Here is a 55,861-nt window from a genome sequence, read left to right as displayed (position 1 = left end):
GGCGCGCGCCACGGCAGCGGCCACCGTCATCTGCACACCCAGGCGGTCCTGGTCGAACAGGCGTTCGCTTTCGCGCTGGATCAGCGCCGTATCCAGCTTGGCCTGGCTGAACGACGGCGTGGCCAGCACGTGGCGCAAAAACTGCACGTTGGTCTGCAGGCCCGCAATATGGGTGGCGGCCAGCGCCTCGTCCAGCTTGGCCAGCGCTTGATCGCGCGTTTCGCCCCACACGATCAGCTTGGCGATCATGCTGTCGTAGAACGGGCTGATGGCGTCGCCCTCGCGCACGCCATCGTCCACGCGCACGGTGTCGATCTCAAACGCGCTGTGCGGCGGCTTACGGTACACGTGCAGCGTGCCGGTGGCGGGCAGGAAGTTGTTGTCGGGGTTTTCGGCACAGATGCGCGCCTCGATGGCGTGGCCTTCCAGCAGCAGGTCGTCCTGCTCCAGCGGCAGTGGCTCGCCACTGGCCACGCGCAGCTGCCACTCCACCAGATCCTGGCCGGTGATGGCCTCGGTCACCGGGTGTTCCACCTGCAGGCGCGTGTTCATCTCCATGAAGTAGAACTTCATCTGGTCGGGCCGGTCGTAGCCGCCCGGCTGCTCGACGATGAATTCCACCGTGCCGGCGCCCACGTAGTTCACGGCGCGCGCGGCGTTCACGGCCGCCTCGCCCATGGCGGCGCGAATGCTTTCGGGCATGCCGGGCGCGGGCGCCTCTTCCAGCACCTTCTGGTGGCGGCGCTGCACCGAGCAATCGCGCTCAAACAGGTACACGTAGTTGCCGTGCGTGTCGCCAAACACCTGGATCTCGATGTGGCGCGGGCGCTGCACGTACTTTTCGATCAGCACCGCGTCGTCGCCAAAGCTGTTGATCGCCTCGCGCTTGCACGATTCCAGCGCGGCCATGAAGTCTGCGCTTTTTTCCACCGCGCGCATGCCCTTGCCGCCACCGCCCGCGCTGGCCTTGATCAGCACCGGGTAGCCGATGCGGTCGGCCTCTTTGTGCAGCAACTCGGGTGTCTGGTCAGCGCCGTGGTAGCCGGGCACCAGCGGCACCTTGGCCGATTCCATCAGCCGCTTGGATTCGGCCTTCAGCCCCATATCCTTGATGGCGCTGGCGGGTGGGCCGATGAAGACCAGGCCGTTGTCGGCGCAGGCTTTGGCGAAGTCTTCGTTCTCGCTCAAAAAACCGTAGCCAGGGTGGATGGCCTGCGCGCCGGTGGCCTTGGCCGCGTCGATGATGCGCTGCCACTGCAGGTAGCTGTCCTTGGGCGCGCTGCCGCCGACGTGCACCGCTTCGTCGCAGGCCATCACGTGCTTGGCGTGCGCGTCAGCATCGGAATACACGGCCACGGTGCGCACACCCAGGCGGCGTGCGGTGGCCGCCACGCGGCAGGCGATTTCGCCGCGGTTGGCGATGAGGATTTTTTGGAACATGGGTTGTCTCCTGAAAACGGGCTATTTCTGAGGTTCTGAACGCCTTAGAACAAGGTGTCTGGCTGAAGAAAGGGGCTTTCCGGCGCGCGAATGTCCACGGCGAAAGGCAGCTGCCCGCGGTGCGCGGCCAGGTAGCGTTCGGCCAGGCCGCGCGGCCCTTCGGTCCAGCCGTTCAGCAAGACCATCGGCATGCCGACCGCCGGGTACACCGTGACCTCACGGCGGGCCAAGGGGCCATGCACCTCTAACCGTTCAATGGTCGCCAAGGGAATGCGCTGCCGCCCGGCGACGAGCGCATCTGCGCCATCGGCCCCGCGCTGACAGATGCCGAACACGAGCCGGTCTTTCAGCCCCCAGCGGAAAAAGCCAGCGGCCCACAACCCCAAAGCCAGAAAGGCCGAGGCAGCGCCAAGCATCCAGCCGTCGCCGGGGTACTTGAAGACAAGCGACGCGCCCATGACCAGCGCCGGCAACAAGCCCGCAAGCCGCGGCGCCACTGGCTCCCACACGCCATCGGCGCGCAGCTCGGTGCGCCAACGCAGGGGCGATCTCATCGACAAGCAGCCTCCGACTGCGCAGGCGCCACCGCACCGCTCGCAAAAAACGCCCGCATCTTGCGAACCACTGCTCTCAAAAACTTGTAGAGCACCACCAGCAACAGCACCGACACCAGCAACATCACCGCCAGCACCACGCCAAACGTCACCGGGTACTGCGTGGCCAGCCAGACCACGGCGACGGCCAGCCCGTCTTCAAAGAACGAGGCCAGCCAGTTGGAAAACGGCTCGGGCGATGTATTGATGGCCGCGCGCGTGGTGGCCTTGGTGGCAAACGAGGTGGCCGCCAGCGAGCCGCCCAGCAGGCCTGCCACCAGGCCCATGGTGCCGCTGTCGGCGCCAAACACACCGGCGGCCAGCAGGGCGCCGCCCAGGATGCGGATGACGCTGTTGACGGTGTCCCACACGCTGTCCACCCACGGGATCTTGTCGGCAAAAAACTCCACCAGCAGCATGAAGCCGCTGGCCGCCAGCACGGCCGGGTGCGTCAGCAGCTTGAGGCCCTCGGGCAGCGGAATCCAGCCCACGTAGCCCATGGCGCCCACCAGAAAAACCACGGCGTAGAGGCGAAAGCCGCTGGCCCAGCCCAGCGCGGCGGCCAGCGCCAGCAGGCTGGGCATGTCCATCTTGGCAACGACCGGCGCCACCGCGCCGCCCACGGCCGCGCCCGCCTGGCCCACGGCGCTGCCTACCGCAACAGCCGCATCGGTCGTGGGGTGAATGCCGATGCCGTGCAGCCACTGCACCACGCTTTGCAACCAGTCGCTCATCGTGTGACCCCTTCCACAGCGCCAAGGACGACAGCGGCGCCCGCACCCACGCAGGCGTGCCCACCGGCGCGCACGGCCCTAACGCCGCAGCGGGCCGCCACGCCGACGGGGGCGGTTCGGGGGGATCTGTTCAAGGACATGATTACTACGTCATTGATAGCTGCCAGCGCACGCTGCGCCTGCGCCAGCAGCCTGTTCAACCCTTAATCCGCCAGCCACGCCGGGCCGCGCTTTTGCAGGAAGCTTTGCACGCCTTCCTTGCCCTCGTCGCTGGCGCGGATGTCGGCAATGCTTTCCACCGTGCGCTCGATCAGCAGGCGCGAGATGTCGCGCTCGGCCACGTCCTGCACCAAGCGCTTGCACTCGCGCACGGCGTTGGGGCTAGCGCTGACGAGCGCGCCCACCAGCGCGCTGACCCGCGCGTCCAGCTGGTCGGCGGGCACCACTTCGTGCACGAAGCCGATGCGCAGCGCCTCGGCGGCGGTGAAGCGCTCGGCTGTCAGGAAGTACCGGTGCGCCGCGCGCGGGCCCATGGCGCGAATCACGTAGGGGCTGATGGTGGCGGGTATCAGGCCGATCTTGACCTCGCTCAGGCAGTAGTGCGCGGTGTCGACGCTGACGGCCATGTCGCACGCCGCCACCAGGCCCATGCCACCGGCGTACACGTCGCCCTGCACGCGGGCGATGGTCGGCTTGGGGCATTCGTACAGGGTGCGCAGCATGAAGGCCAGCTTGCCCGCGTCTTCGACGTTTTCGTCGCGCGAATAGTCGGCCATGCGGCGCATCCAGTTCAGGTCGGCCCCGGCGCAGAAAGCCGGGCCTTCGGCCATCAGCACGATGGCGCGCACGGCCGGGTCTTCGCCCAGCTGCGTGAAAGCGTGCGACAGCTCGGCAATCACCTCGTCGTTGAAGGCGTTGCGAACTTCGGGGCGGCTGAGCACCACCGTGGCCACACGGTTCTGGGTGCTGATGCGAAGGGCTTGGCTCATGGTTGTTTCTGTTCCTCTACCAGCATGTAAACAAGATCGATGACCGGCGCGGGCTGGCCCAGCGCGGTCAGCGCCGCCGTGACCTGCCCGCGGTGGTGCGTGCCATGGTTGAACACATGGCCCAGCGTGGGCATGAAGGGCAGTGACGTGGGTACGCCCTGCGTGGTGACGTAGTTCAGCATGCCCTGCCACTGCGGCGCAGCAAACGTGCCGATCAGCGGCGCCCAGCGCGTGGCATCGGCCCGCAGCCGCGCGGCCAACTGGGCGCGATCGGGCTCCAGCTCGGCATTCAGCGCCATGCGGGGCGAGCGGCCCTCGGCGAAGCGCGGAAACCAGATGTTGTCGGCCACCAGCAGATGGTTCAGCGTGCCGTGGATGCTCTTGAAGAACAGGCCCACGTCGCGCCGGTAATCGTCCTCCGGCAGCGCCGCCACGGCATCCAGCAGGCGGCCGGTAGCCCACACGTTGTAGCGCGCCAGGGTGGTGAAATATTCAGTGAGATCCATATCAGCCCTTCATCTCCACGCAATCCCGTCGCCAGCTCGGGTGGCGCAAGGCCAATCAGCGAACGCCATGCCCGGGCCAGTGCCGGGCATAGGCGTTGTCCCCCCTCCCGCAGGAGAGGGCAGATGGCGCGTCAGCGACTCAGGGGTGTGTTCCATCACATCCTGAACACGCCGAACTTCACATCTTCAATCGGTGCGTTCTGCACAGCCGACAGTCCCAGCGCCAGCACGCGGCGCGTGTCGGCGGGGTCGATCACGCCGTCGTCCCACAGGCGGGCGGTGGCGTAGTAGGGGTGGCCCTGCTCTTCGTACTGCTGGCGGATGGGCGCCTTGAAGGCTTCTTCTTCCTCGGCAGACCACTGGCCGCCCTTGGCTTCGATGCCATCGCGCTTGACGGTGGCCAACACGCTGGCGGCCTGCTCGCCGCCCATCACGCTGATGCGCGCGTTGGGCCACATCCACAGGAAACGCGGGCTGTAGGCGCGGCCGCACATGCCGTAGTTGCCGGCGCCAAAGCTGCCGCCGATGATGATGGTGAACTTGGGCACGTTGGCCGTGGCCACGGCGGTGACCAGCTTGGCGCCGTGGCGCGCAATGCCTTCGTTCTCGTACTTGCGGCCGACCATGAAGCCGGTGATGTTCTGCAAAAACACCAGCGGAATCTTGCGCTGGCAGCACAGCTCGATGAAGTGCGCGCCCTTTTGCGCGCTTTCGCTGAACAGGATGCCGTTGTTGGCGATGATGCCCACCGGCATGCCTTCGATGTGCGCAAAGCCGCACACCAGCGTGGCGCCAAAGCGCGCCTTGAACTCGTGGAACTCGCTGCCATCAACGATGCGGGCGATGATCTCGCGCACGTCAAACGGCTTGCGCGTGTCGGTCGGGATCACGCCGTACAGCTCTTGCGCTGCAAATTTAGGAGCTACCGGCGCTTTAAGCGCGCCGGCTGGCGTCTTTTTATGGTTCAAGTCCGAGACGATCTGCCGCGCCAGCGCCAGCGCGTGCATGTCGTTTTGCGCCAGGTGGTCGGCCACGCCCGACAGGCGCGTGTGCACGTCGCCACCGCCCAGGTCTTCGGCCGTCACCACCTCGCCCGTGGCGGCCTTCACCAGCGGTGGGCCACCCAGGAAGATGGTGCCCTGGTTCTTGACGATGATGGATTCGTCGCTCATGGCCGGCACGTAGGCGCCGCCGGCCGTGCAGCTGCCCATGACGACGGCGATCTGCGCGATGCCCTGCGCGCTCATGTTGGCCTGGTTGAAGAAGATGCGGCCGAAATGCTCGCGGTCGGGAAACACGTCGTCCTGGTTGGGCAGGTTGGCGCCGCCGCTGTCCACCAGGTAGATGCAGGGCAGGCGGTTCTGCGCGGCGATCTCTTGCGCACGCAGGTGCTTCTTCACCGTCATCGGGTAGTAGGTGCCGCCCTTCACCGTGGCGTCGTTGCAGACGATCATGCATTCGACGCCCGACACGCGGCCGATGCCCGCCACCATGCCTGCGGCGGGCGCGGCGTCCTTGCCGTCTTTCTCGGGGTACATGCCCAGGGCCGCCAGCGGGGCGATTTCAAGAAAAGGCGTGCCAGGGTCCAGCAGCATCTGCACGCGAACGCGCGGCAGCAGCTTGCCGCGGTTGGTATGCTTTTGGCGCGCGGCCTCGCCGCCGCCCTGCTCCACCTCCGACAGGCGCTGCTGCAGGTCGGCGACCAGGGCGCGCATGGCGTCGGCGTTGGCCTGAAAGTCGGCCGATCGGGGGTTGAGCTTGCTTTCCAGTGCGGACATGAAGTCTCCGTATTCTTGCTATGGTTTGGCTAGCTGCTGGCGCTTATGCAGCCTGCGCTTAGGCCGTTTTTTGTTCAGAAACACCCAGCTCTTCGATCATCGCTTCGCGAATCTTGAACTTCTGGATCTTGCCGGTCACCGTCATCGGAAACTCGGCCACGAAGCGGATGTAGCGCGGCACCTTGTAGTGCGCGATCTTGCCTTTGCAAAAGGCGCGGATGTCGTCCTCACTCAGGCTCTGGCCCGGCTTGGCGACCACCCAGGCGCACAGCTCTTCGCCAAACCTGGCGTCGGGCACGCCCACCACCTGCACGTCTTGCACCTGCGGGTGGCTGTACAAGAATTCCTCGATCTCGCGCGGGTACACGTTTTCGCCACCGCGGATCACCATGTCCTTGATGCGCCCGACGATGTTGACGTAGCCCTCGGCGTCCATGGTGGCCAGGTCGCCCGTGTGCATCCAGCCCTCGGCGTCGATGGCCTCGCGCGTGCGCGCCTCGTCGCCCCAATAGCCGTGCATGACCGAATAGCCGCGCGTGCAGAACTCGCCGCGCTCGCCGCGCGGCACCGTCTGGCCGCTGTCGGGGTCGACGATCTTGATTTCAAGGTGCGGCTGCACCGTGCCCACGGTGGTGACACGCTTTTCCAGCGGCGTTTCGGTGCTGCTCTGGCAGCTGACGGGGCTGGTTTCGGTCATGCCGTAGGCGATGGTGATCTGCGACAGGAACATGCGGTCGACCACGCGGCGCATCACCTCGATGGGGCAGGCGGTGCCGGCCATGATGCCGGTGCGCAGGCTGCTGAGGTCGAACTCGGCAAAGCGGGGGTGATCCAGCTCGGCGATGAACATGGTGGGCACGCCGTGCAGCGCGGTGCAGCGCTCGGCCTGCACCGCCTGCAGCGTGAGCAGCGGATCGAACCCGTCGTTCGGGAAGACGATGGTGCTGCCGTGCGTCAGGCAGGCCAGCGTGCCCAGCACCATGCCGAAGCAGTGGTACATCGGCACGGGGATGCACAGGCGGTCTTCCGGAGTCAGCTTCATGCATTCGCCGATGAAGAAGCCGTTGTTCAGGATGTTGCGGTGCGTGAGCGTGGCGCCCTTGGGAAAGCCGGTGGTGCCGCTGGTGAACTGGATGTTGATCGGGTCGGTGTTGTGCAGCAGCTTGGCCACATGGGGCACGCGCGGGTCTTGCGCGTCACCCGCGGCCAGCAGCGCGGAAAAGCGCTGAAAGCCCGGCTGGTCGGCGCCTTCGCCTGGCACGTCGATCCAGATCGCGTGCTTCAAGCCGGGCAGCTTCTCGGCGCTCAGCTGGCCGGGCGGCTGGCTGGCCCATTCGGGCGCCAGTTCGCGCAGCATGCCGATGTAGTCGCTGGTCTTGAAGCTGGGCATGGTGACCAACGCCACGCAGCCCACCTTGTTCAGCGCGTATTCCACTTCGGACGTGCGGTACGCGGGGTTGATGTTGACCAGCACCAGGCCCACCTTGGCCGTGGCCAGCTGCATCAGCACCCATTCGGCGTTGTTGTGCGACCAGATGCCGACGCGGTCACCCGGCTTCAGGCCGAGCCCCAGCAGCGCGCTGGCCAGGCGGTTGGCCTCGGCCTGCAGCTGGCCATAGGTGTAGCGGCGCTGTTGGTGCACCGAAACCAGCGCCTCGCGCTCAGGCACGCGGGCAGCCATGTCGTCAAAAAAAGCGCCCAGGGTCTGCTCGATCAGCGGGGGCTGGGTTGCGCCGCGGGCGTAGCTGGGCTCAGCTTGGGGGGCCATGGGGATTTGTCTCCTAGTTCGTGCGTCGGCGTTGCGCCCAATGTAGCCAATTGAGCGCGCCGCAGGCGCAGCTTATCGCCATCAGCGGCCAAATTGGCGCCACGCAGGTTGCAAAATGCGCCAATCCGACATCACAATGCCGCACCATGCCAGCACCGCCAGACCCTGCCCACCAAGGCACGCCATTTGCCTTTGTGCAGGCGGTATTGAGGGCCTACGCCGCCCGCAGCTGCGCGCCCGACAAGGCCCTGGCCGCGGCGCAGATTGCGCCAGACCGCCGCGGCCACTGGCCCAGCCAGGTCAGCCCCCTGCAGTTTGAGCGCCTCTGCGCCGCCGCCATGCGCGAGCTGGACGACGAGGCACCCGGCTGGTTCAGCCGGCCGCTGCCCTGGGGCAGCTACGGCATGCTGGCGCGTGCCAGCATGGGCGCGCCCACGCTGGCGGTGGCGCTCAAGCGCTGGTGCCGCCACCACGGCCTGCTGACGCAGGATGTCGGCCTGGCGTTGCACAGCGATGAAAGCGGCGCGCGGGTGGAAATCACCGAGCACACCGATCTGGGCCAACAGCGCGAATTCGCCCTGCTGTCGCTGCTGCGCAACCTGCACGGGCTGAGCTGCTGGTGGGTGGATTCGCAAATCGCGCTGTTGGGCGCGCACTTCCCCGGCGAAGCGCCACCGCACGCGGCGGTGTATGGCCGCCTCTTCCCCGGCACGGTGCACTTTCAGGCGCCGCGCGCCACGCTGGTGTTTGACGCGCACTACCTCAACCTGCCGCTGCGCAAGGACGCCGCCGCCATCGACCAGATGCTGCGCCGCGCGCTGCCGATCCTGGTGTGGCCCTACCGCCGTGACCGCCTGCTGTCGCGCCAAGTGTCGCGCCTGCTGCAGGCCCCCAGCCACGCCCACGGAGCCAGCAGCGCCCACACTGCCGAAACCTTGGCAGCGGAGCTGGGCCTGTCGGCCCGCAGCCTGCACCGCCAGCTGCGGGCCGAAGGCGCCAGCGTGCAGCAATTGAAAGACGAAGCCCGGCGGGCCCGCGCCAGCGACCTGCTGCTGCGCACGGCGCTGCCGGTGGCACGCATCGCCGGTCTGTGCGGCTTTGCCAGCGACAAGAGCTTTGCGCGCGCTTTTCGGCAATGGACCGGGCACAGCCCGCAAGAGCACCGGCGCGGCGCTTGAGCACCTTACGGCGTGCCTGCTGGTTCTGCCAGCTCTTCCGCCGGGCGGAGAATCATCAAGAATAATAGCTGCCAGCGCCCTACGCACGTGCGCTGGCGGCCGATTTCTTTGGCAATCCCTGCAAGTGACCGCAGCCCAGGCACGCCGCCAGATCGGCTTCGGCCAGAGGTGCCCAGGACGATGCCGCCCAGGCCACGCGAAGCAGCGCCTCGTGCGGCGGCGCGATGCAACGCGGGACGGAGCGCGAACATCGCCAACGAGGCCCGACAGACGCGGCTGACGCACATCGCACACGCCATGCCCCTCAGCACTGCAGTGCCGAGGGCGCACCGAATGGGCGCGGGCCAGCGCACCAGGCGGGTGCTGCGCCCTGCACCAACCGGTCGCACCGTCAGCGCATCGCCAGCGGGCCTGAAACTTGCGTAACCAACGGCTTGGCTTGGCTACCATCGAAGTGTTTTTGTTCGCCCCAGAAAAAGGATCTCCGCTTTGAACCCGATTGCTATCAAACACCTAGCTCCCATCGCCCTGGCCGCCTTGCTGGCCAGCTGCGGCGGCTCTGGCAACGACGACAACGCCAGCGACCTGATCGTTGACACCAACCCGAACAGTTGCCAGGTGTTGGCCAGCAATGGCAGCAGCGTGACCGTGGGTTCGGGGCTGGCGGGCGACCCGGCTGCGCCCGAGGCCGCGTCCGGCTACCGGCTGGGCTACAAAGCCAAATATTCGAACAGCTACATGGTGGTGGCGAATACGCCGCTGGCTTCGAAGGCCGGTTGCGAAGTGCTGAAGGCCGGTGGCACCGCTGCCGACGCGGCCGTGGCCGTCCAGGCCGTTCTGGGCTTGGTGGAGCCGCAGTCCAGCACCATCGCGGGCAGCGCGTTCATGATGTATTACGACGCCAAAACGCAGAAGATCACCGCGTACGACGGGCGCGAAACGGCGCCTGCCGCCGCCACGGGCTACTACCTCGTGCGCCAAGATCAGCAGACGCAAGGCTCTGCCACTCCGGTGCCTTCAGCGCGCCGCAGCGGCCGGTCGATTGGCGTGCCCGGCGTGATGCGGATGCTGGATCTGGCCCACAACGAACACGGCAAACTGGCCTGGAACAAGCTGTTCGACGAAGGCATCAACCTGGCGGACAAGGGCTTTCTGATTCCCGCGCGGCTTGGTGGCGCCATCAGCAGCAACGCCAGCAGCCTGGCGCTGGACGCCAATGCCATGGCCACCTATTTCCACAGCGACGGCACGCCGCGCGCCGCTGGCGAAACCATGACCAACGCGCCCTATGCGCGCACGCTGCGCATCCTCGCCGACCAGGGCGCCGACGCGCTCTACACGGGCGAGCTGGCCAAGAACATCGTCGCCAAGGCGGCGCAGTCGGTGGGTGACGATCCCGCCAAAACGCCGATCACGCCCAGCCTGATGACGCTGCAAGACCTGGCCGCCTACCAGGCCAAGAAGCGCGAGCCCGTTTGCAGCACCTACCGCGGCAGCTACCACGTGTGCACGATGGCGCCACCCTCTTCCGGCGGCATTGCCATCGCCCAGGCGCTGGGCATTCTGGGCAACTTCAACCTGGGCGCCTACGGCCCCACCAACCCCAGCAACGAGGGCGGCATTCCTTCCGTGATGGGCGTGCACCTGGTGTCGGAGGCCGAACGCCTGGCCTACGCCGACCGCGACCTGTACGTGGCCGACACCGACTTCGTGGCCTTGCCTGGCAAGGGCGTGGCGTCGATGCTGAGCCCCGACTACCTCAAGCTGCGCGCTTCGCTGATCTCGCCCGACAAATCCATGGGCACGGCCAGCGCGGGCGACTTCGGCACGCCCGCCGCTGGCGTGGGCAAGTCGGAAGAGCACGGCACCACGCACCTCTCGATCGTGGATGCCTATGGCAACGTGGTGTCGATGACCTCGACGGTGGAATCCAGCATGGGCTCGTTCCACATGGTGGATGGCTTCCTGCTGACCAACCAGCTGACGGACTTTTCGTCGCAGCCGGTCGACGGCGCCGGCAACGCCGTGGCCAACGCCGTGGCGGGCGGCAAGCGCCCACGCAGCACGATGGCGCCCACGCTGGTGTTTCGCGGCACCCAGCCGGGCGACTTCCTGATGGCCACCGGCTCGCCCGGCGGCGGCACCATCATTCAGTACGTGCTCAAAACCGTGGTGGGCGCTCTGGACTGGGGCCTGGACGCGCAACAAGCCACCTCGCTGGTGGACTTTGGCGCCAGCAACAGCGTGACCACCAACGTGGACGGCGCCAACACGACACTCGACCTGACGGCCCTGGTCGCGGGGCTCAAGGCCAAAGGGCACACGGTGTCCACCTCGGCGCAGTCCAGTGGTATCTCCACGATCATGCGCGTGAAGAAAAACGGCGCCATGATGCTGGAAGGCGGTGTTGATCCACGGCGCGAAGGCATCATCCTCGGCGACGGGGCTATGTAAGGCGCCTGCCGGCGCACCGGGCGAAAGCGCGCGCACCGATTGCGGTGCGTGCGCTTTTTTTTGGGCTCGCCGCGCTGCGGGCCTTCCGTGTCAACGCCTCATGCACGCACGAAGTTACTCGCGCGGCGATCGCCTGCCGAATGGTCTACTGGCTACGGCTCGGCGTGAATGAATTCAATTCAAATCGGCCTCTGGCGCTTATACCGTGCGCGCCACCAGCTACGCAATCGATAGCAAACAGCTTTCATGCAAGCTTGGCGTGCCAACTCGAATTGGCCGTAGCGCACAGGCCGGGCGCGCCCCTGCTCACAGCGCGTGCGTCACCAACCTGAAATCCGGGTCTTCTGGGTACGCCTTGGTCTCAAAGCCCAGGCTGCGCATCAGTTTGAGCATGCCGTTGTTGTGCGTCAGCACCAGGCCGATGATTTCCTGCAGGCCTTTTTCGCGGGCGACGTCCATGATGCTCAGCATCAGGCGCGTGCCCAGGCCCTGGCCCGCGTAGGCGTCGGCCACCACCAGAGAAAACTCGCAGCTGGTCTGGTCGGGGTTGGTGATGTAGCGCGACACGCCCACGATGCGGTGCTTCTTGTGCTTGTGCCCGTCGTCTCCCACCACCTCCGACTCGGCCACGGCGCACAGCGCCATTTCGCGGTCGTAGTCGATCAGCGTGAAGCGCGACAGCATCGACGCGGGCAGCTCGGCCATGTTCGACACAAAGCGGAAATAGCGGCTTTCGGGCGACAGGCTCTTGGTGAACTCCTGCAGCATCTGCGCGTCGTCGGGGTGGATGGGGCGCACCACGTATTCGCCGCCGCCGCGCAGCGGCCATTCCTGCTCGAAGCGCGCCGGGTACGGCAGGATGGCCAGGTGCCCGTAGCGGCCAGAGCGGCCCGGCGCCGTCTGCGCCGCCGCGCCGATGACGATGCGCGCATCCACCGCCACGGCGCCCTGCTCGTCCACGATGATGGGGTTGATGTCCATCTCGCGCAGCTGCGGCAGCTCGCACACCATTTCGGACACGCGCAGCAGCACGCGCTCCAGCGCGGCCATGTCCACCTCGGGCGCGCCGCGCCAGGCCTTGAGGGTTTCCACCACGCGCGACCGCTCGATCAGGCGACGCGCCAAAAACTGGTTCAGCGGGGGCAGCTCCATCGCGTGGTCGTTCAGCAGCTCGATCATGGTGCCGCCCCCGCCAAAGGTGATCACGGGGCCGAACGGGTCGTCGGTGACCACGCCGATGTACAGCTCGCGCCCGCGCTTCTTGCGCGCCATGGCCTGTACCGTCAGCCCATTGATGCGCGCGTCGGGTTGCTTGGCGCGCACGGCTTCCATCATGTCCTGGTAGATGTCGCGCACGGCGGTGGCGTTCATCACGTTCAGGGCCACGCCGCCCACGTCGCTCTTGTGCGGGATGTCGGGCGAATCGATCTTCAGCGCCACCGGAAAGCCGATTTGCGAGGCGATCATCATCGCCTCGGTGGGGCTGCGCGCCAGCAGCGTCTGCGTGACGGGCACGTGAAACGCTGCCAGCAGCGCCTTGGATTCCATCTCGGTCAGCACGGTGCGGCGGTCGGCCAGCGCGCTTTCGATCAGCAGGCGCGCGCCTTCCACGTCGGGCGCCGCCAAGTCGGACAGCGGCGGCGGCGTCTGGTGCAGCATCTGCTGGTTTTGGTAGAAGCTGGCGATGTTGCCGAAGGCGCCCACCGCCGCCTCGGGCGTGCGAAAACTGGGGATTTGCGCATCGCTGAGCGCATGGCGCGCGGCGGCCACGCTGGCATCGCCCAGCCAGCAGGCCACCAGCGGCTTGCTCATGCGGGGCTTCAGCTCGATCAGCTGCTGCGCAACGGCGTTGGCGTCGCCGCCGAACTTGGGCGAATACAGCACCAGCACGCCGTCGATGGCGCGGTCTTTCGACGCCGCCTCCAGCGCGGCGCGAAACTGCTCGGGCGTGGCGTCTTCGCTCAGATCCACCAGGTCGTTCAGCGACGCGCTGTGCGGCAGCAGGGGCACCAGGGTGCGGCGCGTGTCCTCGGACAGCACGCCCAGCTTCAGCCCCAGCTCGCTGATCCAGTCGGCGGCCAGCACGCCCGGGCCGCCGCCGTTGGTGATGACGGCCAGGCGCGGCCCCACCGGGCGGTAGCGCGAAGCCAGGCACTTGGCGGCCGAGAACAGCTCGACAAACGAGCGCACCCGCACAGCCCCCGCGCGGCGCAGCACGGCGTCGAACACCTCCGCACTGCCGACGATGGCGCCCGAGTGCGTCTGCGCCGCGACGTTGCCCGCCTGCTGCCGCCCGGCCTTCAGCACCACCACCGGCTTGGCATTGGCGGCCGCGCGCAGCGCGCTGGTAAAGCGCCGCGCGTTGGAAATGCCTTCCATGTAGACCACGATGCCCTGCGTGTGCCGGTCAGAGGCGAGGAAGTCCAGCGTGGCGGCCAGCGTGACCTGGCTGTGCGCGCCCAGGGTGATCACCGTGGAAAAGCCCACGCGCGTTTGCCGCGCCCAGTCCAGGATCGACGCCGTCAGCGCGCCCGATTGCGACACCAGCGCCAGCTGCCCCTGCGCGGCCAGCGGCCCGATGGTGCTGGCGTTGAGCTGCTGGCGCGGCCGCTGAAAGCCCGAGCTGTTGGGCCCCAGCAGCCAGAAGCCGTGGCGCTTGGCCACGCGGTGCATCTCATTGGCCTTGGCCTGCGACACCCCGGCAGACAGCACCAGCGCCGCCCCCACCTTGATGCGCCCAGCCAGCTCGAGCGCGGGCACGATTTCGTCGTCTGGCAGGGCGATGATGGCCAGATCGGCCCGCGCCTGCGCCAGGTCGGCCAGGGTGCCGGTGGTGTGCACGTCCAGCGGGGTCACGCGGCCCTTGAAGGGCTGTTCGGCCAGGTAGGTCAGCAGCGCGCGCGCCTGCGGCGTCTGCTCGTCCGGCGCGTCCTGCGGGCCGGTGAACAGGGCGATCGACTGGGGTTCGAAAAGCGGGGTCAGGAAGTGCTGGTCCATGGTGCTGATGAGCGAGTTGAAGGCGCCGCAGGTAACGACCGGTTGTAGCATGAGCGCGCCCCGGCATGTTGACTTGCCTCAGCCTGACCCCTGCGGCGTGGCTGGTGGCTTACACGGCCTGGGGCGGACGATGTCGCGCGGGCGCCCCCTCTTTGCGCGCCTTGCACGCGGCTGGGGCAGGCAGCCCGACGCCGGGTGCCAATCCGCCGAAAATCCCAAGCAGGCGCGCCGCCCTCCGGTGGCGCTGCCGCTCACCTTCTTGCCAAACCACACTGAGGAGCACCATGGGCTTGATCCAGCCGCTGTTTGAAGGGCCTATCGATATCGTGGGCGACGTCCACGGTGAAGCGCAGGCCCTGCGCGCGCTGCTGAACCACCTGGGCTACGACGCCGATGGGCGCCACGCGCAGGGCCGGCGCCTGGTCTTCGTGGGCGACCTGTGCGACCGCGGCCCCGACAGCCCCGCCGTGCTGCGGCAGGTTCAGGCCCTGGTGCAGGCGGGCCACGCGCAGGCGATGGTCGGCAACCATGAGATCAACCTGATGCGGGGCGACCCGAAGGACGGCGCAGGCTGGTTTTTTGACGAACGCGCCGAGCGCGACCAGGCCAAGTACGCGCCCTTTGCCCGCGCCGCGGCGGCCGAGCGCGGTGCGCTGCAAGCCGTGGCCGCGCACTGGCCGGTGGCGCTGGAGCGAGCCGACCTGCGCGTGGTGCACGCCGCGTGGCAGGCGCCCGCAATCGACGCCGTGCGCCCGTTGCAGTCCGGCCAGCTCATCAGCGCCTACGACGCTTGGGAAGAAGCGGCGCGCGAAAAAGGCCGCCAGACCCACATCGCCCAGCGCATGCACGATGAGCTGGCGCGCTGGGGCGGCGATCTGGAATCGCCCGCCGAGCAGCCGCCCTTCATGCCCGCGCACGCCGAAAACGAGGTCAACAAGCAGATGCTGAACCCGCTGAAGGTGCTGACTTCTGGCGTAGAGCAGCGCGGCACCACGCCGTTCTTTGCGGGCGGCAAGTGGCGCTTTGTCGAGCGCGTGACCTGGTGGAACGACTACACCGACGCCTTGCCCGTGGTCGTCGGCCACTACTGGCGCCGCCGCTACCCGGACGAGCGCACCGCCGAAAGCGCGCGCGCCGCCCTGCCCGACGAAGACGTGTTCGCCCACGTGCCGCCGCTGGCCTGGCACGGCCAGCGCGCCAACGTGTTCTGCGTGGACTATTCCGTGGGCGGGCGCTGGCAGGCGCGCCAGCGGCACGCGCCGCTCACGCGCGAATTCAAGCTGGCCGCGCTGCAATGGCCTGAACGCACGCTGGTGTTTGACGACGGCAGCCGCGAAGCGACCGAAGGCTTCTGCCAGCCAGCGGCCTGAGCCGCGCCCGGCCTCACCCCCCCCACCGACAATCCGCCCATGCCCCAAACCCCCGACACCATCAGCACGCTGCGCGACGTACTGACCCGCTGCCGCACCCTGGCCGTGGTGGGCCTGTCGCCGCAATGGCACCGGCCCAGCTACTTTGCCGCCAAGTACATGCAGGCGCACGGCTACCGCATCGTGCCCGTCAACCCGCTGGTGGCGCGCGAAGGCGGCAGCATCCTGGGCGAACGCGCGTACGCCACGCTGCATGAGGCCGATGCCGCCGTGCGCGCCGAGGGCGGGCGCATCGACATGGTGGACTGCTTTCGCAAGAGCGAAGACATCCCGCCGCTGGCCGACGAGGCCGTGGCCATCGCCGCGCGCTGCCTGTGGCTGCAGCTGGGCGTGTTCAACGACGCCGCGGCAGAGCGCGCCGAAGCCGACGGGCTGCAGGTCATCCAGAACCGCTGCGTGAAGATCGAGCACGCGCGCCTCTTCGGCGGCCTGGGCTGGGCGGGCGTGAACACGCGGGTGATCTCGGCCAAACGCCCCACCGTGCTGCCTTACTGATGCGGCCAGCCTGCGTTTAACTATATTTTTGATAGCTGCCCGCGCTGTTCACACCTGCTCTGGCAGCCCAAAACACCATGAACCACAGCCCCCCACCCCCGCCCGGCAGCGACCGCGCCTATGGCTTTGCCACGCGCGCCGTGCACGCCGCTGCCGTGCCCGACCCGGTGACCGGCGCGCGCGCCACGCCCATCCACCAAAGCACCAGCTTCGTCTTTGACAACGCCGAACACGCCGCCAGCCTGTTCAACCTGCAGACCTTCGGCAACGTGTACAGCCGCATCTCCAACCCCACGGTGGCGGTGCTGGAAGAGCGCATCGCCGCGCTGGAAAACGGCCGCGCCGCCCTGGCGTGCGCCAGCGGCATGGCCGCGCAAATGACCGCGCTGCTGGCCATCTTGAAAAACGGCGACCACATCGTGGCGGCCAGCACGCTGTACGGCGGCACCGTGGGGCAGCTGGGCGTGGGCTTTGGGCGCCTGGGCATCGAGACCACCTTTGTCGACCCGGCCAAGCCCGAGAATTTTGCCGCCGCCATCCGCCCCAACACGCGCGCCGTGTACGGCGAAACCATCGGCAACCCGCTGGTCAACGTGCTGGACATCGCTGCCGTGGCCGACGTGGCGCACGCGCACGGCCTGCCGCTGGTGATCGACAACACCGTGGCCAGCCCCTACCTGTGCAACCCGCTGGATCTGGGCGCCGACATCGTGGCGCACAGCGCCACCAAGTACATCGGCGGGCACGGCACCACCATGGGCGGCGTGGTGGTGGAAGGGGGGCGCTTCCCGTGGGACAACGGCCAATTCCCCGAGATGACCGAGCCCAGCGCCGCCTACCACGGCGTGAAGTTCTACGAGACCTTTGGCGACTTCGGCTACACGATGAAGGCGCGCATGGAAGTCAACCGCACCTTCGGCGCCGTGCTGTCGCCCCTGTCGGCTTGGCTGCTGCTGCAAGGCAGCGAAACCCTGCACCTGCGCATGCGCGAGCACTGCCGCAACGCGCTGGCGGTGGCGCAGTTCCTGCAAAACCACCCGCGTGTGGCCTGGGTCAACTACCCCGGCCTGCCGGATTCGCCCTACCACGCGCTGGCGCAAAAGCAGTTCCGCGCGGTGGACGGGCGCCCGGGCGCCTCGGGCATCCTGACGTTTGGCGTGAAAGGCGGCGCGGCGGCGGGCGAGCGCTTCATCGACGCCTGCGAATTCCTCAGCCACCTGGCCAACATCGGCGACGCCAAGACGCTGGTGATCCACCCCGCGTCGACCACCCACCGCCAGCTGAACGACGATGAACTGGCGCGCGCCGGTGTCAGCGCCGACATGGTGCGGCTGTCTGTGGGTATTGAAGACGTGGAGGACATTCTTTGGGATATCGATCAGACGTTGGAGAGGGCCAGCGTGTGACAAGCCACAGCGTCAGCGATTTCCACACCGATCTGAAGGTGCTGCACTGCGTCGCGCTGGCCCGCCTGCGGCGCACGGTTCGCTTTGGTGCCTTAGCTCTGCTCACCGTGGCGGCCTGTGCAAGCGGGCCCGCGCAAGCCCGCACCACCGGCGGCCCGCGCACGCAGCCCGTGGACATGGTCGTCATCCATTCCACGGGCGGGCCGACGTGCGATGCGCAGAACCGGCCGATCTGGGTGCCCGGTGGCGAGCTGGAAGACAACCTGCGCGTGATTGGTGCGCACCCCACGCTGGGCATTCACTGGATGATCGACCGCGACGGCACGGTGCGCGCGAGCGTGCCGGAATCGCAGGTGGCCTACCACGTGCTGAAGTACAGCCGCCGATCCATCGCGGTGGAGCTGATCAACGACGGCGACGGGCGCGACCCATTTCCGCCTGCGCAGATCAACGCGCTGGTCGATCTGCTGCACGGCGTGCTGCAGCGCAACCCGCACATCGCCCGCGCGGGCGTGGTGCGCCATTCCGACGTGGACCTGGGCCACATGCCCTGCGCGCCAGAGCGCCGCCGCAAGGTGGACCCGGGCGACGCCTACCCCCATGCCGAGGTGCTGCGAAGGGTGTTTGGCGACGCGGTGCGGTAAGGCGCCATGAGCGTGCCCCGCTGCGAAGGGCACCGGCTGCCAGACGGCGAACCACTTCAAATTAGATAGCTGCCAGCGCCCATTTGGCGGGCGCCAGAGGGTGTTTTCACCACTCATTCATCTGACGTCGCTGGCCATTCTTCAGGCACAACGCCGTCACGCCTTGGCATGTCAACGTGCATGAAAAACGCCACCGTGAAAGGTGGCGTTTTTTTGGGTTGGCCGAGTGCGGCCTGCCTGATGGCTGGCGCGGACGGGCCGCGCTTCCAACTTACTCAGCCGCTTTTTTCAGCTTGTTGGCGATGTCGCCAGCCTTGGCTTCCACCTTGCCAGCGTTTTTCTCGATGGCGCCTTCGGCCTGCAACTTTTCATTGCCGACCAGCTTGCCAGCGGCTTCCTTGATGGCGCCCTTGGCTTCTTCAACACGGCCGGTCACTTGATGCTTGTTCATGGTCAATCTCCTGCAAAAAAGGTTGGGGTTGAAAAACGGATCGCTTGGCGATCAGGGAACACAAAACGTTGCGATAAGGCAGTGCGCTGGCTTGACGCCCGGCGCGCTACTTCTTGATCAGGTTGGCTACCAGCGAAACCACCGCCAGCACCAGGAACACGATGAACAGGATCTTGGCGATACCTGCAGCACCGGAAGCGATACCGCCAAAACCCAGCAAGGCCGCGATGATGGCGATGACAAAGAAAACAACGGCGTAGTGAAGCATCTGGCGTGTCCTTCAGCCTCGGAGGAGGCGCGTCGGTGTGGATGGGCGGGGCCGGAAATGTCTGCCGGAAGATCCCTCGGCCCCTGGCGGTGCGGGTCTGCGCCGAAAGGGGTGAACGAAGTGTGCTTGCCGCGCCGGCGCCGGGCCGCCGGCTGGGCGCCGATCCGCGTGTCGGGCATTCGCACGCTCGCGCCGTAGGACAAAGCCGCCCTGCCCCGCGCCCAGTCCCGCTTGCGCCGTATGCCTGGCTGCGCCGCGATGGGCGCCGCCAACCCGCCGCAGGCCGCTTGCGCCGGTGCGCCTGCGACAATCTGGCGGATGAGCTTCCCTTCCCTGCAAAACGACACCTTCCTGCGCGCCTGCCTGGGCCTGGCCACCGACCACACCCCCGTCTGGCTGATGCGCCAGGCCGGCCGCTACCTGCCCGAGTACTGCGCCACGCGCGCCAGGGCGGGCAGCTTCATGGGTCTGGCCACGAACGTGGACTACGCCACCGAGGTCACGCTGCAGCCGCTGGCGCGCTACCCGCTGGACGCGGCCATCCTGTTCAGCGACATCCTCACCGTGCCCGACGCCATGGGACTGGGCCTGTCATTTCAGCAAGGCGAAGGCCCCAAGTTTGAGAAAGTGGTGCGCGACGAGGCCGCCGTGGCCGCGCTGGCCGTGCCCGACATGGACAAGCTGCGCTACGTGTTCGACGCGGTCACCAGCATCCGCCGGGCCCTGAACGGCCGCGTCCCGCTGATCGGCTTTTCGGGCAGCCCGTGGACGCTGGCCTGCTACATGGTCGAAGGCGGCGGCAGCTCGGACTACCGGCAGGTCAAGACGCTGATGTACGCCCGCCCCGACCTGATGCACCGCGTGCTGCAGATCAACGCCGACGCGGTGGCGCAGTACCTGAACGCGCAGATCGACGCGGGTGCGCAGGCGGTGATGGTGTTCGACAGCTGGGGCGGCGTGCTGGCCGACGGGGCCTTTCAGGCGTTCAGCCTGGCCTACACGCGGCGCGTGCTGGCGCAGCTCAAGCGCACGGGCGCCGACGGCGCCGTGGTACCGCGCATCGTCTTCACCAAAGGCGGCGGGCTGTGGCTGCCTGAAATGGCCGGACTGAATTGCGACGTGCTGGGCCTGGATTGGACGATGAACCTAGGCCGAGCGCGCCAGATCGTGCAGCAGGCCGCGGCAGAAAACGCTACAACAAACATAGCTACCGGCGCAGACTCCTCCAGCGCCAGCGGCCAAAAACAAACTGCATCGACCACGCCGAAGGCGCTGCAGGGCAACATCGACCCCAACGTGCTGTTCGCCCCGCCCGAGACCATCCGCACCGAGGTGCGCCACGTGCTGGACAGCTTTGGCGCCCCGCACACCGACCGCGCCGCGCCGGGCAGCACCCACATCTTCAACCTGGGCCACGGCATCAGCCAATTCACCCCGCCAGAGCACGTCGCGCATCTGGTGGAAGAGGTGCACCGCCATTCCAGGGCGCTGCGCCAGGGCTGACGCCGCCCGGCCGGGCGCAGGCCCAGCCCGCACCGGCCACGGACGGGCCGACGCCTACGACGCGAAGCCGGCCTCGTCAACCGCCGCAGTACGGTTTTTCTGCAAATAAATCGCCTCCAAAGGCTTGACTTATACACAAAACGCCGAAACCCGAAAAAGCCAGCTGTTTCGCCGGGTGGACAACCCGCCAACACCGCCTAAGTGATTGATTTGTATAGAAATTGAGGGGTGCCACTTTGCTGGGCAAGCTAAGCAAACCCTTGTCTGGCGGGCCTTTCAGGCGGTTGGGCCCGGGTTCTCAACAAAGTTATCCACAGAAATTGGGCATGACTGGCCAATCGATTTCAAATCAAGGACTTAGCGCCGCCAGTGCAAGTTGATCCTGATAGCACCGCTGCCGGCGCACCCCATTGGCTGGCCGTGGCGGTGCCCACGCCCGCCCACAGCAACCTGGCCGAGCCGCTGACCTACCGCAGCGACCAGCCCCTGGCGCCAGGCACGCTGGTGCGCGTGCCCCTGGGCAAGCGCGAGGTGCTGGGCGTGGTGTGGCACAGCGACTTGCCCGCGCCCCCGCCCGAACTGGCGCCGCAGGTGCGCCCCGTGGCCCCGCTGGAAGGCCTGGCGCCACTGGACGCGCACTGGCGGGCGCTGATCACCTTTGCCGCCCGCTATTACCAGCGCGCCCTGGGCGAAGTGGCGCTGGCCGCCTTGCCACCACAGCTGCGCACCCTGACCAGCGTGCAAATGGCGCGGCGCCTGAAGCGGCAAGGCCCCGCTGGCGCCGTGGCCACCCCGCCCAGCCCGTCGCTGCCCCTGTCGGCCGAGCAGGCCGCCGCGCTGCAGGCCATCGACAGCGGCGCGGGCCCGTTCCTGCTGTTTGGCGCCACCGGCAGCGGCAAGACCGAGGTGTACATGCGCGCAGCGGCCGACGCCCTGTCGCGCGACGCCGCCGCGCAGGTGCTGGTGCTGGTGCCCGAGATCAACCTGACCCCGCAACTCGAAGCGCGCTTTGCCGAGCGCTTTGGCGCCGACGCCGTGGTCGCACTGCACAGCGGGCTGACACCGGCGCAGCGCCTGGGCAACTGGCTGGCCGCGCACCTGGGCCGCGCGCGCATCGTGCTGGGCACGCGGGTGGCGGTGATGGCGTCGATCCCGCAGCTGGCACTGATCGTCGTGGATGAAGAGCACGACCCCAGCTACAAGCAGCAGGAAGGCGCGCGCTATTCGGCACGCGATCTGGCGATCTACCGCGGCCACCAGTGCGGCGCCAAGGTGGTGCTGGGCTCGGCCACGCCGTCACTGGAAAGCTGGTGGGCCAGCACGCCAGAGCCCGACGGGCCGGGCCGCTACCAGCGCCTGGCCATGCCGCGGCGCATCGGCACCGCCGCCAGCGAAGACGCCACGACCGGTCTGCCCCGCGTGCGGCGCGTGGACATGAACCGCCAGCCCAAGGGCGCCCTGCTGGCGCCGCCCCTGCTGGAGGCCATTGGCGAGCGCATCGCACGTGGCGAGCAGGTGCTGCTGCTGCTGAACCGCCGCGGCTGGGCGCCGGTGCTGCACTGCGCCGATTGCGGGTGGAAAAGCGAATGCCCGCACTGCAGCGCCTACCAGGTGTTTCACAAGATCGACCGCACGCTGCGCTGCCACCACTGCGGCTTCACCCAGCGCGTGCCGCACGCCTGCCCCAGCTGTGGCAACGCCGACATCGGCACCCTGGGGCGCGGCACGGAACAGCTGGAAGAGCAACTGGTGGGGCTGCTGGCCAACGTCCATCGCCCCGACGGCAGCAGCGCGCGTGTGCTGCGCATCGACGCCGATTCGGCGCGCGGCGCGGGGCGGCTGGAATCGCAGCTGGCGCAGGTGCACGACGGCGAGGTGGATGTGCTGGTCGGCACGCAAATGGTGGCCAAAGGGCACGACTTTCGCCGTGTCACGCTGGTGGCGGCCGTCAACCCCGATGGGGCGCTGTATGCCAGCGACTTTCGCGCCCCTGAGCGCCTTTTCGCCCTGTTGATGCAGGCCGCCGGGCGCGCCGGGCGCGATGCCGCCAGCGGCGCCACCAGCGAGATGTGGGTGCAAACCCAGTACCCCCAGCACCCGCTGTTTGCCGCGCTGAAGCTGCACGACTACCCTGGTTTTGCCGCCGAACAGCTCAAGGAACGCAGCGAGGCTGGCCTGCCGCCGTTCAGCCACCTGGCCCTGCTGCGCGCCGAGGCCCGCACGCAGGAGGCGGCGCAAGGCTTTCTGGTCGCCGCGGCCGATGCCGCGGCCGAATCGCTGGCGCAGGGCGAGCTGGCCGGGGCTTTCGACACCGTGACCTGGTACCCCGCCGTGCCGCTGACCGTGCAACGCGTGGCCAATATCGAGCGCGCGCAGATGCTGCTGGAAAGCCCGTCGCGAGTGGCCTTGCAGCGTGTGCTGGCGGCCTGCCAACCCATCCTGCACGCCTTGCGCGCTTCGCCCGAGCACCGCGCCGTGCTGCGCTGGGCCATTGATGTGGATCCGCTGGCGGTGTGAACCTGGCCCCGCGGCGCAAGGCAGTTTGCGGCCTTGTCCGACAGGCCGCGCGCTGGCGGCGGCCTAAACTGCGCACTTGCATACGGCCTGAACGGGGCGCCTACCCTCGATGGCCGCGTGATGTTGCCGCCCCGTCCCTGGGGTGGCGCCAACGCACACAGAAAGAGGTAAGCCAATGAAAAAGATGTTCGCCGTGCTGGCCCTGGGCAGCGCCTTCACCCTGCCCGTGCTGGCCCAGATGACGCCCGCCGAGACCAACATGGATAAAAGCGCGGCCCGCATGGAAGCGCGCAACGCCCGTGGCGCGCAATTGACCACCGTCACGCCCGAGCAGGCGCGCCACAACGAGCTGCAGCGCTGCGCCAACCTGCCCGCCTTCTACAAGGTCGATTGCGAAAACCGTGTGAACGGCAAGAACAGCGAAGCTTCCGGCAGCGTGCTGGGCGGCGGCGTGATCCGCGAAACCGTCACCACCATGCCCAAGGCCGAGCTGGACGCCGAAATCAAGCAGATTCAGCCTTTGAACCTGCCCGCGCAGCCACATCACAAGTAATTGACTGCACCGGGCCGAGCCACGCGCTTGGACCGTTTGGTAGCGCAAAACGGACTCGCGGCGCTGGCCAGTCCGTTTTTTGTCGCCCGCTCAGGCCCGCGGCGACATTGACGCGCCCCTCACGTCATCAACGCGACAAAGCCCGAAAAGCTGAAGAATGCCAGCGCGGTGGACCACAGGATCACCCGCGCGATGCGGCCGTTGTCTGCGCCAAACCGCTCTGCCAGCAGCGACACGTTGCTGGCCGCCGGCAGCGCCGCCGCCATGACCAGCGGCACCAGCATGGACGGCGCCATCCAGCCCTGGCCAACCATCAGCCAGCCCAATCCCCACACCAGCAACGGGTGCAAGAGCAATTTCAAGCCGGACAGCAGCGGCGCGTCTTGAAGGCGTGCAGAATCGCCCGCCGCCGCCGTCGGGCGCATTTGTGAACGTGCCAGCACCGCCCCGATGGTGAACAGCGCGACCGGCGACGCCGCATCGCCCAGCAGCGCCACCGTTCGCCCCAGCGGCGCCCACAGCCCGACACCCAGCACGCCGAACAGCGCGCCCAGTAAGATCGACCACGGCATCGGGTTGCGCAGCACCCCTTGCAGCGCGCGCAGCACCGCGCGCGCCGGCCCGTGCTCCGTCGCGGCGCCCCATTGCGACAGGCCAATGCAAACCGAGGTGGTCACCACCAGATCGACCAGCGGTGTGGCCATGACCGGGCCCGCCCCGGCATCACCCAACAGCGCCAGGATGAGCGGCACGCCCATAAAGCCCGAGTTGGGAAATGCGGCCACCAACGCGCCCATGGCGGCGTCGGGCCAGCCTGCGCCGCGCGCGCGAGCCTGCCAGGCGGCGGCGGCGATGACGACCGCGCCGCACAACAGCCACAGCGCCGCCACCGCAGGATCAAACAGGCGATGGGGCGGCGTGCTGCTGCCGAACCGGAACAGCATGCACGGCAGCGCAAAGTACAGCACGAAGATGTTCAGCCCGGGTACCGCGTCCAGCGGCAGCAGGCGCGCACGCGCGGCCAGGTAGCCGCAAAGCACCAAGGCGAAGAACGGAAAGGTGACAGCGAGGATGGCAAGCAAGCGAGGCCGCGCGCAAGGCCCACTTGCACGCGGCCGTCGATGATGCCATGCGCGGCCTCAGCCGCCGCCGGATTCGGCGCGCTTGGCTTCGATGCCCAGCAGGGCATCTTTCAAGGTGGCGTCCGCCGGCTTGTTGCCCAGCCAGATGCGCGCCACGGCGATGAAGTAGCTGGGGTCGGCCACGGCCTCGCCTTTTTGCTCGCCGTTGAGGTAAAAGGCCGTGCCCTTGCCGGGCACGTAGTCGATGGTCAACGCGGTGCCAGCGGCCGCGCTCGGCTCTGCGCCAAAAATGCGGCTGAGGCGCTCCATCTGCGGGATCAGCTTGATCCGCTCGCCCGATGGGGCGTTGTCCTGCATGCCCTGCACCATGGCCACGCCGAGCATGTCGCCCTTGAGCTCGCGCAGCGTGATCAGCTGCAAGCGCTTGGGCCCAGGCGCGGCGGCCAGTTGCTCCAGCGAGCTGACCTTGGTCGTGGCATACAGGCCGATGTCGTACACGCGCACCACGGCGCGGTAGCGCGTGCCCTTGCCGTTGAGGTGCAGCGTTTGCCCCGCCAATTGCACGGTGGGCGACAGGCGCACCACCGCGGGTGCGGCGATGGGTGGGGCCTTGGCAGCCGGAGCGGGCACCGCTGCCGGGGTTTGAGCCGAGGCGTGGCCGGCAGCGAACAATGTCGCTGCCACAGCCAGCAAGGGGGCGTAGGCGCGTTGTCTCTTCATTTTGGTGTGTCCCTTTTGTCGCGTTGTACGTTCGCTCCGGTGCGCCTGCAGGCTGAGGGGCCGAACGGCGCATTGATTGGAACGCAGATCGCCCAATTCGGATTACATCGAATGACCTCAATTCCGCGCGTTCGTGACGCATTTCGCATACGGATGTGTACGGGTGCGGCGCGCCACATGCAGGCTAAGATTGACGATTTGGTCGGCGCATTTCCTTGTCTTCTTCCGGTCTCAACCTCGCGCAGCAAGACGCGGTCAACCACTTACGCGGCCCCTGCCTGGTGCTGGCAGGTGCCGGCTCCGGCAAAACCCGGGTCATCACGCAAAAGATTGCCAAGCTGATCGAATGCGGCGTGGCGCCCAAGCGCATCGCCGCCATCACGTTCACCAACAAGGCCGCCACCGAAATGCGCGAGCGCGCGCGCGGTCTGGTGGGCAAGGCCGCTGGCGAGGTGCTGATCTGCACCTTTCACGCGCTGGGCGTGCGCCTGCTGCGCGAGGATGGTGCCGCCGCCGGGCTGAAGCCGCAGTTCAGCATCCTCGACAGCGACGACGTGCTTTCGCTCATCAAGGACTGCGGCGCCACCACCGACGCCGCCACCGCGCGCCAGTGGCAATGGAACATCAGCCGCTGGAAAAACGCCGGGCTGACCGCCGCCGAGGCCCAGGCCCAGGCCAGGTCCGAAAGCGAGCGCCACACGGCCGAGCTGATGGCGCGGTATGAAGAACGCCTGAGCGCCTATCAGAGCGTGGACTTCGACGACCTTATCGGTCTGCCGCTGCGTATGCTACGAAAAGATGAGCTTCTGGCGCAGAAGTGGCAAGCGCGACTGGCCCATACGCTGGTGGATGAATACCAGGACACCAACGCCACGCAGTATGAGTTGATGAAGCTTCTGGTAGGCAGCGCCGGCAACTTCACGGCGGTGGGTGACGACGACCAGAGCATCTACGGCTGGCGCGGCGCCACGCTAGACAATTTGAAGCGCCTGCCGCAGGACTACCCTGCGCTGCGGGTCATCAAGCTGGAGCAAAACTACCGATCCACCAGCGCCATCCTGCGGGCGGCCAACAACGTGATCGGGCCCAACCCGAAGCTGTTCCCGAAAACGCTGTATTCCGAGCTGGGCGAGGGCGAGCCCGTGCGCGTGGTCGACTGCGACCACGAACAACACGAGGCGGAGCGGGCCGCAGCGCGCATCCTGTCTTTGCGCCAAACGTCGCCGCACAAGGAATGGCGCGACTTCGCCATCCTCTACCGTGCCAACCACCAGGCGCGCGTGCTGGAACAGGCCCTGCGCCGCGCGCAGATACCGTACAAAGTCACCGGCGGGCAAAGCTTCTTCGACCGCGCCGAAATCAAGGATCTGTGCGCCTGGCTGCGCCTGTGGATCAATGAGGATGACGACCCGGCTTTCTTGCGCGCCGTGACCACACCCAAGCGCGGCATCGGCCACCAAAGCCTGGCGCAGCTGGGCGACTTTGCCAGCCGATCGCACCTGTCCTTGTTTGGCGCCTTGTTCGCTCAGTCGCTGGGCAGCGCCCTGCCCGCGCGGGCGGTGGGCAGCCTGCAGGAGTTCGGCCGCGAAATCAACGACTTGCGGTATCGCGCAGGGCAAGCCGTGGGGCAAGACGCGGCGCGCACCTTCCTCGCCGATTGGCTGAAGGACATCGGCTACGAGCAGCACCTGTACGACGGCGAGGACAGCGAGACCGTCGCTGCGTCGCGCTGGTCCAACGTGCTGGAGTTCTGCGACTGGATGGCCGGGCGATGCGGCGGGCAGATTGAAGACGGCACGGGCGCCAACGCGCCCCGTGAGCTGAGCTCCCTGCTGGAAGTGGCACAAACCGTGTCGCTCATCTCCACGCTGAACGAGCGCGAGCAAGACCCGAACATGGTGACGCTGTCGACCCTACACGCCGCCAAGGGCCTGGAATGGCCGCACGTCATCCTGGCCGGCGTGGTGGAGGGCATGCTGCCGTTCCGGCCCGACGACGATGGCGACGCCGCCGCGCTGGCCGCCCGCATTGAGGAAGAGCGCCGCCTGATGTACGTGGGCATCACGCGGGCCCAGCGCACCCTGGCCGTCAGCTGGACGCGGCGGCGCAAGAAGGCACGTGAGTTGGTGCCCGCCCAGCCCAGCCGATTCATTGCCGAAATGGCGCTGAACAGCGCGACCGTCCGCGAAGACCCCCGGGCCAAGCTGGCCGCCCTGCGCGCGGAGTTTGCGGGCCGTGCCCAAAGTGCGAACGCCGCCCCACCGACTGCCCCCTGAGTGACTTCCACCATGACTTCCCCCTGCTTGCCCGTCGCCGTCGCATTTGCAGCAGCGCTATGCCTGTTGGTGGGCTGCGCTAGCCCGTCCACCACGCTGCCCAGCGGCCCTGCTACCAGTTCGGCCAGTTTGGCTTCAGACGCCGAATGCCCAGACGTCACACGGCTGCGTTCAGCGCAGTTGTACGGCACTTGGGAGCTGGAGCTGATAGCCACCGGCCAGCGAGGGCAATTGACGCTGCGCCAACACCCCGAATTCAGCGAAAGCCTGCGTGGCGAGTTCCGCTACGGTACGCAACGCTCCATCGCCTCGGGCGATGTCGAAGCGGGGGAGTTCAACCTCGATGAATCGCTGGACGGCAAGAGCCTGTACGCGTTCTGGAGCGGCCAGCTGACGCCCGCCAAGTGTGGCGCCGAGATCCGCGGCACCTGGCAAACCCTGCCGCGCGATGGCAAGCCCAGCGTGGAAAGCCCGTTTGTTCTGCGCCGAGAGGGCTGGTAGGCATGTCTGCGCCTACGACCGCTGCGGACATTGCCAGCACATAAGCGCGAATCGAGCGCGTTTTCCCCGAAGACCAGATAGGCAACAAAAAAGCCCACCGATTGGTGGGCTTTTTTGAGGCAACTTGGTTGCGCGAGGAGGATTTGAACCTCCGACCTTTGGGTTATGAGCCCAACGAGCTACCAGACTGCTCCATCGCGCGGTAAGCCTGTGAGTATAGCAGAGTTATTCTGCTTTGTCTTCGTCAGATGCTTCAACGCGATCCACCAGCTCAACAAAAGCCATCGGTGCGTTGTCGCCCACGCGGTAACCCATTTTCAGGATGCGCGTGTAGCCGCCCGGACGCGCCTTGAAGCGCGGGCCCAGGTCGTTGAACAGCTTGGCCACGTTGGCGTCGTCACGCAGACGGGCAAACGCCAGGCGGCGGTTGGCCACGGTGTCGGTCTTGCCGAGCGTGATCATCGGCTCCACCACGCGGCGCAGTTCCTTGGCCTTGGGGACCGTGGTCTTGATCGCTTCGTGCTGCAGCAGCGAGTTCATCATGTTGCGCAGCATCGCTTGGCGATGCGCGCTGGTGCGGTTGAGTTTGCGAAGGCCGAGACCGTGACGCATGGTGCTTTTTCCTTTCGGTTGCTTATTAAGAGGGCCGCCGTATCAGGTACGGCCCTTGCACGTGAATACTATGCTTTTCATAGCTATTGGCGCTTGATGGACGGGCGCCAGCAGCCAACTTGATCAATCAGCGCTTGTCCAGGCCGGTGGGTGGCCAATTTTCAAGCTTCATGCCCAGCGTCAAGCCGCGCGAAGCCAGCACTTCCTTGATTTCGTTGAGCGACTTGCGGCCGAGGTTCGGCGTTTTCAGCAGCTCGTTCTCGGTGCGCTGGATCAGGTCACCGATGTAATAGATGTTCTCTGCCTTGAGGCAGTTGGCCGAGCGCACGGTCAGTTCCAGCTCGTCCACAGGACGCAACAGGATCGGATCGAAGCTCGACGCACCGCTGCTGCGTTGCGACGATTGTTCGAAGATACCTTCGATGGCGGAGCCTTCGAGCTGCGCAAACACCGCCAGCTGTTCCACGAGGATCTTGGCCGAAGCGCGAACCGCGTCTTCCGCAGTCACGGCGCCGTTGGTCTCGATCTCCATGACCAGCTTGTCCAGGTCGGTACGCTGCTCGACGCGGGCGTTCTCCACGGCGTAGCTCACGCGCTTGACGGGCGAGAACGAAGCGTCGAGCACGATGCGGCCGATGGACTTGGTCGGCTCGTCGGCGTAGCGGCGCAGCGTGCCAGGCACGTAGCCACGGCCCTTCTCGACCTTGATCTGCATGTCCAGCTTACCGCCTTGCGACAGGTTGGCAATCACATGCTCAGGGTTGATGATCTCGACGTCGTGCGGCGTCTGGATGTCGGCAGCGGTGACGACACCTTCGCCATCCTTGCGCAGGCTCAGCGTGACTTCATCGCGGTTGTGCAGCTTGAACACCACACCTTTGAGGTTCAGCAGAATGCTGACCACGTCTTCTTGCACGCCGTCGATGCTCGAGTACTCGTGCAGCACGCCCGCAATGGTGACTTCGGTGGGCGCGTAACCCAACATCGACGACAGCAGCACGCGGCGCAGCGCGTTGCCCAGGGTGTGGCCATAGCCGCGCTCGAACGGCTCCAGCGTGACCTTGGCCTTGTTGTCGCTGATCGGCTCGACGTTGATGGCTTTGGGTTTCAGCAGTTGGGTTTGCATTCTCTAGACTTCCTCTCAATACCCCCGGCTCGTTACACCGGTAAGGCTGGTGAAGCACCAAACCCGCCTGGAAGGCGGGTCGGAACAAAAAGGGCGCTAAAAAGCAAGAATCAGCGCGAATACAGTTCGACGATCAGCGATTCGTTGATGTCGGCGCCGAACTCGTCGCGGTCAGGCGTCTTCTTGAAGGTGCCTTCGACCTTGTCGGCGTTCACTTCGACCCATGCGGGGAAGCCCACCTGGCCAGCCAGTTGCAGCGCTTCGACGACGCGGTTCTGCTTCTTCGACTGCTCGCGCACGGCAACCACGTCACCGGTCTTGACCATGTACGACGGAATATTCACGGGCTTGCCGTTTACCGTCACAGCCTTGTGAGACACCAGCTGGCGCGCTTCGGCGCGAGTAGAGCCAAAGCCCATGCGGTACACCACGTTGTCCAGGCGGGACTCAAGCAGTGACAGCAGGTTGGCGCCGGTGTTGCCGCGGCGGCGATCGGCTTCTTCGAAGTAGCGGCGGAACTGCTTTTCAAGCACGCCGTACATGCGCTTGACCTTCTGCTTCTCGCGCAGCTGCAGACCGTAGTCGGACGTGCGCTGGCCGGAGGTGCGGCCGTGCTGACCGGGCTTGGTGTCGAACTTGGCCTTGTCACTGATGGAGCGGCGTGCGCTCTTCAGGAACAGGTCGGTGCCTTCACGGCGGGAAAGTTTGGCCTTCGGGCCAAGATAACGTGCCACTTGAAATTCCTTGCTTAGTCATCTGCCATGGCCAAACCGCCATGGGAGCCGCGCGCGACACTTGCCGCTGCGGCGGTGGGCTTAGTTGAAAGAGCGAAGTATCAGATACGGCGGCGCTTTTGCGGGCGGCAGCCGTTGTGCGGGACCGGGGTGACGTCCGAGATCGAATTGATCCGGATACCCAGAGCGGCCAGCGCACGCACCGAGGACTCACGACCTGGGCCGGGGCCCTTGATCTCGACGTCCAGGTTCTTGATGCCCTGATCCACAGCAGCGCGACCCGCCACTTCCGAAGCGACCTGCGCAGCGAACGGCGTCGACTTGCGCGAGCCCTTGAAGCCCTGGCCGCCCGAAGATGCCCAAGACAAGGCATTGCCTTGGCGGTCGGTGATGGTGATGATGGTGTTGTTGAACGACGCGTGCACGTGCGCGATGCCGTCTGCAATGTTCTTGCGGACCTTCTTGCGAACGCGCTGGGCGGCGTTGGAGGGTGCTTTGGCCATAGTTCAGCAGTTCCTTGATTATTTCTTGAGCGACTGCGCTGCCTTGCGCGGGCCCTTACGGGTGCGGGCGTTGGTGCGCGTACGCTGGCCACGCATGGGCAGACCACGGCGATGGCGGAAGCCACGGTAGCAGCCGATGTCCATCAGGCGCTTGATGTTCATCGTGGTTTCACGGCGCAGGTCACCTTCGATGATGAACTGACCGATCTGGTCGCGCAGCTTTTCTTGGTCGGCGTCGGTCAGGTCCTTGACTTTCTTGTCGAAGGGAATGCCGCAGGCTTCACAAATCTTGCGAGCGCGCGAACGACCGATGCCGAAGATAGCCGTCAAGCCAATTTCGGTGTGCTTGTGCGGCGGAATGTTGATACCAGCAATACGTGCCATGTGCTCTTATCCTGTTAACTATCGTGCGGGCAGCGCGCGTTCAACCCTGACGCTGCTTGTGGCGCGGGTCGGTGCAGATGACGCGGACCACGCCTTTGCGGCGGATGATCTTGCAGTTGCGGCAGATCTTCTTGACCGAAGCTGAAACTCTCATTTCACTCTCCTAAAACTTTCTTGGGTGCCGAGACCTACCGTCTCTTGCCCGATTTCCTTGACTGTGTCGACCCGTCAGCCGGGCAGAGACGTTTTGAAGTTGGCCTTCTTGAGCAGCGACTCGTACTGCTGGCTCATCATGTAGTTCTGAACCTGAGCCATGAAATCCATGGTCACCACCACCAGAATCAACAGCGACGTACCACCGAAGTAGAACGGGACGTTGTAGCGAAGGATCAGAAACTCGGGCAACAAACACACGGCGGTGATGTAAATCGCACCGGCCAGCGTCAGCCGCATGAGGATCTTGTCGATGTACTTGGCAGTCTGCTCACCTGGGCGAATGCCCGGGATGAACGCGCCGCTCTTCTTCAGGTTGTCTGCTGTCTCGCGGCTGTTGAACACCAGCGCCGTGTAGAAGAAACAGAAGAAGATGATGGCGGTTGCGTACAGCAGCACATAGATCGGCTGGCCAGGCGTCAGAGCAGACGCCATGTCCTTGAGCCAACGCATCGAATCACCTGCGCTGAACCAACCCACCACAGTGGCAGGCAGCAAGATGATGGAGGAAGCGAAGATCGGGGGAATCACCCCAGCCATGTTCAGCTTCAACGGCAAATGCGAGGACTGACCACCGTAGACCTTGTTGCCGACCTGCCGGCGGGCGTAGTTGACCAGTATCTTGCGCTGCCCGCGTTCCACGAACACCACAAAGTACGTCACCGCCACGACGAGCACAACGATGAACAAGGCCACGATGATGCTCATAGCACCGGTGCGCACCAGTTCCAGCAAACCGCCCACCGCGTTCGGCAGGCCCGCAGCAATACCTGCGAAGATCAGGATCGAAATGCCGTTGCCCAGCCCGCGCTCAGTGATCTGCTCACCCAGCCACATCAGGAACATCGTTCCTGCCGTCAGACTGACGACCGCCGTCACGCGGAAGCCCCAGCCAGGACTCATGACCAAGCCTTGCTGCGCTTCCAATGCCACGGCAATGCCGAACGATTGGAACAAGGCCAGCGCCAACGTGCCGTAACGGGTGTACTGCGTGATCTTGCGACGACCTGCCTCACCTTCCTTCTTCATTTGCTCGAAGGTTGGCACGACATAGGTCATCAGCTGCATGATGATCGAGGCCGAGATGTACGGCATGATCCCCAGTGCAAACACCGTGAAGCGCGACAACGCGCCACCCGAGAACATGTTGAACAGGTTCAGGATGCCGCCTTGCTGCCCCTGGAACAGCTGACGCAGCTGGTCGGGGTTGATACCGGGCACGGGAATATGCGCGCCGATTCGGTACACCACCAGCGCGAGCAGCAAGAACACCAGACGGCGACGCAGGTCGCCGTACTTGCCGGTCTTCGCGATTTGCGTTGCGCTCGTGGCCACTACTGGATCACCTTCAAATCAGGTCTTTGCAACGCGCCGATCAGGCGACCGAACCGCCGGCAGCCTCGATAGCCGCCTTGGCACCGGCCGTCGCACCCACGCCAGTCAGCTTGACCGCGCGCTTGAGTTCGCCCGACTTGATGACTTTGACGACTTTGGCGATTTCACGCACCAGGCCCGACTTCTTGAGCGTCAGGACGTCGATCTCAGCGACTTCGAGGCGATCGAGATCCGACAGTGTCACTTCAGCGTTGAATTTCAGCGAAGCGGACTTGAAGCCGCGCTTGGGCAGACGGCGTTGCAGCGGCATCTGGCCGCCTTCAAAACCGACCTTGTGGTAGCCACCAGCACGCGATTTCTGGCCTTTGTGACCACGACCGGCGGTCTTGCCCAGACCCGAGCCGATGCCGCGACCGACGCGACGGCGCGGGCGCTTAGAACCCTCGGCGGGTTTGATGGTATTGAGTTCCATGATCCGATTCCTCAGACGATCTTGACCAGGTAGTCGATCTTGTTGATCATGCCGCGCACCGCAGGCGTGTCCTGCAGTTCGCTGACGCTGTTCAGCTTGCGCAGCCCCAAGCCACGCACGGTGGCGCGATGAGACTCTTTGCAGCCGATCGGGCTGCGCACCAGCTGAACCTTGACGGTTTTCTGTTCAGTTGCCATGACGAAACTCCAGATCAGGCGGTGAAGATTTCTTCAACCGACTTGCCGCGCTTGGCAGCCACTTCGGAAGGCGTCGTGCTGTTGCGCAGGGCATCCAGCGTGGCGCGAACCATGTTGTACGGGTTGGACGTGCCGTGGCTTTTGGCCACGATGTCGGTGATACCGAGCACTTCAAACACGGCGCGCATCGGGCCGCCCGCGATGATGCCGGTACCGCGAGGGGCGGGCGCCATCATCACTTTGGCAGCGCCATGGTGACCCGTCACGTCGTGGTGAATGGTGCCGTCTTTCAACGACACTTTCAGCATGTTGCGACGCGCTTCTTCCATGGCCTTCTGCACGGCAGCAGGCACTTCTTTGGATTTGCCCTTGCCCATGCCGACGCGGCCATCGCCGTCGCCCACCACGGTCAGCGCGGCGAAACCCAGAATACGGCCGCCCTTGACCACCTTGGTCACGCGGTTGACCGCAATCATCTTCTCGCGCAGGCCGTCCTCGGGACCGTCACCCTGCGTCTTAGCGTGAAACTTTGCCATTTGTCTGTCCTGCCGTCTTAGAACTGCAGACCCGCTTCACGGGCTGCTTCGGCGAGCGCCTTGACGCGGCCGTGGTATGCGAAACCTGCGCGGTCGAAGGCAACCTTTTCCACGCCGGCGGCCTTGGCGCGCTCAGCGATGCGCTTGCCAATGGCTTCTGCGGCGGCAACGTTGCCACCTTTGCCCGAAGCACCCAGCGACTTGCGCATTTCGGCTTCTGCGGTGGATGCGCTGGCCAGCACCTTGGCGCCATCTTCCGACACCACAGTGGCGTAGATGTGCAGGTTGGTACGGTTCACGGAGAGGCGCGCCACGCCTTTTTCGGCGATGCGGATGCGCGTCTGGCGTGCACGACGAAGACGCTGCGCTTTCTTGGTCAACATGATGCAGGTCCTTATTTCTTCTTGGTTTCCTTGATGACGACGCGTTCGTCGGCATACCGGATGCCCTTGCCCTTATAAGGCTCGGGCGGACGCACTTCGCGCACCTTGGCCGCCACCTGACCAACGCTCTGGCGATCGGCACCTTTGATGACGATCTCAGTCGGCGTCGGAGTGGCCACGCTGATGCCGGCAGGCATCTCGAAGTTGACGGGGTGCGAGAAACCGATGGCCAGGTTCAGCTTGTTGCCAGACGCTTGCGCACGGTAGCCCACACCCACCAGGGTCAGCTTCTTCTCAAAGCCCTTGCTGACGCCGACCACCATGTTGTTCACCATTTGACGCATGGTGCCGCTCATGGCATTGGCTTCGCGCGACTCATCGACGGGCACGAAAGACAGCTTGCCGTCTTCAATGCTGATCTTGACCAGCGAATTTGGCGCCAGCTTCAGCTCGCCACCAGTGCCTTTGACCGTGATCAGCTCATCTTTCAGCTGGACGTCCACGCCAGTCGGCACAGACACGCCCATTTTTGCGATACGTGACATGTGTACTTCTCCTTAGGCGACGTAGCACAGCACTTCGCCGCCCACACCGGTCGCACGCGCCTTGCGGTCGGTCATCACGCCTTTCGGGGTGGTGACGATCGCCACGCCCAGGCCGTTCATGACCTGAGGAATGGACGTGCTGCCTTTGTAGACGCGCAGGCCAGGACGGCTGACGCGCTCGATGCGCTCGATGACCGGGCGGCCCGCGTAGTACTTCAGCGAGATTTCGAGTTCGGATTTGCCGGCGTCAGACTTCACAGCAAAGTCGTCGATATAGCCTTCGTCCTTCAGGACTTGGGCAATCGCCACCTTGACTTTGGAGGACGGCACCGACACCGTCTGCTTGGCCACCATCTGCGCGTTGCGGATGCGGGTCAACAGATCGGCGATGGGATCACTCATGCTCATGTTGTTCTCTCCTGCCGATTACCAGCTGGCCTTGGTCACGCCCGGAATCTGGCCTTCGAAGGCGAGTTCACGGATCTTGGCGCGCCCCAGACCAAATTGGCGGAAGGTGCCACGCGGACGACCGGTCAGTTCGCAACGATTGCGTTGACGGGTGGGGTTCGCGTTGCGCGGGAGCTTTTGCAGCGCCAGACGGGCTTGCGCGCGATCTTCGTCGCTGCGCTTGGCGTCGTTGGCGATGGCCTTCAGCTCGGCGTGCTTCTTGGCGTACTTGGCGGCGAGTTTCTCGCGCTTGAGTTCGCGTTCGATCAAAGCTACTTTTGCCACGTCGTTACCTTAGTTCTTGAACGGGAAACGGAAGGCCGACAGAAGCGCTTTGGCTTCGTCGTCGGTCTTGGCCGTCGTGGTGATGCTGATGTTCAGGCCGCGCAGGGCATCCACCTTGTCGTACTCGATCTCAGGGAAGATGATCTGCTCTTTGACGCCCACGTTGTAGTTGCCGCGGCCATCGAACGAACGACCCGAAATACCACGGAAGTCACGCACGCGAGGCAGGGCCACGGTAACGAAACGATCCAGGAATTCGTACATGCGCACGCCGCGCAGCGTCACCATGGTGCCGATGGGCTGCTGTTCGCGGATCTTGAAGCCAGCGATAGCCTTCTTGGCCTTGGTGACCACGGGCTTCTGGCCGGCGATCTTGGTCAGATCGGCGACAGCGTTGTCCATCACCTTCTTGTCGGCAACCGCCTCGCTCACACCCATGTTGAGCGTGATCTTGGTGATGCGCGGGACTTCCATGGGCGACTTGTAGCCGAACTTCTTGATCAGTTCGGGCGCCACTTTTTCGCGGTAGTGTTGTTGCAGTCGTGCCATTTTTAACCTCACGCCGCCTTGATTTCTTCGCCGCTGGACTTGAACACGCGCACGCGGGTACCGTCCTGCAGGGTTTTGATACCAACGCGATCAGCCTTGCCCGAAGCCTTGTTGTAGATGGCTACGTTGGACTGGTGGATGGGCATCGATTTTTCGATGATGCCGCCGGTCACACCCTTCATGGGGTTGGGCTTGGCGTGCTTTTTGACGACATTGATGCCATCGACCACCACGCGCTCAGGGCACACGCGCAGCGACACGGTGCCGCGTTTGCCCTTGTCACGGCCGGTCAGCACGATGACTTCGTCGCCCTTGCGAATCTTGTTCATGACGCGCCTTTCTTACAGGACTTCAGGAGCCAGCGACACGATCTTCATGAACCGCTCGGTGCGCAGTTCGCGCGTGACCGGGCCAAAGATGCGGGTGCCGATGGGCTCCAGCTTGTTGTTGAGCAGCACGGCGGCGTTGCCGTCGAACTTGATGAGCGAGCCATCGCCACGGCGAATGCCCTTGGCAGTGCGAACCACCACGGCGCTGTAGATCTCGCCTTTTTTCACGCGACCACGCGGAGCAGCTTCTTTGATGCTGACTTTGATGATGTCGCCAACGCTCGCATAGCGGCGCTTGGAGCCACCCAGCACCTTGATGCACTGGACGGACTTGGCGCCGGTGTTATCGGCGACCTCGAGTCGAGATTCAGTCTGGATCATTTCAAATGTTTCCCAACTTGCACCCAGCTCGGCCGCTCACCGGAGCCGGCGGGCGCAATGCGTAAGCTGGATCAGTCTTGGGCCCGCCGCTGAAAACATTGCGCCGAAAAACATTCGGCGCCGCACCAGCGATTGGGGCAGATTTCCACCCAAATTGGGTGAAGCCCGCCATTGTGGCAGGCTCATTCTCGAATGTCAACTCTTTGCGTGAATCGTGGCGCCAGACTGTGTGCGCGGGTTCGCCCCGTAGTGCGCGGCCAATTCCAGAAACGAAGCCAACTGCCCGTCAGCGCCCAACTCTTCATGCAGGACAGCAGCGACCTGCGGCGCGGCCGTGGCGGCCTGGGCGGCGTCCAGAAACAGCTGCCGAGAGCGCCTTGCCAGCACATCCTCGACCGTGCGGGCGTACTCATGCCTCACAGCAAAGCGCACCATCGCCTCGCTCAGCCCCGGCGCCAGCCAGCGGTCGGCGCCGGGCAGCGCGTTCACCTGGGCGGCTTCGCTGCCATACAGATGCAGCCCCGGCGGCTGGGTGATGGACACGCGCTGCGCGCCTCCTGCGCCACCCGCCCCCACCAAGTGCAAGCCCGCCGTTGCGCAGGCGCCACGCGGCAGCAGCACGCCCGCTTGGGTGCACCGTGCCAGCACGTCGGCAGCCATGGCGCGGTAGGTGGTCCATTTGCCGCCCGTGACGGTGACCATGCCCGATTTGCCGACCAGGACGGTGTGCTCCCGGCTGATCGCAGCGGTGTCGCCGTCCGCGACTGTGGGCTTGACCAGCGGGCGCAGCCCGGCCCACCGGCTCTTGATGTCCGCGCGAGTAGGCGCTCGCTTAAGGTATTTGCCGGCCTCACGCAGGATGAAGTCGACTTCGGGCTCGGTCGCGCCCGGCTCCAGGGGCACGTCGGTGCGCGGCGTGTCGGTGGTGCCCAGGATGAGCTGGCCCAGCCACGGCACGGCGAACAGCACGCGGCCATCGGCGGTGCTGGGCACCAGCAAGGCGTGGTCGCCGGGCGAGAAGGATTGGTCGACCACCAGATGCACGCCCTGGCTGGGCGCAACCAGCGGCGCGGCGGTTTGCCCGGCCGCTTCGGCGTCGCGCTCACGCAACACATCCACCCAAACGCCGGTGGCGTTGACCACGCAGCCAGCCTGGATGCGGAATTCGCGCCCCGTCTCGGCGTCGCGCGCGACCAGCCCCACGGCGCGGCCCGCGTCGTGCAGCACATCGACGGCTTCGCAGTAATTGACCAGCAGCGCGCCATGCTGGGCGGCCGTGCGGGCAATGGCCAACGCCAGGCGCGCGTCGTCGAACTGGCCGTCCCAGTATTTCACGCCGCCCTTGAGCCCCTGCGGCTGCGCGCCGGGCAGCTGGCGAAGCGTCTCGCGGCTATTGAGCCACTCGGTGCGCCCCAGGCCGGCGCTGCCGGCCAGCGCGTCGTACATCTTCAGGCCCATGCCGTAGAAAGGCGTTTCCCACAGCTTGTACGACGGCATGACAAAAGCCAGCGGCTGCGCCAGGTGCGGCGCGCTGGCGAGGATGTGCACGCGCTCGTGCAAGGCTTCGCGCACCAGGTGGACATTGCCCTGTGCCAGGTAGCGCACACCGCCGTGCACCAGCTTGGTGGCGCGCGACGAGGTCCCCTTGGCGAAGTCGCGCGCCTCGATCAGCACCACGCTGTGCCCGCGCTGAGCCGCGTCCAGGGCCACGCCCAGGCCGGTAGCGCCGCCGCCGACGATGGCGATGTCGTACTTCTTGGGCTCGGCCAGGCGCGCCAACAGGGCCGCGCGGTCGGTGGGCAGGGGCGAATCGAGGGCCATGGCCGAACGATACCGCAGCCCGCCGCGCCTAACCGGGCGCTGCCGCCCCGCTCAATCGGTGTTTTGCGCGATGCGCCAGACCACGCCAGAAGGGTCGGTCAGCGTGAAATCGCGCATGCGCCAGGGCTGCTGCTGGATAGCGCCGACGTGCACACCGTGCTCGGCAAACGCCTCGGCCACGCCCGTGGCCTGCACGTGCAGCCACCACGCGTCCACATCCTGGACGAGCAGGTGCATGTGAAAGCCGCCGCCATCCAGCGCCGCACCGCTGTCGTCGCACAGCAGGAAAGCGGCATGGTCTCGGTGGAAGTACGCCACGCACCGCCTTCGGATGCCAGGGTGAAGCCCAGAGCCTGGTAGAAGCGCTTGCACAGCGCCCAATCGCGTGTGGGCACAAAGGCCTTGATCTCGGTGACGTGCAGGTTGGGGGCCGCAACAGCTTCAGGGTTCATTGGGCTAAACACTCATTTTTTGATAGCTGCCTGCGCACACTCATCAAGCGCTACAGGCCGATTCGATACTGAATCTTGGCTTCTGTTGCGCACAAGCGCTTCACCGCGCCTGCGCCCAGCCACCTGAGCGCTGCACCGCCTCGCGCCAGCGGGCGATGCGCGCCAGGCGGGCGGGCTCGGTCAGGTGCGGCTCAAAGCGCTGGTCCACGGCCCACTGGGCGGTGATGGCGTCGCCGCCGGCCCACACGCCGGTGGCCAGGCCCGCCAGGTAGGCCGCGCCCAGGGCGGTGGTTTCGGTGACCTGCGGACGCACCACGGGCACGCCCAGCAAGTCGGCCTGCATCTGCATGAGCAGGTTGTTGCGGCTGGCGCCGCCGTCCACACGCAGCTCGGTCAGCGGCAGGCGGGCGTCGCGGCTCATCGCGCCAAACATGTCGGCCGACTGAAGGGCGATGGCCTCCAGCGCGGCGCGGGCGATGTGCGCTCGCGTGGTGCCGCGCGTCAACCCCACCAGGGTGCCGCGCGCGCTGGCGTCCCAGTCGGGTGCGCCCAGGCCGGTGAAGGCGGGCACCAGGAAGACGTCGTCGGTGTCGGGCACGCTGGCGGCCAGTGCTTCGACGTCTGACGATTGGTCGATGATCTGCAGGCCGTCGCGCAGCCACTGCACGGTGGCGCCGGCCATGAAGACCGAGCCTTCCAGGCAGTACGCCGTGCGCTGGGCGCCGGCCAGCTCGGGCCCCTGCCAGCCCACGGTGCTGAGCAGCCGATTGCGGCTGGCCACCGGGCGGTCGCCCGTGTTCATCAGCATGAAGCAGCCGGTGCCGTAGGTGTTCTTGGCCATGCCGGGCGCAAAGCAGGCCTGCCCGAAGGTAGCCGCCTGCTGGTCGCCCGCGATGCCGGCGATGGGAATGTGCGCGCCCAGCAGCCGGGCGCTGGCTTCGGCCACCACGCCGCTGGAGGGCACGACGCGCGGCAGCAGCGCGCGCGGAATGCTGAACAGGCGCAGCAGCTCGTCGTCCCAATCCAGCGTGTGGATGTTCATCAACAGCGTGCGCGAGGCGTTGCTGGCATCGGTGACGTGCACGCCGCCCTGCGGGCCGCCCGTCAGGTTCCAGATCAGCCAGCTGTCGATGGTGCCGAAGGCCAGCTCACCCGCCTCGGCGCGGGCGCGGGCGCCGGGCACGTTGTCCAGCAGCCATTCCAGCTTGGTGGCCGAAAAGTACGCATCCAGCACCAGGCCGGTCTTGCGCTGGATCATCGCGGCCTGCCCGGCCCGGCGCAGCTCGTCGCACCGTGCGCTGGCCCGGCGGTCTTGCCAGACGATGGCGGGGGCCACCGGCCGGCCCGTGGCGCGGTCCCACAGCACAGTGGTTTCGCGCTGGTTGGTGATGCCGATTGCTACTATTTCTGCAGCGCCCACCGCAGTCTGGACGGGCGCCAGCGTCAGTTTTTGAATGCATTCCTGCGCCACGGCCAGCTGCGTGCGCCAGATCTCGGCGGCGTCGTGCTCCACCCAGCCGGGCTGCGGGAAGTGCTGGCCGAACTCACGCTGCGCCAGCGCCACCACGCGGCCATTCAGGTCGAACGCGATGGCGCGGCTGCTGGTGGTGCCTTGGTCCAGGGCGAGGATGGTGCGCATGGGCGCAAGCGTAGCGGATGCGCAGCGGCAGCCCCATTCGGCAGCCGCCGCAGCACAGGCAGCCCCGTTGCGCCATCGGCCGAACGACGTAGACTTGCGCCCCGATGCAGCCATCCCCCTCCTTCACCCGCACCCGCCGCGCCCTGCTGGGCGCCCTGGCCGGTGGCGCGGCCGTGGGCGCAGGCCTGATGGCCGCTGGCGGGCGCGCCTTTGGCCTGGGCGCCGGGCCCACCGCCTTGCGCCTGCTGGCGCACGCCAGCTTGACGTCGGCCGTGCAGTTCAAGGACACCACGGTCGGCGGCCTGTCGGGCCTGGCTTACGACCCGGCCAGCCAGCTTTGGTACGCCCTGTCGGACGACCGGGGGCGGCGCGGCCCACCGCGCTGCTACGTGCTGCGCCTGCCGCCACCCGTGGCCGGGCAGCCGCTTACGCCGGAATGGGTCGACACCATCTTGTTGCGCGGCCCCGGCGGCAAGCGCTTTCGCGAAGACGATGTCGACCCCGAAGGCCTGGCGCTGCGGCGCAACCCCATCACGGGCGAGCTGACGCTGCTCTGGGTCAGCGAAGGCAACATCCGCACCCGCGTGCCGCCTGCGATGTACGAATCCAGCCTGGACGGCCGCTTGCTGCGCGAACTGACGCTGCCCGCGCACCTGCGCGAAATCGGCCGCAGCAACCGTGGCCCGCGCAACAACGAAACCCTGGAAGGCCTGACGCTGACGCCCGATGGCCGCCACGCCTGGGTGGCCATGGAAGGCGCGCTGGCGCAAGACCGTGGCCGCGCCGGCATGCTGCCACGCGCCGAACCCGGCCCGTGCCGGTTCACCCGCATCGACCTGGCCAGCGGACGCGCCGACCTGCAGGTGGCCTACCAGCCCGAGCCGATGCCGTTTGGCCCCACCATGCCCAGCGGCCCGGCCGAAAGCGGCGTGGCCGAAATCCTGATGCGGGACGAACACCGCCTGTGGGTGCTGGAGCGCGCCTGGTCGATCAGCACCGGCGTGTCCGTGCGCCTGTATGAGGCCGAGCTGCCCGGCGCCACCGACACGCTGAAGATCGACACCCTGCGCGCTGGCCGCTATGAGCCCGTGCGCAAGCGCCTGCTGCTGGACCTGCGCGATAGCGGCCTGCCCCATGTCGACAACTTCGAAGGCATGGCCTGGGGCCCGCCGCTGCCCAACGGGCACGCCTGCCTGGTGATGTGCACCGACGACAACTTCAACCCCCTGCAGGTCACGCAGTTCGCGGCGTTTGAAGTGGCCTGAACCCGCTGCGGGTCAGGCACCCGTGCGGCCAGTGATTTCGATCGCTTGCAGCGGCAAACCTTGCAGTTGACGCTCGTCCATCGCCAGGTAAGCCGCCTCGATGTGCCGCGCGAAAAGCGTGGCATTGAACAGCGGCGAGCTGGCGCGGTTGGCCTGCAGGCGCTGGCGCAGGGCCTGCAGCTGGTTGGCGTCGTTCGCCAGTTCGATGGCGCGGGCTTCATAGTCGGCGGGCGTCGTGGTCACCAGCTCGGGCAAACCGACGGCGCGCAACAGGCTGGCCGCCACCCGACCAGCGAATGCGTTGCCCAGTTGCGTGAGCACCGGCAAACCGGCCCACAGGGCATCGCTGGTGGTGGTGTGGGCGTTGCAAGGCAGCGTGTCCAGAAACAGGTCGGCCAGCCGGTGGCGGGCCAGGTGCTCGTCCAGCGGAAGGCGCGGTGCGAACACCAGGCGCGCCGGATCAACGCCGCGCCGTTGCGCCTGCTCTTTCAGGCGGCGGGCGGCGCCGGCGTTGTCCTCTAACAGCCACAGCACGCTGCCTGGCACGGCCTGCAGCACGCGCATCCAGCTGTCGAACGTGGCTGGGAGGATCTTGTAGTTGTTGTTGAAACAGCAGAACACAAAGCCCTGCGCGGGCAAACCCACTTCTTCGCGCGTGAAGACCCGATCCGCGATGCGGCGCTGCGAATCGTTGACCTGGTAGGAATGCGGCAAAAGCACCGGCTTTTCCGTGAAGTGCGGGTACAGCGACGGCGGCAGCACCGTCTTGTCGGCGATCACGTAGTCCATGTAGTCGGCGCCCGTCGTGCCGGGGTAGCCCAGGTAGCTGACCTGCACCGGCGCGCAGCGCTGCGCAAAGATGCCCAGGCGGTTGTCGCGCGTGAAGCCCTTCAGGTCCACGGCAATGTCGATGCCCAACTGCCGGGACAGCGCGGCCACGTCGCTGTCGGAACGGTCGCGCACGTCCAGAAACTGGTCGAACGATTTGCGCAGGCGCGCGCGCATCGGGTCGTGCGACACGGGGCCGTAGGAAAAACCAAACCATTCAAACTGACTGCGGTCGTGGCGCTCGAACAGCTCTGCCATCAGGTAGGCGGTGGCGTGCTCATGGAAATCGGCCGAGTAGTAACCCACGCGAATCTTGCGGCTGGTGCTGCGCGCAACGGCCGGCGCGGCTTTGGCGCCACCGGGGTATTCAGAAGCCACCATTTGGCGCGCACAGGCCAGCTGCAACTCGGGCGAGTCCAGCAGCGCGAGCGTGCGAAAGGGGTGGATGCGGCTGTCCCCGCGCTGGATGGCGGCGGTAAGCTTGGCCAAGCCCTCATCCATCCAGTGCCAGTCGTTGACGGCGGCCATTTCGCCCAGCAGGTTGGTCAAGGCGCTGGGCAGTGCCGGGTTCAGGTCGTAACCGCGCTGGTACGCCGCCAGCGCCTCTTCGTGCCGCCCAGTTTCGCTCAGCAGGTTGCCCAAAAGGTGGTACGACTCGACCTGCTGGGGGTTGAAGCGGATCGCGGCGGTCAAATCGGCCTCGGCCGCGTCGTACTGCCGCAGCCCCAGGCGCGCACTGCCCCGGTTGCTGAGCGCCTCGGGGTACTGCGCGTTCAAGGCCAGGGCGCGGTCCAGGCTCTGGATGGCCTCGGGCAGGCGCTTCATCTTGAGCAGCGCCGTGCCGCGCGTCAGGTGCGCCTGCGGCACGTTGGGGGCGTGGGCGATGACGGCATCCATGCAAGCCAGCGCCTGCGCCAGATCGCCTTGCGCCAGAAGCAGCGCGCCCAGGTTGAAGCGCGCCTGAATGAAGGTCGGGTCCAGCGCCAGCGTGCGCTCGTAGCCCTGGCGCGCTTCGTCCGTTCGGCCCGCCGCTGACAGCAGGGTCGCCCGGTTGTAGTGGGCCATGGCCAGCTCGGGCGACAAGGCGATGGCGCGCTCGAAGGCGGCCAGCGCTTCGGCCTGCCGCTGCAGGCGCAGCAGCACGTTTCCGCGGTTGAAGTGCGATTCCAGCTGGTCGGGCTGGAGCGCGATGGCGCGGTCGTAGGCGCGCAGGGCGTCTTCCAGCTGCCCGTTTTGCAGCCAGGTGTTGCCGCGCACCAGGCACTGCGCTGCGTCTTCGGGTAAATCGGTGCGGTTCAGCGCAGGTGCGCTGACGGTGGGCATGGTCGCGGCGGTGGCGGGCGTCGTGGTGGACGCAGCAGCGGCCGTGGTGACGGGCCGGGCGGCGGGCGACGCGGGGGCGCCCCAGCCGCTGAAACCCGGTTTGCCCGCCGACTGGCCGGGCGTCAAATTGAATTGGTACTTCTTTACGTCGGTCATGGATGAGGGTGAAAAGAGGTAGCGCGTGCCGCCCGACACGGGGCGCAGGAAACGGGGCGTGGCCGCGGCCTGCGGCCGCATCGGGTCAGTCTAGCAGCGGCGCTTCTACACTTGCAGGCATTGCCACCTTCTGCGTTTTGCCACCATGACTGCCTCCGCTTCACTGCCCGCCGACACCCGCATCGCCTTCATCGGGGGCGGCAACATGGCCAGCGCCATCATCGGCGGCCTGATCCGCCGCGGGCTGCCTGCCGCGCAGATCCAGGTGGTGGAGCCGTTTGAAGCCAGCCGCGCCAGTCTGGCGCAGCAGCACGGCGTGCATGCCCAGCCCGCCGCCAGCGACGCGCTGGCCAGCGCCGATCTGCTGGTGTGGGCCGTGAAGCCGCAAACCTTCCGCGACGCCGCCGCGCCCGTTGCGCCCTACGTGGGCGGGGCGCTACAGCTGTCGGTGATGGCGGGCATTCGGGCCGACGCCATCGCCGCCGCCAGCGGCAGCGCGCGCGTGGTGCGCTGCATGCCCAACACGCCCGCGCTGGTCGGCCAGGGCATGACCGGGCTGTTCGCCGCACCGGCCACCACCGCCGCCGACCGCGCCCTGGCCGAGGCGGTGATCGCCACCACGGGCGACTTTCTGTGGGTGGAGCGCGAAAAGCAGCTGGACGCGGTCACCGCCGTCTCAGGCTCGGGCCCGGCCTACGTCTTCTACTTTCTGGAAGCCATGCAGCAGGCCGGCGCCCGCCTGGGCCTGAGCGACGAGCAGGCGCGCCGCCTGGCCATCGGCACCTTTCTGGGCGGCAGCGCCCTGGCCAAGGATTCGCCCGAAGCCCTGTCCACCCTGCGCGAACGGGTGACCAGCAAGGGCGGCACCACCTACGCAGCCTTGACGGTGTTGCAGGACGAGGGCGTGGCCGCCAGCCTGGGCCGCGCCATCGAGGCGGCCGACCGCCGCGCGGCGGAGCTGGGCGACGAATTCGGCCGCTGAATTCGGCCGCAAGATTCGGCTGTTGAGTTGGGGTGGCCAGCGCGGCCGTTCAGCCGCCCCACCCCAGGCCCAGCACAATCCCGCAAAACACCGCAAAGCTGATCCAGTGGCTTTTGCTGAAGGCCACAAAGCAGCCTTCGCGCGTGCGCTGGCGGATCAGGCTGAAGTGCCACGCCACCTGCGCCAGCGCCACGCCCCAGCCCGCCAGCAGCCAGGGCGACGGCGCGCGCTGCCACGCCACGGCGGCCCACAGAGCCAGGTAGGCCAGGAAGAAGGCCATGACCGCCGCCACGTCGAAGCGCCCCAGGGTGATGGCCGAGGTTTTCATGCCGATCTTCAGGTCGTCGTCGCGGTCGACCATGGCGTATTCGGTGTCGTAGGCCAGCACCAGCGCGATCTTGCCGATGAACAGCCACAGCGCGTCCAGCGGCACGCTGCCCAGCACGGCGGCGTACGCCATCGGAATGCCAAAGCCGAAGGCGATGCCCAGCACCGCCTGCGGCATCGAGAAAAACCGCTTGGTGAACGGGTAAAGAATGGTCACCAGCACGGCGGGCACCGACCACAGCACCACAGCCCGGTTGGTGGTGAGCGCCAGGCCCAGCGCCGCCAGCGCCAGCACGGCGCCCAGCAGCAAGGCTTCGCGCACGCTGACCTGGCCGCTGGTGATGGGGCGCTGCGCCGTGCGCTTGACGTGGCGGTCAAAGTCGCGATCAGCCACGTCGTTGATGCAGCAGCCGGCCGAGCGCATGAGGATGGTGCCGCCCACGAACACCGCCAGCAGGTGCCAGCCGGGAAAGCCGCCCGCCGCCAGCCACAGCGCGCCCAGCGTGGGCCACAGCAGCACCAGCCAGCCAGCCGGGCGGTTCCAGCGGATCAGGTCGAGGTAGAGCGACAGCTTGCTGCGTGCGGGCGCGCCCCGCGCGAGCGGTGAAGACGGTGAAGGCGTACTGGGCTTCATACTATACAAATCATAGCTTGCGGCGCTTGCTACGCCAGCGCTGGCGGCACATTTCATTCATAACCATCAGCGCCGATAAGGGTCGGCGTAGCCCGCCACCACCGGGCGCAGCGCGACGGTGGCGCAGGCCAGAAGCGCGCCCGCCCACAGCAGGCCGCCCACCACGTCGCTCAGGTAATGCGCGCCCAGCACCACGCGGCTGGCGCCCACGGTGGCCACCACCAGCGCGGTAAACAGCCCGGCCACCCACTTCGCGCCGGGGCTGGCGCCACGGCACAGCAGCCAGCACAGCAGGCCAAAGACCAGCACGGCCGCCGAGGTGTGGCCGCTGGGAAAGCTGAAGCCCGACACCAGCACTTCGGCCGCCGTGCCTGGGCGCGGGCGAGCGACGGCGCCCTTCAGCACGCGAATCCACAGGCTGTTGATCGACGTGGTCAGCAGCCAGCCCCAAGCCAGCGCGCCGGCGCCGCGCGCCCACAGAACGACGCCCACCAGCACCGCCAGCGCGGTCATCGGCAGCACGTCGGTGGCGTTGCCCAGGCGCTGGGCCGATTCGCGCCAGCCCTGCGCGCGCAAGGCCGCGCCCCAATCCGCGGCGGCTTGGTCCCAGGCCAGCTGCAGCGGGTGGCCGCCGTGGGCGATCACCCAGGTGAGCGCGGCGGCCGACACGCCCAGCACCGCCGCCAGCGCCAAGGTCCAGCCGCCTACGCGCGGCCTGGGCCAGCGCGGGGCCGCGCGCCGCGCGCGGTGCGCCGATACGCCAGCCAGCACCAGCAGCAAGCCCAGCACCCACGGGGCGGCCGGGTCGAACCAGGTTTGCAGCCGAACCACCGAATGCGCCACGCCCGCCGCGCCCTCGGCGGCCCAGACTGGCGTGCCGCACAGCAGCAACAAAGAAAAGATCCCCCCAATCGCCCCCAGGGCATGGCGCGGCGAAGGCGATGCGCCAGGCCACCTCATGCGCTCAGGCGCTGCACGCCCGGCAGTTCGCAGGCGTACACGGCATTGCGCAAGGCGGCGATGGCCTCGTAGCGGGTAAAGCTGCGGCGCCACGCCAGCACTACGCGCCGCGCGGGTGGGGCGCCCTGGCCATCGGCCTCGCGCACGGGCAGGTAGCGCACGAAGCTTTCGTCGCTGTGCGCCGGGCTGGCCACGCCGCCACCTTCGCCCGCCAGCAGGCCGGGCGGCACCGACAGGCGCGGCACCAGCGTCACGCCCATGCCGGCGGCCACCATGTGCTTGATGGTTTCCAGCGACGAGCCTTCAAAACTCTTGCGGATGCCCTCGGCGTTGCTGGCGTAGCGGGCAAATTCGGGGCACACCTCCAGCACGTGGTCGCGAAAGCAATGCCCGGTGCCCAGCAGCAGCATGGTCTCGTTCTTGAGCTGCTCGCTGGTGACCGACGTCTGCCCGGCCAGCGGGTGGCTCTTGGGCAGCGCGGCAACGAACGGCTCGTCGTACAGCGGGGCAATGGCCAGGCCCGTGTCTGGGAAGGGCTCGGCCAGGATGGCGCAGTCGATCTCGCCGGTGCGCAGCATCTCCAGCAGGCGCACGGTGAAGTTTTCCTGCAGCATCAGCGGCATCTGCGGCGTGCGCTCGATGATCTGGCGCACCAGGTCGGGCAGCAGGTACGGCCCCACGGTGTAGATCACGCCCAGGCGCAGCGGGCCGCCCAGCGGGTCTTTGCCGCGCTGGGCGATTTCCTTGATCTCGGCCGCCTGCTCCAGCACGCTTTGCGCCTGCCGCACGATCTGCTCGCCCAGGGGGGTGACGGCCACTTCGCCCGCGCTGCGCTCGAACAGCTTCACGTCCAGCTCTTCTTCCAGCTTCTTTACCGCCACGGACAGGGTGGGCTGCGACACGAAGCAGGCTTCGGCGGCCTTGCCGAAGTGCTTCTCGCGCGCCACGGCGACGATGTATTTGAGTTCGGTCAGGGTCATGCCAGGTCCTGCATGGCGCCCATCATAGGCAGATCACGCTGCCCGCACACTCTGCGTGTTGGTCAATCAGGCCCAGGGCCGGCGTCATGGCGTCGGCCCCGGAGTGCGTGTCAACCGCGCAGACCCCGGCGGCGCGTTTGGCGCAGGCCCAGCGCGCCCAGTGCCAGTGCGAGTACGCCGACGCCCCAGACTTGCATGGTCGGCACCGCAGTAGGCGCCGCGGCGATCACGATGGTGACCTGCTGTGGCAGCGATTCAACCGGACCGTTGGCCGCCAGGATCGTGACGTTGTACGTGCCTGGCGAGGTCGGCGTGCCCGAGATGACGCCGGATGCCGGGTCGATCGTCAGCCCTGGCGGCAAGCCCGTGGCGCTGTAGGTCAGTGCCACGCCATCATCGGGGTCCGAATCGGTGGCCGCGACCGTGTGGGTGTAGCCCACGCCAACGGAGCCGGTGGCGGGCGGCACAGCGCTGGTGATCTCAGGAATGCCCGCGCTCAGCGCGGCCAGGCCTCGCCTGCAGCCGGTGCCCGCCATGCCGGCGCCGTTGATCGTCAACGCACTCACCCCGTGCAAGCGGCAGGAAGTGCGCACCGCCCCGTCGAGTGGCGTATCTGCCCTGCTGTGTTGCAGTACGCCGGTGGCTTCATCCCAGCTGATACCTGATGCGGTCGCCGGCACCTCGCACCGTGCACCGATCGGCAGCCGAACGCCCTCGTTGGGGCAGTTGATGCCGGCAATCTCGAAAGTCAGATCCACCGGCTTGTTGAAGGTCCATGTCTGCAGCGCCGCCCGCACGTCGTAGTGGTAGTACGTCGGAACGCCCGCTACGTTGATGGTCTGCCAAGGCCCGCCTCCGGCGACGCTCCAATCGGCCTCGATCGACGCCAGACTGCCATTCTGCGGCGCAGCCCCCAGACCATTCAGTGGAACCGGTGCGGTCTGCGCCCATGCGCCGGTGGCGCCAGCCACACACAGGGCCACGCACAGGCGCAATGCCGCGCGCTGAACCTTGATCTTCCTGTCCATTGATTTCCTCTCCCTTTCGTTGATCTGCATGGCCCAAGGCCGCACCTGTGACCGATCGATACTAACGGAAGGATCGGCGCGGGTGGTCCCCGAGGCGCTTGCCATCAGGACCGCGCCATGCAAGGCCTGGTCCGGGGCGCTTTCAGACCTTCAAGAAATCCACCCGTCCGCCCAGCCAGCGGCCGATGTGGCGCACCGCCAGCTCAGGAGACTCGTCCAGCATGCGCGGGGCAACCTGGCGGGCCCATTGCAGCAGCGGCGCATCTTCGGCCAGGTCGGCAAAGCGCAGCAGCGCCGCCCCGCTTTGGCGCGCGCCCAGAAATTCGCCCGGGCCGCGGATCTCCAGGTCGCGCCGGGCGATCTCGAAGCCGTCGCTGGTCTCGGCCATGGCCCTCAGACGCTCGCGCGCGGTCTCACCCAGGCGCCCACCCTCGGGCGCCGAATACAGCAGCACGCAGGCCGAGGCCGCCGCGCCGCGCCCCACGCGCCCGCGCAGCTGGTGCAGCTGGCTCAGGCCAAAGCGCTCGGCGTGCTCGATCACCATCAGGCTGGCGTTGGGCACGTCCACGCCCACCTCGATCACCGTGGTGCTGACCAGCACGGCCATCTGCCCGGCGGTGAACAGCGACATGACCGCCTTCTTCTCGGCCGGTGGCATGCGCGAATGCAGCAGGCCGACCAGGGCGCCGGGCGCACCCTCGGGCGCCAGCGGGGCGGCTGGCGGGTTCAAGGCCGCGCTGAGTTCGGCGTGCGTGGCGGTGGCGTTGGTCAAATCCAGCGCCTCGCTTTCCTCGATCAGCGGGCACACCCAGTACACCTGCCGCCCCTGCGCGATCTGCGCGCGGATGCGCTCGATTACCTCGTCGCGCCGCGCGTCACTGACCAGCTTGGTGACCACCGGCGTGCGCCCGGGCGGCAGCTCGTCCAGCGTGGACACGTCCAGGTCGGCGTAGTAGCTCATCGCCAGCGTGCGCGGGATGGGGGTGGCGCTCATCATCAGCAGGTGCGGCTCTTGCGCGATGGCCGGCGCCGTGCCGTGGCCGTCTTGCTCACTTTCCGATAGCTTCTTGCGCAGGGCCAGCCTTTGTTCCACGCCAAAACGGTGCTGCTCGTCGATGATGGCCAGGCCCAGTCGGCGGAATTTCACCTGCTCTTGAATGACAGCGTGCGTGCCGATCACCAGCGCCGCTTCGCCGCTGTCGATCAGCGCCAGCATCTCGCCGCGCGCCTTCTTTTTCTGGCTGCCCGTCAGCCACGCCACCCGCTGGCCGCGCGCGGCCAGCAGCGGCGCCAGCCAATCGACCAGCTTGGCAAAGTGCTGCTCGGCCAGGATTTCGGTGGGCGCCATCAGCGCGCATTGCCAGCCCGCGTCGATGGCGATGCACGCCGCCAACGCCGCCACCACCGTCTTGCCGCTGCCCACGTCGCCTTGCAGCAGGCGGTGCATGGGCTGCTGGCGGGCCAGGTCGTGCGCGATCTCTTCGCCCACGCGGCGCTGCGCCCCGGTCAGCTGGAAGGGGATGGCCGCCAGCAGCTGCTCATGCAGGCCGCCGGGCTGCGCGCGCAGCACAGGCGCACGCAGGCGGTGGCGCGCGCGGCGGGCTTGGTGCTGCGACAGTTGCTGGGCCAGCAGCTCCTCCGCCTTCAGGCGCTGCCAGGCAGGGTGCGTGTGGTCTTCCAGCTGCGCCAGCGATACGTCGGGCGCCGGGTGATGCAAAAACGATAGCGCCTCGCGCAGGCTCCACAAGCGCTGACGGCCAATTTCACTTAAGACCTGCGCGGGAATGGTTTCCGACACATCGGCCCGCGCCAACCCCGCCAGCACGGCCTTGCGCAGATAGGGCTGGGGCAGCTGCGCCACCGTGGGGTACACGGGCGTCAGCGCGTCGGGCAGTGCGCCGCCGGCCGCGCGCACGGTGGGGTGCATCATCGTCCAGCCGGCAAAACCGCCGCGCAGTTCGCCCCGCGCGCGGATGCGCGTGCCCACCGCCATCTGCTTTTGCTGCGACGGGTAGAAGTTGAAAAAGCGCAGCACGCAGCTGTCGGTGCCGTCGTTCACCTTCACCAGCAGCTGGCGGCGCGGGCGGTAGGTGATTTCCTGGTCGGTCACCTCGCCCTCGATCTGCGCCAGTTGCCCGTCGTAGGCGCTGGCCAGCGTGACGATGCGCGTCTCGTCCTCATAGCGCAGCGGCAGGTGCAGCGCCAGGTCGATCGGGCGCGTCAGGCCCAGTTTACGCAGCGCCCGCTGGGCCGGCGTGGGCGCGCCGCTCGCGGCCTTGGGTTCGCTGACTGCCGCCGCCTTGCCGCGCCGCCCGGCGCGGGCCTTGCGCGCGGCGGGCGCGCCCTGGCCATCCGCGCGCGGCGGCTGGGGGGTAGCGTCGTCCACCGATTCAGGCATGGGACAATTTTGCCCCGACGCGCCAGCGGCCCCGCGCCCGCACGCTTTGGTGCGCGCACCGCCGGGGCTTCTTCGTCACACATTCCCTTTCACACCTTCACTTGGCACGGGCCTGTCCGGCCCTCAAGCACCATGACGCACTTCACCACCAGCGATTTCGACTTCGCCCTGCCCCCCGAACTGATCGCCCAGCACCCCGCGGCCGAGCGCAGCGCCTCGCGCCTGCTGCACGGCAGCGGCCCGCAGCCGGTGGACCGCGTGTTCCGCGACCTGCCCGCGCTGCTGAACACGGGCGACCTGCTGGTCTTCAACGACACGCAAGTCGTCAACGCCCGCCTGTTTGGCGAAAAGCCCAGCGGCGGCAAGCTGGAGCTGCTGGTCGAGCGCGTGTTGGCCGACGGCACCGTGGCCGCGCACATGAAGGTCAGCAAAAAGCCCCTGCCCGGCGCGCGCCTGCGCATGGCCGGCGGGTTTGAGGCCGAGCTGCTGGGCCGCTGGCCGAACGCCGACGGCCCGCTTTTCCACCTGCGTTTTTCGGGCGACGCGTACGAACTGATGGCGCTGCACGGCCACGTGCCACTGCCGCCCTACATCGAGCGCGCGCAGGCGGGCGACGCGGCCACCGGCGACACGCCCGCCCGCCGCGAAGACCAGGCGCGCTACCAGACCGTGTTTGCCAAGCACCCCGGCGCCGTGGCCGCGCCCACGGCCGCGCTGCACTTTGACGAGGCGCTGCTGGCCGCGCTGGACGCGCGCGGCGTGCAGCGCGCCGCCGTCACGCTGCACGTGGGCGCGGGCACCTTCCAGCCCGTGAAGACCGAGGCGATCGACCAGCACGTGATGCACTTCGAGCGCTACCGCGTGCCGCCCGAAACGCAGGCCGCCATCGCCGCCTGCCGCGCGCGCGGTGGGCGCGTGGTGGCCGTGGGCACGACCAGCGTGCGCACGCTGGAAAGCTGGGCCGCCTCCGGCCAGGCCGAGGGCGACACCAACATCTTCATCACGCCGGGGTTTCGCTTTCAGGTGGTGGATGCGCTGATCACCAACTTCCACCTGCCGCGCAGCACGCTGATGATGCTGGTCAGCGCGCTGGCGGGGCACGCGCACATCATGGCGCTGTACCGCCACGCCATCGCCCAGCGCTACCGCTTTTTCAGCTACGGCGACGCGATGTGGCTGGAGCGCGCGGCGCAGGCTTGAGCGCGGGCGCAGCGCCAGAAACTATTATTTTGATAGCTTCCAGCGCTGGCTCCACCTGCGCCAGCGGCCTTTTCTCTCAGACACGATGATCTGAAAGCGCTGGCCGCCCTGCCACTCACACATCAGGCTTGCGGCGCATGGCCTTGACTTGCGCGCGGATGGATTTGCCCTCCAGCCGCCGCTGCTTTGATCCGTAGGTGGGCTTGGTCGCGCGGCGCACTTCGGGCACGTGCGCCGCTTCCGTCACGATGGCCTGCAGGCGTTCCAGCGCCAGGGCGCGGTTTTGCTCCAGGCTGCGCGAGGTTTGAGCCTTCAGCACCAGCACGCCTTCCTTGGTGACGCGGCGCCCGGGCAGCGCCAACAGCCGCTCTTTCACCGCCGCTGGCAAGGACGAGGCCGCAATGTCAAAACGCAGGTGCACCGCGTTCGACACCTTGTTCACGTTCTGCCCGCCCGGCCCTTGCGCGCGCATGGCGGTGAATTCGACTTCGTCCTCGCGCACCTCGGCCGCCATGCCTTGCCGCCCTGTTAAAAGCGCTCGCCCATCGGCAGGTAGCGCCACTGCCCCAGCGGCAAGCCCGCCAGGCCGACGCGCCCGATGCGCAGGCGGCGCAGCGCCACCGCTTGCAGCCCCACCTGCGCGCACATCCAGGCCAGCACGGGCGGCGCGATGCCCTTCTCGGCAAAGCGCAGGCGCGCCTCGCTCTGCCAGCTGACGTGCGCGGGCGGCAGCGCCTGGTCGTGGCGCACCAGCCCGTGCTTGAGGCGCGCCAGACCGCCGGGCGCGATATCGCCCGTTACGTCGACCAGCCATTCCTGCTCCAGCCAGTCGGCGTCTACGGTCAGCTTGCGCGTGATGTGCGGCGCCTGGCTGAACACGCACAGCCCGCTGGCCGCGGCGGGCAAGGCCATCAAAGGCCGCAAGCCGCGCAGGTGCGTGCTGTTGCGCTGCACGCCAGACGCATCACCCGGCCAGCGCGTGGCTTCGTCCAGCAGCGCCAGGGCGTCGTCCAGCCCCACGCCGGCGGGCTTGTTGAGCAGAAACGTGGCCGCCTCGACCGGCTGCAGCCGCGCGGCCGCATCCACCTGCACTTGCTGCGCGGGGGTCACGCGGGCCTGCGGCACGTCCACCCGCTGGCCGTCCACCCGCACGCGCCCTTCGGTGATGTACTGCTCGGCCTCGCGGCGCGAGCACGGCACCAGCACCGCCACCACTTTGGACAGGCGCTGGCCTTCGGCATCTCCGGGCTGGAGCGTGGGCGGGGTGGCGGCGGTCATGATGGGCGGCGCCGGGTGAAGCCGAGCCCGTGCGGCGCGGCGGCGGTCAAACTGGTCATGGCCCGATCTTACGCAGCAGGGGGCGCATGGCGATTCTGGGCGACCTGCGCCGCGTGTGGGCGCGGCGGTGCGCTGGCAACGTGGGCGGCCGACGCCTGCCCACGCCTGCCGACGCCGCTTTACTGCGCGCGGGCGCGCTTGAGCCCCAGCACCGCCAAGGCGCCCAGCCCCAGCGAAAGCAGGCTCAGCGCCAGTTGCCCCACGGTTGGCACGGGCGCCACCACGGTGAACGTGGCGCTGCCCGCAGCCACGTTGGCGCCGCCGTTGGTGGCCAGGGCGCCGGCAGGCAGGGTGTTGGTCAGTACCTGCGCCACGCTGGTGTCGATCTGCACGTCCAGCGCGATGGTGCAGCCGATGGCAGCGGGCAGCGTGGCGCCGCTGGCCAGGGTGACGGTGGATGCGCCGCTGGTCGCCGTGACGCTGCCCACGCAGGTAGATGCCACATTGGGCGTGCTGGCCACCGTCATCCCGGCAGGCAGCGTATCGACCAGGGCTGCGGTGGTGGTCAGCGGCCCCACGTAACCGCCGGCGGCGTTGCCGGGGTTGGCCAAAGTCAGCGTCAGGCGGCTGGTGGCCGTGCCGCTGCCCAGCGGCGCGCTGGCCGGGTTCAGCGATTTGCTGAGCACGGGCGGCTCCATCTTGGACAGCCGAATGCCGTGAAAGTGGGGCGTGTACAGGCCGCTGGCGCGCTGCCACCGAATGGCGTTGGAGCCCGCATTCAGCGACACCGCGCCCAGGGGCGACCACGCCAGGTTTGACGCGCACCAGCCGCCCGTGGCCGCGCCCAGCGCGTTGGATGCTTGCAGCGCACCATTCACCGACACATCGCCGGGGCGCAAGCTGCTGGCATCCATCGCATATTCCATCTCCAGCATGTACAGGCCGGCGGAAGGCACGGTCATGTTCCACGTGGCGAACCAAGGTCCGCTCTGCGCGTAGCCGGGATATTGGTTCAGCAACATGCCCGTCCAGCAGCCATAAATCGACCCCGGGCTGCTGGGGTCGGTATTGATGCTCATTTGGCCGGACTGGGCTTGGTCCCATTCAGGCCAAGAAAAATTGGGAAAGGACCCACTAATTTGCGACGTGACGGTTTGCGCTTGCACCGCTGTGGCAGCGCCAAGCACAGCGAATGGCACGAGCCAACCCGCCAGGATGTTTTTCATATTCATTTTTCGCCTTCCCGATAAATGATTGCGGGGCATCAACGCGCTTT

Annotated in this window: 55 protein-coding genes and 1 tRNA gene (1 of these 56 only partly in view); 14 read left to right on the top strand and 42 right to left on the bottom strand. The window is 67.1% G+C overall.

Features of this window, described 5'->3' with window-relative positions; genetic code table 11:
• The 7 genes from C6570_RS06100 to C6570_RS06070 form a co-directional block, all read right to left on the bottom strand.
• Positions 1-1,440, bottom strand: the 5' portion of a protein-coding gene (locus C6570_RS06100) for an acetyl/propionyl/methylcrotonyl-CoA carboxylase subunit alpha (RefSeq protein WP_106702424.1). Its footprint begins 576 nt before the window's first position; 1,440 of the gene's 2,016 nt are visible here — the first part of the coding sequence; the start codon lies at positions 1,438-1,440; its stop codon lies beyond the left edge, outside the window.
• A 44-nt stretch (positions 1,441-1,484) separates the two neighbouring features.
• Complete coding sequence (locus C6570_RS06095) at positions 1,485-1,994, bottom strand: hypothetical protein (protein WP_106702423.1); 510 nt, start codon at positions 1,992-1,994, stop codon at positions 1,485-1,487.
• Positions 1,991-2,767 (bottom strand): DUF4126 domain-containing protein, encoded by a 777-nt coding sequence (locus C6570_RS06090; protein ID WP_106702422.1) that lies wholly within the window; start codon positions 2,765-2,767, stop codon positions 1,991-1,993. The genes C6570_RS06095 and C6570_RS06090 overlap by 4 nt, the downstream gene beginning before the upstream one ends.
• 203 nt (positions 2,768-2,970) lie before the next feature.
• Entirely contained in the window at positions 2,971-3,756 is a 786-nt protein-coding gene (locus C6570_RS06085; protein ID WP_106702421.1) for an enoyl-CoA hydratase/isomerase family protein, read from the bottom strand.
• Positions 3,753-4,262, bottom strand: coding sequence for a DinB family protein (locus C6570_RS06080; RefSeq protein WP_106702420.1), 510 nt, complete (start codon positions 4,260-4,262; stop codon positions 3,753-3,755). Before C6570_RS06080 ends, C6570_RS06085 begins: the two co-directional genes overlap by 4 nt.
• 155 nt (positions 4,263-4,417) lie before the next feature.
• Complete coding sequence (locus C6570_RS06075) at positions 4,418-6,040, bottom strand: carboxyl transferase domain-containing protein (RefSeq protein WP_106702419.1); 1,623 nt, start codon at positions 6,038-6,040, stop codon at positions 4,418-4,420.
• A gap of 58 nt (positions 6,041-6,098) precedes the next feature.
• Positions 6,099-7,808 carry an AMP-binding protein gene (locus tag C6570_RS06070; RefSeq protein ID WP_106702418.1) on the bottom strand — a complete coding sequence of 570 codons (1,710 nt, stop codon included), beginning with the start codon at positions 7,806-7,808 and terminating at the stop codon, positions 6,099-6,101.
• A 146-nt stretch (positions 7,809-7,954) separates the two neighbouring features.
• Here C6570_RS06070 and C6570_RS06065 point away from each other — a divergent pair, with 146 nt between their 5' ends.
• Positions 7,955-8,986: an AraC family transcriptional regulator gene (locus C6570_RS06065; protein ID WP_106704542.1), complete on the top strand. Its 1,032-nt coding sequence runs from the start codon at positions 7,955-7,957 to the stop codon at positions 8,984-8,986.
• Between the two features lie 489 nt (positions 8,987-9,475).
• Positions 9,476-11,440 carry a gamma-glutamyltransferase family protein gene (locus C6570_RS06060; RefSeq protein WP_211297651.1) on the top strand — a complete coding sequence of 655 codons (1,965 nt, stop codon included), beginning with the start codon at positions 9,476-9,478 and terminating at the stop codon, positions 11,438-11,440.
• 306 nt (positions 11,441-11,746) lie between these two features.
• Here the strand turns inward: C6570_RS06060 and C6570_RS06055 are convergent, their stop codons facing one another.
• Positions 11,747-14,437 (bottom strand): bifunctional acetate--CoA ligase family protein/GNAT family N-acetyltransferase, encoded by a 2,691-nt coding sequence (locus C6570_RS06055; RefSeq protein WP_106702417.1) that lies wholly within the window; start codon positions 14,435-14,437, stop codon positions 11,747-11,749.
• A gap of 284 nt (positions 14,438-14,721) precedes the next feature.
• On the opposite strand from C6570_RS06055, the gene C6570_RS06050 reads away from it, so the two are divergent.
• From C6570_RS06050 to C6570_RS06035, 4 genes are all read left to right on the top strand, one after another.
• Entirely contained in the window at positions 14,722-15,807 is a 1,086-nt protein-coding gene (locus C6570_RS06050; RefSeq protein WP_106702416.1) for a metallophosphoesterase, read from the top strand.
• A 39-nt stretch (positions 15,808-15,846) separates the two neighbouring features.
• Positions 15,847-16,362 (top strand): CoA-binding protein, encoded by a 516-nt coding sequence (locus C6570_RS06045; protein ID WP_106702415.1) that lies wholly within the window; start codon positions 15,847-15,849, stop codon positions 16,360-16,362.
• A gap of 77 nt (positions 16,363-16,439) precedes the next feature.
• A complete protein-coding gene (locus C6570_RS06040) occupies positions 16,440-17,768 on the top strand; it encodes an O-acetylhomoserine aminocarboxypropyltransferase/cysteine synthase family protein (RefSeq protein ID WP_106702414.1) in 1,329 nt (442 codons plus the stop codon).
• Complete coding sequence (locus C6570_RS06035; protein WP_106702413.1) at positions 17,765-18,412, top strand: N-acetylmuramoyl-L-alanine amidase; 648 nt, start codon at positions 17,765-17,767, stop codon at positions 18,410-18,412. The genes C6570_RS06040 and C6570_RS06035 overlap by 4 nt, the downstream gene beginning before the upstream one ends.
• Positions 18,413-18,683: 271 nt before the next feature.
• Here C6570_RS06035 and C6570_RS06030 read toward each other — a convergent pair whose 3' ends face one another.
• Positions 18,684-18,863, bottom strand: a complete 180-nt coding sequence (locus C6570_RS06030) for a CsbD family protein (protein ID WP_106702412.1) — start codon at positions 18,861-18,863, stop codon at positions 18,684-18,686.
• Positions 18,864-18,969: 106 nt separating this feature from the next.
• Entirely contained in the window at positions 18,970-19,131 is a 162-nt protein-coding gene (locus tag C6570_RS06025; RefSeq protein WP_106702411.1) for a DUF1328 domain-containing protein, read from the bottom strand.
• A 318-nt stretch (positions 19,132-19,449) separates the two neighbouring features.
• Here C6570_RS06025 and hemE point away from each other — a divergent pair, with 318 nt between their 5' ends.
• From hemE to C6570_RS06010, 3 genes are all read left to right on the top strand, one after another.
• A complete protein-coding gene (gene hemE, locus C6570_RS06020) occupies positions 19,450-20,634 on the top strand; it encodes a uroporphyrinogen decarboxylase (RefSeq protein ID WP_106702410.1) in 1,185 nt (394 codons plus the stop codon).
• A 369-nt stretch (positions 20,635-21,003) separates the two neighbouring features.
• Entirely contained in the window at positions 21,004-23,151 is a 2,148-nt protein-coding gene (priA, locus tag C6570_RS06015) for a replication restart helicase PriA (protein ID WP_106702409.1), read from the top strand.
• 175 nt (positions 23,152-23,326) lie between these two features.
• The gene (locus tag C6570_RS06010) at positions 23,327-23,704 is read left to right on the top strand and encodes a hypothetical protein (protein ID WP_106702408.1); all 378 of its coding nucleotides are present in this window, start codon (positions 23,327-23,329) and stop codon (positions 23,702-23,704) included.
• Between the two features lie 119 nt (positions 23,705-23,823).
• Here C6570_RS06010 and C6570_RS06005 read toward each other — a convergent pair whose 3' ends face one another.
• Complete coding sequence (locus C6570_RS06005; RefSeq protein ID WP_106702407.1) at positions 23,824-24,786, bottom strand: AEC family transporter; 963 nt, start codon at positions 24,784-24,786, stop codon at positions 23,824-23,826.
• Positions 24,787-24,843: 57 nt separating this feature from the next.
• Positions 24,844-25,506, bottom strand: coding sequence for a chalcone isomerase family protein (locus tag C6570_RS06000; RefSeq protein WP_106702406.1), 663 nt, complete (start codon positions 25,504-25,506; stop codon positions 24,844-24,846).
• A gap of 215 nt (positions 25,507-25,721) precedes the next feature.
• Here C6570_RS06000 and C6570_RS05995 point away from each other — a divergent pair, with 215 nt between their 5' ends.
• Both C6570_RS05995 and C6570_RS05990 read left to right on the top strand, forming a co-directional pair.
• Positions 25,722-27,782 (top strand): ATP-dependent helicase, encoded by a 2,061-nt coding sequence (locus tag C6570_RS05995; RefSeq protein ID WP_106702405.1) that lies wholly within the window; start codon positions 25,722-25,724, stop codon positions 27,780-27,782.
• 12 nt (positions 27,783-27,794) lie between these two features.
• Positions 27,795-28,283 (top strand): hypothetical protein, encoded by a 489-nt coding sequence (locus C6570_RS05990; RefSeq protein WP_123812228.1) that lies wholly within the window; start codon positions 27,795-27,797, stop codon positions 28,281-28,283.
• 125 nt (positions 28,284-28,408) lie between these two features.
• On the opposite strand, the gene C6570_RS05985 is transcribed toward C6570_RS05990, so the two are convergent.
• From C6570_RS05985 to glpK, 21 genes are all read right to left on the bottom strand, one after another.
• A tRNA-Met gene (locus C6570_RS05985) sits at positions 28,409-28,485 on the bottom strand.
• A gap of 23 nt (positions 28,486-28,508) precedes the next feature.
• A complete protein-coding gene (rplQ, locus tag C6570_RS05980; protein ID WP_106702403.1) occupies positions 28,509-28,895 on the bottom strand; it encodes a 50S ribosomal protein L17 in 387 nt (128 codons plus the stop codon).
• A gap of 127 nt (positions 28,896-29,022) precedes the next feature.
• Positions 29,023-30,021 carry a DNA-directed RNA polymerase subunit alpha gene (locus C6570_RS05975; RefSeq protein ID WP_106702402.1) on the bottom strand — a complete coding sequence of 333 codons (999 nt, stop codon included), beginning with the start codon at positions 30,019-30,021 and terminating at the stop codon, positions 29,023-29,025.
• 110 nt (positions 30,022-30,131) lie between these two features.
• Complete coding sequence (gene rpsD, locus C6570_RS05970) at positions 30,132-30,755, bottom strand: 30S ribosomal protein S4 (RefSeq protein WP_106702401.1); 624 nt, start codon at positions 30,753-30,755, stop codon at positions 30,132-30,134.
• A 101-nt stretch (positions 30,756-30,856) separates the two neighbouring features.
• Positions 30,857-31,258, bottom strand: coding sequence for a 30S ribosomal protein S11 (gene rpsK, locus C6570_RS05965; protein WP_106702400.1), 402 nt, complete (start codon positions 31,256-31,258; stop codon positions 30,857-30,859).
• Between the two features lie 18 nt (positions 31,259-31,276).
• Positions 31,277-31,642 (bottom strand): 30S ribosomal protein S13, encoded by a 366-nt coding sequence (gene rpsM, locus C6570_RS05960; RefSeq protein WP_106702399.1) that lies wholly within the window; start codon positions 31,640-31,642, stop codon positions 31,277-31,279.
• Positions 31,643-31,682: 40 nt separating this feature from the next.
• On the bottom strand, positions 31,683-31,796 hold the full coding sequence (rpmJ, locus tag C6570_RS05955; RefSeq protein ID WP_011481465.1) for a 50S ribosomal protein L36: 114 nt from the start codon (positions 31,794-31,796) through the stop codon (positions 31,683-31,685).
• Between the two features lie 74 nt (positions 31,797-31,870).
• Positions 31,871-33,190, bottom strand: a complete 1,320-nt coding sequence (gene secY, locus C6570_RS05950; protein ID WP_106702398.1) for a preprotein translocase subunit SecY — start codon at positions 33,188-33,190, stop codon at positions 31,871-31,873.
• A 40-nt stretch (positions 33,191-33,230) separates the two neighbouring features.
• On the bottom strand, positions 33,231-33,662 hold the full coding sequence (rplO, locus tag C6570_RS05945; protein ID WP_106702397.1) for a 50S ribosomal protein L15: 432 nt from the start codon (positions 33,660-33,662) through the stop codon (positions 33,231-33,233).
• An 11-nt stretch (positions 33,663-33,673) separates the two neighbouring features.
• On the bottom strand, positions 33,674-33,859 hold the full coding sequence (rpmD, locus tag C6570_RS05940; protein ID WP_106702396.1) for a 50S ribosomal protein L30: 186 nt from the start codon (positions 33,857-33,859) through the stop codon (positions 33,674-33,676).
• A gap of 14 nt (positions 33,860-33,873) precedes the next feature.
• Complete coding sequence (gene rpsE, locus C6570_RS05935; protein WP_106702395.1) at positions 33,874-34,395, bottom strand: 30S ribosomal protein S5; 522 nt, start codon at positions 34,393-34,395, stop codon at positions 33,874-33,876.
• Positions 34,396-34,412: 17 nt separating this feature from the next.
• Positions 34,413-34,778 (bottom strand): 50S ribosomal protein L18, encoded by a 366-nt coding sequence (rplR, locus tag C6570_RS05930; protein ID WP_106702394.1) that lies wholly within the window; start codon positions 34,776-34,778, stop codon positions 34,413-34,415.
• A gap of 11 nt (positions 34,779-34,789) precedes the next feature.
• Complete coding sequence (gene rplF, locus C6570_RS05925) at positions 34,790-35,323, bottom strand: 50S ribosomal protein L6 (protein ID WP_106702393.1); 534 nt, start codon at positions 35,321-35,323, stop codon at positions 34,790-34,792.
• Positions 35,324-35,335: 12 nt separating this feature from the next.
• Positions 35,336-35,731, bottom strand: a complete 396-nt coding sequence (rpsH, locus tag C6570_RS05920; RefSeq protein ID WP_106702392.1) for a 30S ribosomal protein S8 — start codon at positions 35,729-35,731, stop codon at positions 35,336-35,338.
• An 18-nt stretch (positions 35,732-35,749) separates the two neighbouring features.
• Complete coding sequence (gene rpsN, locus C6570_RS05915; protein ID WP_106702391.1) at positions 35,750-36,055, bottom strand: 30S ribosomal protein S14; 306 nt, start codon at positions 36,053-36,055, stop codon at positions 35,750-35,752.
• 9 nt (positions 36,056-36,064) lie between these two features.
• Positions 36,065-36,604, bottom strand: a complete 540-nt coding sequence (rplE, locus tag C6570_RS05910) for a 50S ribosomal protein L5 (RefSeq protein WP_106702390.1) — start codon at positions 36,602-36,604, stop codon at positions 36,065-36,067.
• An 8-nt stretch (positions 36,605-36,612) separates the two neighbouring features.
• Positions 36,613-36,933 carry a 50S ribosomal protein L24 gene (rplX, locus tag C6570_RS05905; protein ID WP_106702389.1) on the bottom strand — a complete coding sequence of 107 codons (321 nt, stop codon included), beginning with the start codon at positions 36,931-36,933 and terminating at the stop codon, positions 36,613-36,615.
• Positions 36,934-36,945: 12 nt separating this feature from the next.
• Positions 36,946-37,314, bottom strand: a complete 369-nt coding sequence (gene rplN / locus C6570_RS05900; protein ID WP_106702388.1) for a 50S ribosomal protein L14 — start codon at positions 37,312-37,314, stop codon at positions 36,946-36,948.
• Positions 37,315-37,509: 195 nt separating this feature from the next.
• Positions 37,510-39,135, bottom strand: a complete 1,626-nt coding sequence (locus C6570_RS05895; RefSeq protein ID WP_106702387.1) for a glycerol-3-phosphate dehydrogenase/oxidase — start codon at positions 39,133-39,135, stop codon at positions 37,510-37,512.
• 51 nt (positions 39,136-39,186) lie between these two features.
• Entirely contained in the window at positions 39,187-39,453 is a 267-nt protein-coding gene (locus C6570_RS05890) for a VOC family protein (RefSeq protein ID WP_245896316.1), read from the bottom strand.
• A gap of 234 nt (positions 39,454-39,687) precedes the next feature.
• On the bottom strand, positions 39,688-41,226 hold the full coding sequence (gene glpK / locus C6570_RS05885) for a glycerol kinase GlpK (protein ID WP_106702386.1): 1,539 nt from the start codon (positions 41,224-41,226) through the stop codon (positions 39,688-39,690).
• Positions 41,227-41,330: 104 nt separating this feature from the next.
• Between glpK and C6570_RS05880 the strand changes: the two genes are divergently transcribed.
• Positions 41,331-42,491: an esterase-like activity of phytase family protein gene (locus C6570_RS05880; protein ID WP_106702385.1), complete on the top strand. Its 1,161-nt coding sequence runs from the start codon at positions 41,331-41,333 to the stop codon at positions 42,489-42,491.
• A gap of 12 nt (positions 42,492-42,503) precedes the next feature.
• Here C6570_RS05880 and C6570_RS05875 read toward each other — a convergent pair whose 3' ends face one another.
• Positions 42,504-44,879 carry an O-linked N-acetylglucosamine transferase, SPINDLY family protein gene (locus tag C6570_RS05875; RefSeq protein WP_245896314.1) on the bottom strand — a complete coding sequence of 792 codons (2,376 nt, stop codon included), beginning with the start codon at positions 44,877-44,879 and terminating at the stop codon, positions 42,504-42,506.
• Between the two features lie 64 nt (positions 44,880-44,943).
• Here C6570_RS05875 and proC point away from each other — a divergent pair, with 64 nt between their 5' ends.
• Complete coding sequence (gene proC, locus C6570_RS05870; RefSeq protein ID WP_106702384.1) at positions 44,944-45,780, top strand: pyrroline-5-carboxylate reductase; 837 nt, start codon at positions 44,944-44,946, stop codon at positions 45,778-45,780.
• 49 nt (positions 45,781-45,829) lie between these two features.
• Here the strand turns inward: proC and ubiA are convergent, their stop codons facing one another.
• The 5 genes from ubiA to recG form a co-directional block, all read right to left on the bottom strand.
• A complete protein-coding gene (gene ubiA, locus C6570_RS05865) occupies positions 45,830-46,741 on the bottom strand; it encodes a 4-hydroxybenzoate octaprenyltransferase (RefSeq protein ID WP_106702383.1) in 912 nt (303 codons plus the stop codon).
• 66 nt (positions 46,742-46,807) lie between these two features.
• The gene (locus C6570_RS05860; RefSeq protein ID WP_164675497.1) at positions 46,808-47,635 is read right to left on the bottom strand and encodes a phosphatase PAP2 family protein; all 828 of its coding nucleotides are present in this window, start codon (positions 47,633-47,635) and stop codon (positions 46,808-46,810) included.
• 62 nt (positions 47,636-47,697) lie between these two features.
• The gene (locus C6570_RS05855; protein ID WP_106702381.1) at positions 47,698-48,681 is read right to left on the bottom strand and encodes a LysR substrate-binding domain-containing protein; all 984 of its coding nucleotides are present in this window, start codon (positions 48,679-48,681) and stop codon (positions 47,698-47,700) included.
• A 110-nt stretch (positions 48,682-48,791) separates the two neighbouring features.
• A complete protein-coding gene (locus tag C6570_RS05850) occupies positions 48,792-49,739 on the bottom strand; it encodes an Ig domain-containing protein (RefSeq protein WP_211297650.1) in 948 nt (315 codons plus the stop codon).
• 112 nt (positions 49,740-49,851) lie between these two features.
• Positions 49,852-52,107, bottom strand: coding sequence for an ATP-dependent DNA helicase RecG (recG, locus tag C6570_RS05845; protein ID WP_106702380.1), 2,256 nt, complete (start codon positions 52,105-52,107; stop codon positions 49,852-49,854).
• Between the two features lie 132 nt (positions 52,108-52,239).
• Here recG and queA point away from each other — a divergent pair, with 132 nt between their 5' ends.
• Positions 52,240-53,307, top strand: a complete 1,068-nt coding sequence (gene queA, locus C6570_RS05840) for a tRNA preQ1(34) S-adenosylmethionine ribosyltransferase-isomerase QueA (RefSeq protein ID WP_106702379.1) — start codon at positions 52,240-52,242, stop codon at positions 53,305-53,307.
• Positions 53,308-53,422: 115 nt separating this feature from the next.
• Here queA and arfB read toward each other — a convergent pair whose 3' ends face one another.
• The 3 genes from arfB to C6570_RS05825 all read right to left on the bottom strand — a co-directional run bounded on the left by arfB (position 53,423) and on the right by C6570_RS05825 (position 55,664).
• Positions 53,423-53,821: an alternative ribosome rescue aminoacyl-tRNA hydrolase ArfB gene (gene arfB / locus C6570_RS05835; protein ID WP_106702378.1), complete on the bottom strand. Its 399-nt coding sequence runs from the start codon at positions 53,819-53,821 to the stop codon at positions 53,423-53,425.
• Positions 53,822-53,835: 14 nt separating this feature from the next.
• A complete protein-coding gene (locus C6570_RS05830) occupies positions 53,836-54,585 on the bottom strand; it encodes an RNA pseudouridine synthase (RefSeq protein ID WP_106702377.1) in 750 nt (249 codons plus the stop codon).
• A 179-nt stretch (positions 54,586-54,764) separates the two neighbouring features.
• A complete protein-coding gene (locus tag C6570_RS05825; RefSeq protein WP_123812227.1) occupies positions 54,765-55,664 on the bottom strand; it encodes a DUF7933 domain-containing protein in 900 nt (299 codons plus the stop codon).
• Between the last annotated feature and the right edge of the window lie 197 nt (positions 55,665-55,861).

It is taken from the genome of Ottowia oryzae (assembly GCF_003008535.1).
Lineage (GTDB): Bacteria > Pseudomonadota > Gammaproteobacteria > Burkholderiales > Burkholderiaceae_C > Ottowia > Ottowia oryzae.
The sequence above is the reverse complement of the archived record's forward strand: the minus strand, read 5'-3'. Positions and strand labels throughout refer to the sequence as shown.

What these genes read in the sequence shown, in the direction of transcription:
- C6570_RS06095 (WP_106702423.1), bottom strand. Translation starts at nt 1,994, where the DNA reads ATGAGATCGCCCCTGCGTTGGCGCACCGAGCTGCGCGCCGATGGCGTG.
- C6570_RS06090 (WP_106702422.1), bottom strand. Translation starts at nt 2,767, where the DNA reads ATGAGCGACTGGTTGCAAAGCGTGGTGCAGTGGCTGCACGGCATCGGC.
- C6570_RS06085 (WP_106702421.1), bottom strand. Translation starts at nt 3,756, where the DNA reads ATGAGCCAAGCCCTTCGCATCAGCACCCAGAACCGTGTGGCCACGGTG.
- C6570_RS06080 (WP_106702420.1), bottom strand. Translation starts at nt 4,262, where the DNA reads ATGGATCTCACTGAATATTTCACCACCCTGGCGCGCTACAACGTGTGG.
- C6570_RS06075 (WP_106702419.1), bottom strand. Translation starts at nt 6,040, where the DNA reads ATGTCCGCACTGGAAAGCAAGCTCAACCCCCGATCGGCCGACTTTCAG.
- C6570_RS06070 (WP_106702418.1), bottom strand. Translation starts at nt 7,808, where the DNA reads ATGGCCCCCCAAGCTGAGCCCAGCTACGCCCGCGGCGCAACCCAGCCC.
- C6570_RS06065 (WP_106704542.1), top strand. Translation starts at nt 7,955, where the DNA reads ATGCCAGCACCGCCAGACCCTGCCCACCAAGGCACGCCATTTGCCTTT.
- C6570_RS06055 (WP_106702417.1), bottom strand. Translation starts at nt 14,437, where the DNA reads ATGGACCAGCACTTCCTGACCCCGCTTTTCGAACCCCAGTCGATCGCC.
- C6570_RS06050 (WP_106702416.1), top strand. Translation starts at nt 14,722, where the DNA reads ATGGGCTTGATCCAGCCGCTGTTTGAAGGGCCTATCGATATCGTGGGC.
- C6570_RS06045 (WP_106702415.1), top strand. Translation starts at nt 15,847, where the DNA reads ATGCCCCAAACCCCCGACACCATCAGCACGCTGCGCGACGTACTGACC.
- C6570_RS06040 (WP_106702414.1), top strand. Translation starts at nt 16,440, where the DNA reads ATGAACCACAGCCCCCCACCCCCGCCCGGCAGCGACCGCGCCTATGGC.
- C6570_RS06030 (WP_106702412.1), bottom strand. Translation starts at nt 18,863, where the DNA reads ATGAACAAGCATCAAGTGACCGGCCGTGTTGAAGAAGCCAAGGGCGCC.
- C6570_RS06025 (WP_106702411.1), bottom strand. Translation starts at nt 19,131, where the DNA reads ATGCTTCACTACGCCGTTGTTTTCTTTGTCATCGCCATCATCGCGGCC.
- hemE (WP_106702410.1), top strand. Translation starts at nt 19,450, where the DNA reads ATGAGCTTCCCTTCCCTGCAAAACGACACCTTCCTGCGCGCCTGCCTG.
- C6570_RS06010 (WP_106702408.1), top strand. Translation starts at nt 23,327, where the DNA reads ATGAAAAAGATGTTCGCCGTGCTGGCCCTGGGCAGCGCCTTCACCCTG.
- C6570_RS06000 (WP_106702406.1), bottom strand. Translation starts at nt 25,506, where the DNA reads ATGAAGAGACAACGCGCCTACGCCCCCTTGCTGGCTGTGGCAGCGACA.
- C6570_RS05990 (WP_123812228.1), top strand. Translation starts at nt 27,795, where the DNA reads ATGACTTCCCCCTGCTTGCCCGTCGCCGTCGCATTTGCAGCAGCGCTA.
- rplQ (WP_106702403.1), bottom strand. Translation starts at nt 28,895, where the DNA reads ATGCGTCACGGTCTCGGCCTTCGCAAACTCAACCGCACCAGCGCGCAT.
- C6570_RS05975 (WP_106702402.1), bottom strand. Translation starts at nt 30,021, where the DNA reads ATGCAAACCCAACTGCTGAAACCCAAAGCCATCAACGTCGAGCCGATC.
- rpsK (WP_106702400.1), bottom strand. Translation starts at nt 31,258, where the DNA reads ATGGCCAAAGCACCCTCCAACGCCGCCCAGCGCGTTCGCAAGAAGGTC.
- rpsM (WP_106702399.1), bottom strand. Translation starts at nt 31,642, where the DNA reads ATGGCACGTATTGCTGGTATCAACATTCCGCCGCACAAGCACACCGAA.
- rpmJ (WP_011481465.1), bottom strand. Translation starts at nt 31,796, where the DNA reads ATGAGAGTTTCAGCTTCGGTCAAGAAGATCTGCCGCAACTGCAAGATC.
- rplO (WP_106702397.1), bottom strand. Translation starts at nt 33,662, where the DNA reads ATGGAACTCAATACCATCAAACCCGCCGAGGGTTCTAAGCGCCCGCGC.
- rpmD (WP_106702396.1), bottom strand. Translation starts at nt 33,859, where the DNA reads ATGGCAACTGAACAGAAAACCGTCAAGGTTCAGCTGGTGCGCAGCCCG.
- rpsE (WP_106702395.1), bottom strand. Translation starts at nt 34,395, where the DNA reads ATGGCAAAGTTTCACGCTAAGACGCAGGGTGACGGTCCCGAGGACGGC.
- rplR (WP_106702394.1), bottom strand. Translation starts at nt 34,778, where the DNA reads ATGTTGACCAAGAAAGCGCAGCGTCTTCGTCGTGCACGCCAGACGCGC.
- rplF (WP_106702393.1), bottom strand. Translation starts at nt 35,323, where the DNA reads ATGTCACGTATCGCAAAAATGGGCGTGTCTGTGCCGACTGGCGTGGAC.
- rpsH (WP_106702392.1), bottom strand. Translation starts at nt 35,731, where the DNA reads ATGAGCATGAGTGATCCCATCGCCGATCTGTTGACCCGCATCCGCAAC.
- rplE (WP_106702390.1), bottom strand. Translation starts at nt 36,604, where the DNA reads ATGGCACGACTGCAACAACACTACCGCGAAAAAGTGGCGCCCGAACTG.
- rplX (WP_106702389.1), bottom strand. Translation starts at nt 36,933, where the DNA reads ATGAACAAGATTCGCAAGGGCGACGAAGTCATCGTGCTGACCGGCCGT.
- rplN (WP_106702388.1), bottom strand. Translation starts at nt 37,314, where the DNA reads ATGATCCAGACTGAATCTCGACTCGAGGTCGCCGATAACACCGGCGCC.
- C6570_RS05895 (WP_106702387.1), bottom strand. Translation starts at nt 39,135, where the DNA reads ATGGCCCTCGATTCGCCCCTGCCCACCGACCGCGCGGCCCTGTTGGCG.
- glpK (WP_106702386.1), bottom strand. Translation starts at nt 41,226, where the DNA reads ATGCGCACCATCCTCGCCCTGGACCAAGGCACCACCAGCAGCCGCGCC.
- C6570_RS05880 (WP_106702385.1), top strand. Translation starts at nt 41,331, where the DNA reads ATGCAGCCATCCCCCTCCTTCACCCGCACCCGCCGCGCCCTGCTGGGC.
- C6570_RS05875 (WP_245896314.1), bottom strand. Translation starts at nt 44,879, where the DNA reads ATGCGGCCGCAGGCCGCGGCCACGCCCCGTTTCCTGCGCCCCGTGTCG.
- proC (WP_106702384.1), top strand. Translation starts at nt 44,944, where the DNA reads ATGACTGCCTCCGCTTCACTGCCCGCCGACACCCGCATCGCCTTCATC.
- ubiA (WP_106702383.1), bottom strand. Translation starts at nt 46,741, where the DNA reads ATGAAGCCCAGTACGCCTTCACCGTCTTCACCGCTCGCGCGGGGCGCG.
- C6570_RS05855 (WP_106702381.1), bottom strand. Translation starts at nt 48,681, where the DNA reads ATGACCCTGACCGAACTCAAATACATCGTCGCCGTGGCGCGCGAGAAG.
- C6570_RS05850 (WP_211297650.1), bottom strand. Translation starts at nt 49,739, where the DNA reads ATGCAGATCAACGAAAGGGAGAGGAAATCAATGGACAGGAAGATCAAG.
- recG (WP_106702380.1), bottom strand. Translation starts at nt 52,107, where the DNA reads ATGCCTGAATCGGTGGACGACGCTACCCCCCAGCCGCCGCGCGCGGAT.
- queA (WP_106702379.1), top strand. Translation starts at nt 52,240, where the DNA reads ATGACGCACTTCACCACCAGCGATTTCGACTTCGCCCTGCCCCCCGAA.
- arfB (WP_106702378.1), bottom strand. Translation starts at nt 53,821, where the DNA reads ATGGCGGCCGAGGTGCGCGAGGACGAAGTCGAATTCACCGCCATGCGC.
- C6570_RS05830 (WP_106702377.1), bottom strand. Translation starts at nt 54,585, where the DNA reads ATGACCGCCGCCACCCCGCCCACGCTCCAGCCCGGAGATGCCGAAGGC.
- C6570_RS05825 (WP_123812227.1), bottom strand. Translation starts at nt 55,664, where the DNA reads ATGAGCATCAATACCGACCCCAGCAGCCCGGGGTCGATTTATGGCTGC.